Origin of the sequence: Mongoliibacter sp. (assembly GCF_007692705.1) — a bacterium.
GTDB lineage: Bacteria > Bacteroidota > Bacteroidia > Cytophagales > Cyclobacteriaceae > Mongoliibacter.
This window is the reverse complement of sequence record NZ_REBN01000148.1, coordinates 1-48,286: the sequence shown is the minus strand read 5'-3', so window position 1 is coordinate 48,286 and position 48,286 is coordinate 1. Positions and strand designations below refer to the sequence as shown.

Here is a 48,286-nt window from a genome sequence, read left to right as displayed (position 1 = left end):
ACAAGAAGCCACTAAGGCCGCGAGTACTATATATTTGTAATTTTTAAATATGCTCATAAGATTTGGGAATATTAGTTTAACAATTCATCAAATGTGATGGAGATGTAATAAATCGCACCAATCGTTGGTCCACCGAAGTTCTGGATGTACCTCTGATTGAAAAGGTTTGATCCACCCAACTTAAGGATTGACTTTAAGTCCTTCAATCTGTAGCTTACCTGAGCATCGAAGTTGTGTATTTCAGGAACGTCACCAGCTGCAAATGTAGATTCCCAACGGAATGCACTTTGATACCTATAGGTAACACCAAATCCCAATTTATCTGTTACTTTTCTGTTTGCAAATGTAATATTTGTCTTATGCTCTGGCGTGTTGAAATCGTTTAAGAAATCATCTCCAATATTAGATATCAACCTATTAAAGTTATAATTACCACTAAGCGTAAAATTGCTTGGAAGGCTATAGGTAAGGCCAATTGCAGCACCATGAGCTCTTATCTCTTCATCTACAATGTTTGTGTAAGTCTGGAATGTATTTTCCATTCCGGGAGTAGTGATAGGAGTCAAAAGGGTAGGAGCATTAATAGCATTTAAAGCACCTTGGTCTGTATTTGGCATCGCACCTGGGAAAACCGGTCCTGGAGCTCTTCTTACAGCTGTTTGTGTGATGAAATCATTATAGATATTATAATAATAAGCTGCATCTATCAACAACCTGTTGTCCGCTATCAAACTCTTATACCCAACTTCAAAAGACTGCACTCTTTCAGGCTTAAGCTCTGGGAGAGATTCAACTCTCTCAAGCAAACCAGTTGCCCTTGGATCTACTGGAGAAAGTCCACCTCCAACTGCTGCTACATAATTGTTCACAGAAGCTAAAGAAAAGGAGTTTTCGAAAATATTGTATTTTTCCCTGTAGAATGGTAATCCACCAATTAATCTTGCAGAAACTACGTTGAGGTCAATGTGCTGTCCTTGGGTAGTAGGATTTCTGAAACCTGTTTGATAAGATACCCTGAAGTTGTTATTCCCTTCTGTAAATACACCCGAAAGTCTTGGGTTAAATTGTCCCTTAAAATTCTCATTCTTGTCATACCTAAGGGAACCTGTAATTTTCAATTTATCATCTATGAATCTTTTTGCACCTTGGGCAAATGCACCGATTTCCTGTATGGTGATATCGTTTCCTTCAGTATCTGCAAAAATTGTCCCATTGGATCTTAAGTCATATACCCTGTAAGAGCCTCCAACTTGAAGGTCCATAAAGTCAATTTCATTTTTGAAATCATATTGACCTTCCAACATATTCATCCTAGACCTATCGTCAAACAAAGATCCTTGAGGAATTACTTCCCCTCTTACGGCCCTCGCAGCGGCATCAAATTCAGGAGTCCCAGGCATTATTCTTCCAGTGTCTGCCACACCTCTTGCAAATCTATGAGCAGCAGCCTGCTGTTCTGGTGTTCCCATTTGACCTGGAGCTACTCCCTGTCCTTGTAATAAGTTTGTCAGGTATGCTCCGGCATACTGACCAAACCAATCGCTGTTGGATTTCCATCTGTCATTGATTGCGACACCTGTTAAATCAGCTATAAAAGAATCACCAGAATTCTCAATAGTTGTATAGGCTCTTAGGAAGTAATTATCCGCTTTAAGTTCAAGTTTGTGCTGGATAATCGAGAAATTGGCCAAAGAATATCTTTGAGCGCCCGTGTAGACCGATGTACCCGCACCGTAATTAACAGTATAAGATAGCTCTGAATTATCTGTTACCCTGTAGTGAAGGGCACCATTTAGTTTAAGGTTTCTAGCATTATAATCAACCAGTTCTCTTTCATCATAACCCGTTCTAGATACTATTTGGTCTGGTAGACTATTTACGGCTGGACCAAATGCTTGCTGTAAAGCAGCTACATTTCTTAACAGACCAAGGTTATTAGCAACTTCATCTCCAAACACGTGAACTCTATTTGCACCTGGGTTGAAATCAAGATTGCCTTGATTTTCTCTTGCAAGATCTGTTTGATCAGTACCATGCCAGTCAATGGCCTCCATGTAAGAAGCATTTAATTTAAAGGCGATTTTGTTGTTGAATGCTTTGGCATATCTGATTGACCCTTCATACATAGGCTGAGCACTTTGAGGTTCTCCTGGTCTGCCATTCACATGGTTGACGCCTTGCTTGTAGAAGGCACTTAGACCTTGGTATTCAAAAGGACTCTTACTGTTCACCAAAAGAATACCATTAAAAGCATTGGGACCATATAGGGCTGAAGCTGCACCAGGAATAAACTCCACTGATTCCACATCAAGCTCAGATGGACCATTTAAGTTACCTATTGGAAAGTTGAGTGCAGGTGCCTGCGTATCCATTCCGTCTGTTAACTGCACAAACCTTGTATTACCTGTGGAATTGAATCCACGGGCATTGATGATTTGGAAGTTGATGGATGATGAGGTCACATCCACACCTTTAAGGTTAGCAATACCTTTATAATAGTTGTCTGCAGGGGTATCACGAATAGCTAAAATATCCATTTTCTCAATCGATACGGGAGATTGAAGGATACTTTCTTCTACTCTAGATGCAGAAACCACAACTTCTTGACCAAGCATTGATTGCTCTGCCAAGGTTACCCTAAGGTTGCTCACATTGGCATCAGTAATTTCAATTTCTTTGGGTGCAAAACCAATCATAGAAAAAACTAAAGTAAGGGGTGGTGCTTGATTTACCCTTAGGTTGAAGTTACCTCGTAGGTCAGTTACCGTTCCTATTACCCTTCCTTTTACCAAGATGTTCACACCGATAAGGGTTTCGTTGCTTCCTTCTTCTATCACAGTTCCTGAAATAGAAGTAGTCTGAGCATACACTTGCCCAGTACTGAAGGAAACCAAGGCGAACAGCAATAAAACTGAAAGCCAATTACTTTTTGTAAAATTTTGCATAAGCTACAATGGGTTAATGTTGAATATTGCTTAAAAGCAATTATAACTTGTTAATTAGTGTGAAATTTAGATGAATTTCCTAATTATCAATAGATATACAGAAAAATAATTTCGTGAATCTTTCAACTCCAAAATAAATTATTTTGGAAATCAATTCATTCTCAAGGGGAAACATTGAAATAATCTTAAAAAATCCATTATATATTTAAAATCAAAACCGCATTATTTCAATTTCATTAAACTTTTATAAAAAAAATTGAAGTCTAAAAAAGCTCAATTATTTGAAAGAATTAAGGGCAAAAAAACCCGTTCTTTTTGGAAACAGGTTTTTTTAACTTGACTAAAGATGCCTTTGGAAGTGGTGCCAAAAATAAATAAAGACATGCTATTTAAATCGAAGCGTTCCTAAAGGCTTGACTGAACACCATCGGAAGACAAATAAATTTCAGAATACCTTGTCAAAACGAATGCGAATTTTAAATGGCTATGTTCTCTTTTATTTTCTGACAAATAAATTTTAAATGATCAGATTAGCTTTTCTTTTGATTTTCTGCATTTACATGTCTTACGAGTCTGTCGCAAAGCTCTTTAATTTCTTCTGACATGTATTCGTCTCCTGTACTGTTGAGGATAGTCTGCGCCATTCCTCCTAGAACATCTATATAGAAACGTTTCATTTCTACTACAGACATTTCCTCAGTCCAAAGGTCAATGCGTAAGGTACTGTGGTTGACACTGTCCCAAACATTCAGGCTGATGCTCTTGGTGTCCTCCATTCCTTCACTTTCCTTGTCTGAAGCATCCCATTTAATGGTCTTCGGTAAATTTTTTTCATCCAGTTGGATGTTGAATTTTATTTCAGAATTTTTCATCGGTGCATTTTTAATTCGACCGCAAAACTATGAAAAAAAAATTTTGTCGCTATTTATTCGGGACTTCAATTCCTTTATTTCTATTTTTAAGCCATGCAATGGACTACTTCGTTTGATATCCCTGAAGGGGAAGTTAAAATTAATCACCAATCTTCTGTATTTTCTATAGGTTCCTGTTTTTCATCTATGATTTCAGAAAAGCTTTCTGAACGTAAATTTCAAGTGCTGAACAATCCTTTTGGAACCATCTTTAATCCCATTGCTTTGGCGCAATTGATGGAAGACTCAATTCTCGAAATGCCCATCAATGCGAAAGCTATGCTGGTGCGAGATGGCCTTCATTTGCACTATGGTATGCATTCAGATGTAGTGGCTTACAGTCAGGACTCTTTGGAACGTCTGATTCATAAAAAACAGCAGCTTACCAAGCAGGTTTTGGAATCAGCGACTCATATTTTCCTGACCTTTGGTACGGCTTGGGTGTATGAACATCTGGGGACAGGTCAGGTGGTGGCAAATTGCCATAAGCAAGCAGCCAAAAACTTTGAAAAAAGACTGCTTCACCCTGATGAGATTCAGAAGGCGTTTAGTGGATTTTTCAATATCCTGAGGCAAGTCAATCCTGATGTCCAAGTACTTCTTACTCTTAGCCCCGTGAGACATGTAAAAGATGGTATCCCTGAAAATCAGCTTAGTAAGTCTATCTTAAGGTTAGCTGCACACGATTTGACTGAGACCTATGATTTTATCAAATATTTCCCCAGCTATGAAATTATGGTGGATGAACTTAGGGATTACAGGTTTTATAAGGACGATTTGATCCATCCCAATTCCCAAGCTGAGGATTTTATCTGGGAGAAATTCAAAAAATCCTGGATTGATCCGTCTTCTTACCCACTTATTCAGGAGTTTGAAGGGATAAAGAGGGACTTGGCACACAAAGCGTTTAATCCTGATAGTCCTGCTCACATGAAGTTTTTGGATAACCTTCAAAAGAAATTGGAACGATATAGTAGGGATTATGATTTTTCTAAAGAGTTGGATGCACTCAGAAAACAACTGCAGTATAGAGGGAAATAATTTTCTTGCCTGATGTAGTACTTTAAATTGGCTGTCATCAGGTTTGCCAGGCTTTTGAGAATATTCCATTATAGATAGCCTTTATAGATTATTATGAATAGACTTAAAAACGCCCAGTCTCCCTATTTGCTTCAACATGCCAATAATCCTGTGGATTGGTTTCCCTGGGGAGAAGAAGCATTGCAGAAATCTAAAAAGGAAAACAAGCCAATCATTGTTAGTATTGGTTATTCTGCTTGCCACTGGTGTCATGTGATGGAAAAAGAGTCTTTCGAGGATGAGGCTACTGCTGGTATCATGAATCAGTATTTTGTATGCATTAAAATTGATAGGGAAGAAAGACCTGACCTGGATAATATATATATGGATGCGATTCAGGCAATGGGGCTGCAGGGAGGATGGCCACTGAACGTTTTTTTGATGCCCGATCAAAGGCCTTTTTATGGCGGCACATACTTCCCTAATAAACAATGGAAAGCTCTGCTTCAAAATATTGGGGAGGCATATGAAAAGCACTTTGAGCAACTGATGGAAAGTGCGGAAGGTTTTGGTAAAAGTCTCCAAACCTCAGAGTTTGACAAATATGGTTTGGCGCATGATGAGCTCCAACTTTCAAAGTTGGAATTGGAACTCATTGTGAAAAAGCTGGAAGATCAGTTTGATCCTGAATGGGGAGGAATGAACCGCAAACCCAAATTTCCAATGCCTGCCATCTGGTCTTTCTTATTGGAATACGCACAAGTTAAAAGAGATGACACGCTCCTGCACAAGGTATTCTTTACCTTGGAGAAAATGGGGATGGGAGGGATTTATGATCATCTGCGTGGTGGTTTTGCCCGATATGCTGTTGACGGCGAGTGGTTTGCACCACATTTTGAAAAAATGCTCTATGACAATGGGCAATTGTTGGAATTGTATGCAAGTGCTTTTGCAATTACAGGAGATGATTTTTTCAAGGAAAAAGTTGTAGAAACAGTCGCTTGGCTCAAACATGAAATGCTTCATGAAGAGGGAGGGTTTTATGCTGCTCAAGATGCGGATTCAGAAGGGGTAGAAGGGAAGTTTTATACCTGGACCTACAAGGAACTTGAAAGCCATGTTGGAGAAGACATGGATTGGTTGAGAAAGCTTTATAATTTGAAATATCCAGGCAATTGGGAGGAGGGAGTCAATATACTGTTTCAAACCAAAGCATATGATGAACTTTCCTCTGAGGAGGGATTGACTAAAAATGCATATATAGAAAGATTAAACAAGCTCAAAACAAAGCTTTTGACAGTTCGCAATCAAAGGATTTACCCTGGACTAGACGATAAAATCCTAAGTGGTTGGAATGGTTTGATGATTTCAGGATTGGTAAAAGCATACCTGAGTGGAGCTTGTCCTGAGGCACTTTCCCTTGCTGTGAAAAATGGTGAATTTATTTTGCGGAAAATGCATGATAGCGGACAGTTATACCGCTCTTACAAAAATGGGAAAGCTTACACACCTTCATTTTTAGAAGATTATGCTGCCCTGATCAGAGCATGTATAGACCTTTATCAAGCTACATTTGAGGTGAAATGGTTGAATCATGCTAAGGCTTTGACGGATAAGGTAATAGATGATTTTTATGATAAAGAGGATGGATTTTTCTTTTTCAATAATCCCCGAGCAGAAAAACTTATTGCCAACAAGAAAGAACTATTTGACAATGTCATTCCCGCATCCAATTCTATGATGGCCAAAAACCTTCAGGATTTATCCCTTTTTTATTACCATGATCCATATGCTGAAATCTCGCAAAAAATGTTGGGTGCAATCAGAAAGCTGATCGTCCAGGAGCCAGGGTTTTTATGTAATTGGGCATCTTTATACCTTTCTGCCTTATTGCCAAAAGCTGAAATTGCCATTGTTGGAAAAGGAGCTCTAGATAAAGCTAGGGCATTGCAGAGTCAAGTACATACTGGAATTGTGGTAGCTGCGTCAGAAAGTGTCAATGAAAATATACCGCTTCTATTTCAAAAACGTGCAGACAAAGAAGGAAATGCTTTAATTTACGTTTGTGTTAACAAAGCTTGTCAGCAACCTGTATCTTCGGTTTCTGACGCCATAAAACAAATCCCTGATTTAAGTTAAACTGATTTTGGAAAATCTTTTTGGAGAAACAATTGGACAAGAAACAGAGTCTACCGGACTTTTTGCAGATGTCATTATCCCTGTCCCTATTCCAAAGCTTTTCACTTATAAAATACCCAGAAGCATCAAAGATGATATAGGCATTGGCTTTAGGGTAATCGTCCAGTTTGGACAAAAGAAAATTTTGACGGGTATTATCGCTAAGGTACACCAAAAACCTCCGGCTGCCTACGATGCCAAACCCATTTTGGATTTATTGGACAACCATGCAACTGTCAATCCTCTTCAAATCAGGTTTTGGGCTTGGATGGCTGAGTACTACTGTTGCAATATAGGTGAGGTAATGAATGCTGCTTTGCCCTCCGGACTCAAACTTAGCAGCGAAAGTAAAATACAATTAAACCCAACTTATGACTCGGATACTTCTCCTTATCCCTTGGATGACAGGGAAGATCTTCTGCTCCAAGCTTTGGCGAATAAAAGTGAAATGACTTATGAGGACTGCGAAACTGTATTGGGAATCAAGTCTATTCATGGAATAATCAAAAGTTTGGTAATCAAAGAAGCTATTTTGGTCTTTGAGCAGGTAAGGGAAAAATACAGTCCTAAAGTGGAAACACGGATTCGGATGTCTAAAGAGTTTGTGGCTAATAAGAATGCCTTGGAAGCTATTTTTCAGGAACTCTCCTCTAAGCCCAAACAAGAGGAGATTTTACTCAAATACCTTCAGGAGGTTCCTGTTTACCAAAAAGCTGAACTTAATTCAAAAGGAGTTGAGAAATCTATTTTCTCAGAAGCTGGGCTCTCAGCTTCTTCCCTTAAAACACTTATTAAAAAGGGGATACTGGAAGAATATAAAATCATTATCAGCCGATTTAAGGAAGAAGAACAGTCTGATGAGGAGGTTGTACTCTCTGAATTACAAGAGCAGGCATTAGAACAGATAAAATCTCAGTTTCAGGATAAAAACACATTACTACTACACGGCATAACAGGCAGTGGCAAAACAGAGATTTACATTACTTTGATCAAGGAAGCTTTGGCTAGTGGTTCACAGGTGCTGTTGCTGCTTCCTGAAATTGCCCTGACCACACATATGGTGGGAAGATTGAGGCAGGTATTTGGAAGTAATATGGGGGTTTACCATTCCAAGTATTCTGATAACGAGCGTGTGGAAGTATGGAATGGCGTATTAAGTGGAAAGATTTCCTTTGTGGTAGGTGTCAGGTCATCTATATTTTTGCCATTTGATAGTTTAGGCCTGGTAGTGGTGGATGAGGAACATGAGTCTTCATTCAAGCAGTTTGATCCAGCTCCCCGGTTTCAGGCAAGAGATGCTGCCATCATGCTGGCTTGGTTACATCAGGCAAAGACCATTTTGGGTTCTGCCACTCCTTCCTTTGAATCCTTTTATAATGCCCGCACAGGAAAATATGGATATGTGGCTCTTGGAGAAAGATATGGGGAAGCACAGTTGCCTGAGTATCAATTGGCTGATATGTTGGTGGATAAAAAAAAGAACCTCCTCAAATTAGATTTTACCCGGCTTTTAAGGGAAAGTATTCAGGAGGCCTTGGATAATCAGGAACAGGTTTTGATTTTTCAAAACAGAAGGGGATATGCACCTTATATTTCATGTGAAGAATGCGGATGGATTCCAGAATGTGAACATTGTGATGTGAGCCTTACCTATCATCAGTTTAATGAAGAAATGCGCTGTCATTACTGCGGTTTTAAAGAAAAAGTACCTCAAACATGCCCTGCTTGTGGCAGTAATAAGTTGAGTGCAGTGGGCTTGGGTACGGAGCGTATAGAGGAAAGTATTTCGCTACTCTTTCCAGAGGCAAGGGTAGCCAGGATGGATTTGGATACCACAAGAAGTAAATATGGATATCAGAGGCTTTTGGAAGAATTTGGTGCGGGTAATGTAGATATTCTGGTTGGAACACAGATGATTACCAAGGGGCTGGATTTTGAAAAAGTTACAGTTGTTGGGATAATGGATGCAGACAGGATTTTGTTTTTCCCTGATTTTAGAGCGGGGGAAAGGGCTTTTCAACAGATTACCCAAGTAGCCGGTAGGGCAGGAAGAAGGGATAAAAAAGGTAAAGTAATCATTCAAACAAGGAAACCGGAGCAGCAGATCTTCAATCAGATCATTCTTGGAGACTATAAGAATTTCTATATTCAGGAAATGGGAGAACGTCAGCGGTTCTTTTACCCACCCTTTGTGAAGATCATTAAAGTTACTACAAGACATAAGGATTATAAGACTGCGGAGCGGGCTGCAAGGAACATGCACAACCTGATGGGGGATATTCCGGTCAAAAAAATTATGCTGGGGCCAGAGAAAGGTTTAATTGGCAAAATCAAGAACCAATTTATTTTTGAAAGCATTGTCAAAGTGGATAAATCAGGAAATGCTCAAGCCCAATTTAAACATGATTTACAAATTTTGATCAATGAATTGACTTCCCAAAAAGAATATAGGTCGGTAAGGTTTGTGGTGGATGTTGATCCTTACTGAAAAAGTTTTCAGAAATACGTATCAGCTTTTAAAGCTTAAATACCTTTCACCAATGGTTGAATTCTTAAAACAGAAAATCCTCACTCCTTTGATTTTCATTTCCAACTACTAGAACAAAAGGAAATAAAAAGCATCTTATATCCATTTTTTCAGAAAGAATATCTTTCTAACAAAACAATCGAAGTTTTTGTATGTTATTTTATTGCTTTTATCTTTGCTCACCGATGGACAAAATGCTTACATATCTGACATATTTTTATGCAATCGCTAAGGCTGCTGCAGTTCATCATTTCCATCATTCCTCCTGAGGAGGAATATTGTTTACATATCGCCCGAGGAAGGCTGTTGGTATATCATACAGTCCTATTATCCAAAATTATTTATTTCATTTTGATACTAAACGTATATTGCATACATGAATCCAATCATTAGAATTGCTGTCCAAAAAAGTGGCAGATTAAGCGAAGACTCGTTAAGCCTTATTAAAGAATGCGGCATTAAGTTTTACAATGGAACGGGAAAACTTAAATCCACATCTACCAATTTTCCAATTGAATTTCTATTTCTTCGAGACGATGATATTCCTGGCTATGTAGCGGACGGAGTTGCCGACCTCGGTATTGTTGGTGAAAATGAGCTTGTAGAAAAAGATAAAGATGTCAATGTTTTGAAAAAACTTGGTTTTTCTAAGTGCAGGCTTTCACTTGCCATTCCCAAAGGGGAGGAATATACCAATATTCATCATTTTCAAGGAAAAAACATTGCAACTTCCTACCCAAAAATCTTAAGTGATTTCCTGGAAAATCAAAATGTCCACGCAGAAATACATGAAATTTCTGGCTCCGTGGAAATAGCACCTAGCATAGGATTGGCAGAAGGTATATGTGATATTGTGAGTTCGGGTTCTACTCTGATGATGAATGGACTGAAGGAAGTGGAAACGATTTTTAAATCTGAGGCTGTGCTCATCTGTAACAAGAAGCTTGATGCAGAGAAACTGGAAATTGTGGACAAACTTCTTTTTAGGATGAATGCCGTTCAAAAAGGAAAAAGCAACAAGTATGTGCTTTTAAACGCTCCAAATGATGCTTTGGATAAAATAATCAGTTTAATTCCTGGAATGAGAAGTCCGACGATTTTGCCATTGGCTCAGGAAGGATGGTCTTCCGTACATTCTGTGATTGCTGAGGATCAGTTTTGGGAAAACATAGAAGAACTTAGGTCAGCAGGTGCTGAAGGCATCCTTGTGGTTCCTATTGAAAAAATGGTGATCTGATTTTCTTTAAAAAAGGAGTATGTTTAATGAATCTGCATGATTTAAGTATACTTTATAATTCATTGATTGATGAGATCGGGCCTTTCCGCTTCAGGCAGGTAAAATGAAATTTTCACACATTTGAGCCTCGGTAGTTATTGGGGTAAATTGCAATATTCCGTCCCGATAAACCTGGACAAGTTATGACCTCTGAAAAACAAATTATAAACACATGAAACGAATATATAATCCTACCAAGTCTGAATGGAAGAAGGCGCTGAAAAGACCTGTTCAGAAAACCAAGGATATTGAGAAAATAGTAAAGCCCATCATGCGAAAAGTCAAACGTCAGGGAGATAAAGCGCTGATCAAGTTTGCCTTGGAATACGATCATGTACAGGTTAAAAATCTCTTGGTAAGTCCTGAAGAAGTGAAACAGGCAAAGGATAAAGTTTCCCCAGAACTTAAAGAGGCAATTATTCTAGCAAAGAATAATATTGAAAAATTTCATGAGGCACAGATTGCTCCCGACCTGGAGATGGAAATCATGCCAGGAGTAATGTGCATGAGAAAATCAGTCGCTATTCAGAAAGTTGGTCTTTATGTTCCGGGAGGTACAGCGCCCCTTTTCTCTACAGTACTGATGTTGGGTATACCTGCAAATATTGCTGGTTGTGATGAAATAGTATTGTGTACTCCACCTGATAAGGAGGGAAATATCCATCCTGCCATCCTCTTCACGGCGGATCTGATTGGGATTGATAAAATCGTTAAAGCAGGAGGCGCTCAGGCCATTGCAGCCATGACTTATGGAACAGAATCAGTTCCTAGAGTGGATAAAATATTTGGTCCTGGTAATCAGTATGTTACTGCTGCAAAGCAGTTGGCAGTGAAAAAAGGTTTGGCCATAGACATGCCTGCCGGACCATCTGAGGTTTTGGTTTATGCAGATAATTCTGCCATACCGGCTTTTGTCGCATCAGACCTCTTGTCTCAAGCAGAGCATGGAGTCGATTCACAGGTAATCTTGGTGGCCAGTTCAGAGATCGTAACAGATAAGGTAATGAAGGAATTGGAAGCTCAGCTTGAACTCCTTCCAAGAAAGGAAATTGCGAAAAGAGCATTAGAAAACTCTGTTACTGTGATTGTAGGTAATGAAGAAAAAGCCATTCAATTGATTAATGATTATGCACCTGAGCACCTTATCATCTGTGTCAATAATGAAGAGGAAGTGGTTTCCAGAATAATAAATGCAGGTTCAGTATTTATTGGTAATTATACACCGGAGTCTGCCGGAGACTATGCTTCCGGAACAAACCATACGCTTCCTACTTATGGTTATGCGAAAAGTTATTCAGGGGTATCTTTAGACAGCTTTGTCAAAAAGATTACTTACCAGAAAATCACAGAAGAGGGGATAAAAAATCTTGGACCGACAGTAGAAATTATGGCTGGAAATGAACTTTTGGAGGCCCACAAAAATGCAGTGACAATTAGGCTAAAATACCTGGAAGGAAAATAAGATGGCATTTGAACTTCAAAAATTACTTCGACCCCATATATTGAATATCAAACCTTATTCTTCAGCTCGAGATGAATATTCAGGAAAAATAGGGGTCTTTTTGGATGCCAATGAAAACCCTTATGGATCGCTGACGGGTGATGATTTCAATAGGTATCCCGATCCTTATCAGGCAGATATCAAGCAAAAGCTGGCACCTATAAAAGGAGTGAAGGTTGAGCAGATTTTTCTTGGTAATGGGAGCGATGAGGCAATTGATCTGCTGATGCGCGCTTTCTGTAATCCAGGGAAAGATAACATCATACTTTTGCCTCCAACTTACGGCATGTATGAAGTATCAGCCGCTATCAATGATATTGCCATCAAAAAGGCTCCCCTCACTGAAGATTTTCAACTTCAGCCTGAATTGGTTTTTTCCTTGGTAGATAAGGATTCAAAAGTGATTTTTATTTGCTCTCCTAATAATCCAAGTGGAAATAAAATGGATAGAAATGCCATCCGGAAAATTATTGAAGGTTTCGATGGCTTGGTGGTGGTCGATGAAGCATACATTGACTTTTCTGACGAACCGAGTTTTACTGAAGAGTTGGAAAGGTATCCCAACCTCTTGGTAATGCAGACATTTTCCAAAGCTTGGGGACTGGCCAATTTACGGATTGGAATGGCATTCGCCTCAAAGGATATAATCCGCATCCTAAATTTGATCAAGCCACCGTATAATATATCCGGACTGACTCAGCAAAAAGTATTGGAGTCATTGGAAATGTCTGGAGATATTAAAAACCTGGTCCATAAAGTATTTGAAGAAAAATTATACCTGGAAAACGAATTGCCACAGTTTCCTTTTGTAAAAAAAATATTTTCATCTCAAGCCAATTTTCTATTGGTCAAAATGGATAGGGCAAGGGAAATATACGAATACCTGATTAAGCAAATGATTATCTTGCGCGACAGATCGAAAGTCCAATTATGCGAAGATTGTCTGAGAATATCGTTGGGAACGCGAGAAGAAAATATGGCCCTTATCCAAGCATTAAAAACCTACAGTTCAACCTTAAAATAAAATTACCCCGATGAAAAAAGTATTGTTTATAGATAGGGATGGTACCATTATCAAAGAACCACCTACTGATTTTCAGGTTGATAGTTTGGAGAAATTAGAGTTTGTACCTAAAGCAATCTTTAATTTAAGAAGAATAGCTGAAGAGACTGATTATGAGTTAGTAATGGTTACAAACCAAGATGGTCTTGGAACTGAATCTTTTCCTGAGGCAGACTTTTGGCCGGCTCAGTATAAAATGTTAAAGACATTGGAAAACGAAGGGATTATTTTTTCTGCCATACATATTGATAAATCTTTTGAGCATGAAAATCTACCTACCCGAAAGCCCGGTATTGGACTATTGAAAGGATACCTTAATGGAGAGTATGATATGGCCAATTCTTACGTGATTGGGGATAGGAAAACCGATGTGCAGTTGGCAAAAAACTTAGGTTCCAAATCTATTTTTATTGGAGAGGATTTACCGGAAGCAGATTTCTCTACAACTGATTGGGATGCAATTTTTGAGCATTTGAAAATGCCTTCAAGGATGGGAGAGGTAAGAAGGAAAACATCCGAAACAGACATTCATGTAGTCGTCAATCTTGATGGAACAGGCAAATGTGATATTTTTACAGGATTACCATTCTTTGACCATATGCTAGAGCAACTTGGAAAGCATGGTGCTGCTGATTTATGGATTGAAGTAAAAGGCGACCTGCATATTGATGAGCACCATACTATAGAAGATACTGCTTTAGCTCTGGGTGAAGCTTATCTTCAAGCATTGGGAGATAAAAAAGGGATTTCCCGCTATGGATTTTTACTCCCCATGGATGATGTTTTGGCACAGGTTGCTATTGATTTCGGAGGAAGGCCTTGGATGGTATGGGATGCAGAATTTAAGAGGGAAAAAATAGGAGATATGCCCACAGAGATGTTTTTCCATTTCTTCAAATCCTTCAGTGATACTGCCAAGTGCAACTTGAACATAAAGGCAGAAGGCAACAATGAACATCACAAAATTGAAGCGATTTTCAAAGGATTGGCACGTGCCATTAAAATGGCTGTTAAAAGGGATTTGAAATCATTGAATCAATTGCCAAGCACCAAAGGTGTACTTTAAAACAACAGTTGACGGTGCTTCTTATAAGTGAAATTGTGCTATGGGAGTATCAAATGGTAACTTCCTGAGAACATAAATAAAAAAGGAGGATTCAAATGAACCCTCCGTTTTTTATTAATAAAACCAATCAACCTTGTACCACAGCACTTCTCAATCCTTCACTGAGTAACAATCCTCCAAACTCATTTATAATGGATTCAGGTACTCCCAGATTGGTAGCGGCTTCCACTACAGCACCGATAAACAAATCATAATCTGCTTCTGTCACCAAACCTGTCATCCTAGAGTTTACCTCAGGGTTATGTGCATCTACCATATTCAATCCAGTGTATTGAATGTTCTGAGATCCAATATTCGCGGCCAAGAAATCACTGAAATCACCTACCAATGCTGCGAAGCCGGATAAGTCATTAGCGCCAACTTCAGCCAATAAGACAGAGAAATATGGCAATAAATCATCGTAAGTTCCTCCATCATTGGTAGCGATAACCAATACAGTTTCTGTAACAACAGCCCTCAATGGAATATAACCTGCTTCAATCAATTCTCCCTCATTATCGGGGTCTGACACTAATCCTGAACCACCTAATCTTGTATAGAGATCAAGCATCTCGCCATCTGCTCTCTGCACTATTGGTTCTCTTATAGATTCTAATAAGGATCCTACAGGACCCAAGACCTCATTTGAAGTAATTCCAGCCTGTGCAGCACCTTCAACCACAGCTTGAACAAACAAATCATAATCTGCATTATTGATAAGTCCATTCATCCTTGAATTTCTTGAAGGATCATGCGCCGCAACCATTTCTAAACCTGTGTATTCAAAATTCTTCGCCCCAGTTGCTTCTGCAAGAAACTCGGTAAAATCCATGACAAGCATGTTCAATCCTGATGTTTCGTTCCTTCCTACTTCTGATAGCAAAACTGAGAAGTAGGGCTGAAGAGCGTCATATTTGCCATCTTCATTGGTAGCAATGGTCGTGACAGTATTGATTACTACTGTTCGCAAGTTCAAGAAACCTTGTTCTATCATCTGATTTTGGTTCAGAGGGTCTTGCACCCTGGTTTCCCCACCTAGTTGGGTTGCATAGAAAGAATCGTCAGGCTCTTCTGTCATGGGCGGTGTTGGCATTTCTTCCTGTTCACAGGAGCTCAAGCCTACAACCACAAAAGCTAAAACGGCCAACAGCCATGAATGTATTTGTTTCATAATTGTATTGTTTAGTTAAAGATTAATTTTGGAAAGATTTTTGAAAAAAAGCACCAAGTTTGTAGGTGATTGAATTTTTATCTATTGCCGGACAGCTCTGCGCAAGCATTTCTTCCGATGGTTGAAACAAACTCGCTTGCTCCATAAAATTCTCATTGATGGACGCTACAAGATCATGTGGTGATTGAGCTTTCCTGTCGTAAAGACATATGATATGCCCATTTGAAAAATTAACCCTAACATCCTTGACTCCCTCTAATTGGACAAGGTGTAATTTGATCTGATTTCCATTTTCAGGTTCTATAGCTTCTGGAAAATCGATTCTACTCATGGTCAATGAAGTCACTGCACCTTCTTTTTGCTGAGTGACCATGTAAATGTGAACGGCTAGTATGGCAGTGAAAAAGGCCGCTATTGAAATTATTCCGAATAATATTCTTTTGATCATATCATTAATAAATTTCGTTCGATAAGGATTTACGAACCCATTATAATTTTTGGATTATGACCACTCATTGAAAAAAATGGATTTGAGTAACATTTTTACTTTTAGTTTGTTAGTTTTAAATAAATCCTTGATATGTAATGAAGTATGTTTTTCCGATTGCCCTATTGATCTTGCTTTCATCCTGTTTTAATTCTTACACAGAGGGTGAATATTACTTTCAGCAGGAAGAGTATGAAAAGGCTGTTTCCCAGTTTTCTAAAGCTTTATTTCTAAATGTGACTGATATCAAGGCGCTTCACATGAGGGCTAGATCTTATGAAGAAATTGAGGATTTTATTAATGCGAAAAAGGATTACGAATCTATTTTAAAATTAGATCCTCAATATGCGCAGGCATATGCAGGTATAGGGAAGCTTTATTGGAAAAAAAATGATTTTAAGAATGCAGAAATCTACTTGTTAAGGGCTGCTCAAAAAGATCCTGATGATTTTGAAATACTTTTTCTATTGGGTAGGTCTATGATCAAAAACAGACGTTTTACTCAAGCTGATGAATTTTTGCAAATTGCCAAGGAATTGATGCCAGAGGATGCACGCGTGCACTATTATCAGGGAATGGCAAGGTCTCAGATAGGAGATTTGCTGGGTGCAGCTGGATCCTTCAACATGAGTTTAAAATATGATCCTGATAATCTTCCCGCCAAATACAATAGGGGAGTAGTAAGGATGCTGATTGGTTATTCTTCCTGGGCAGTGGAAGACTTTGATGAAGTGCTACAGGTCAGGCCAGACCATATAGAAGCATTGGCGCGTAGGGGAAATGCCAAACTCAATATCAACGATCCTTCAGGCTGTAAAGACTTACAGGAGGCAGCTGCCAAAGGAAGTTGGTATGCAAAACTCTGGTTGGAAAGGTGTGGGTGAAACTTTACTTTATCCTTTAGCTGATATTAGGGCTTATATAAGTAGAAATACAATTGAAATAAAGTAGAAATACGGTAGAAATAGGGTTGAAATACAATTGAAATAAAGTAGAAATACGATAGAAATAGGGTTGAAATACAATTGAAATAAAGTAGAAATAGGGTTGAAATAAGATAGATATAAACACGATCCTATCCTATTTCGCCGAAGGAATATTTCGTGAAACATATTTCTACCATATTTCGGAGAAATTATAATTCCAGCATTAATTAACTTAGTTATACCTTAATTCAATATCCATCAATATCGTCCAGCAAATATCCATAAGTATCTATATCAATAAAACTCATAACTCAGTCTATATCGCCGAAGGCATATTTCATGAAACATATTTCTACAATATTTCATTTAAAAACCTCTTTCAAAGCATTTTTATAATTTTCCCTTGCTTTGTCGGAAGTGAAGAGAAACAAATAGGGTTCAATCAATTCTAATTCCATCAGGTAAAAAACACCTTCAATCCATACACCATCTACACGGGCATAAAGGCTGTTTTTGGCAAATTCATCTACCAGTTTTTGAATATATGTCAACTCCTTTATGTCTGGAACTATATTTTGAATACTGCCTCCAAAAAAATGTTGTACTCGGAAATCACCTGATTTGGCAGTTTTGAGAATGGCATGGGAAAAGTTCTCCTTAAAGAATATGTAAGAATATTCTCCAATTTCAGCAACTTCCTTGACAAAGGGCTGAAGCATGAAATCCTCCTCTTTAATTAGGGAGAGAATTTGTTCTTTATTTTCAAGCCATGACTCTTTTAATATTTTAAGGGTATTTTTGGCCCCACCGCTCACTGTTGGCTTAAATATAAGTTTATCAGTTTCAAACTGATGGAAAGCGCCTCTTATATCTGGCATTTCGGATTTTCTTATAAATTGTGTGGGCACTATTGGGTAACCTTTTTCCTGAATTTCCTTCAAGTACCACTTATCGGAGTTCCAGATAATGGTATCTATGTTATTATACACAGGGAGTCCAAGACTTTTTATTTTATTGCACCAATCCAAAAATTCAGCATAGCGGTCAAAATAATCCCATGGAGATTTGATCAATATAAGATCGTAATTTTCCCATCGAACAGAATCGTCTGACCAAATTTCAAATTTGAAATTTACACCCAGTTCATTTAAAATTTCTTCCAGTACCAAATCCTCGTCTACCACTGAAGAAGCAGTGTAAGAAGAACCCCTTGCTTCATAGGAAACCACTCCAATTTTCATATGTATCCCATTGTTAAATTTTAGTAAAATTAGTGTGATTTTGGCATTTTACAGGCTCAAAGCAGAAATTGCGTCTTAGAAATCTTATTTTTGATTTTTGTATTTTATGAAGAAAGATAAATTAGTCATCATTCCTACCTACAACGAAAAGGAGAATATCCAGGATATTATACTGGAAATCATGGAATTGATGGGGGAATTTGAGCTTTTGGTTATTGATGATGGTTCTCCGGACGGTACTGCGGCACTAGTTAAGGAACTACAGAAATCTTTTCCTAACCGTTTGTTTCTGATGGAGCGAAAGGGGAAACAGGGACTTGGAACTGCCTATATAGAGGGTTTTAAATACGCATTGAATCATGGATATGAATATATTTTTGAAATGGATGCCGATTTTTCTCATAATCCCAAAGACCTCATAAAACTTTATGAGGCATGTGCAGATCCTGATGTGGATATGGTCATTGGATCCCGTTATATTACTGGTGTGAATGTGGTCAATTGGCCAATGGGAAGGGTGCTGATGTCATTTTTCGCAAGCAAATATGTGCAGATTGTCACCGGGATGCCTATCAAGGATGCCACAGCAGGTTTCAAATGTTATTCCAGGAAAGTTTTGGCTTCAATGAATCTGGAAAAGATCAAGTTTATCGGATACGCTTTCCAGATTGAAATGAAGTTTACAGCCTGGAAGCTTGGCTTTAAAATCCTTGAGATACCCATTATTTTTACAGACAGGACCAAAGGAACTTCCAAAATGAGTACTCATATTTTTAGAGAAGCCGTATTCGGTGTTTTGTACATGAAATTCAAAAGCTTTTTCAAAAGGTATAAGCCTAATCAAACCGTATCGCCCTGATTGGATGTATGTTGCTAATGAGCATTGCGGGTATGAAAAGAACCAAGGTCGTAACCACGAGCACAGCAATATTGATCAAAATAAATACAGGCCAGTTCCAAAATATGGGAACAAAGCTCATGTAATAGCTTTCGGGTTCCAATGGGATCAATTTGAATTTATCCTGCAAGGAACCTAGGGTCAGTGCCAGCGAGTTACCGATAACCAAGCCCCTGCCAATGATCCTCACCCCGTTCCACACAAAAATTCTTCTTATCTGTTTATTCCGAGTACCCAATGCCTTCAGAATTCCTATCATTTGTGTTCTTTCCATGATGAGGATAAAAAGGATGGATACCATATTGAATGCGGCTACAAAAAGAATCAGGCTAAGAAAAACATAAACGTTATTATTGAGCAACTGAAGCCAATCAAATATCTCCAGGTATTTATCTTTGATGTCTATAAGCCTTAGGTCATAATCCAGTTTGTCATAAATAGGCCTTTGTATGGACTCTAATTGATTCGGGTTATTGACAAATATTTCAAATCCACCTACCTGATCTTCTGTCCAGCCATTTAGGTTTCGGATAGTTTGTATATCTCCCAAGATGATCTTGTCATCGAAGTTTTCCAAAAATGTTTCATATAGCCCCACTATTTCCAGCCTTCGGAACCTTGGAGGATCCTGCACAAAATACATGATGACACGGTCCCCCACATCCAAAAGCAACTTATTTGCTATTTTGGTACTCAAGACTACTTCATTGACTGCAGAAGAATCACTGAACTGTATAAAGCGCCCTTTCACCAGAGAACTTTTAAAGGTAAGGCTATCGAAGTCAGGCCCTACGCCCTTCATGAGTACGCCTTCTACCTCATCTTCTCCTTTGAGTAGACCTGGTTTATGTGCAAAGACCTGTACATGCTTGATGTGTTCATTCTGAGGATAGTTTTGGTAAAAGTCAGAATTCTTGGAAGTTGGACTTTCTTCAAAGGCATTGCTGGACATAAATTTCATGACCTGAAAATGCCCGGTAAATGAAAAAACTTTGTCAGAAATTTCTTGTTGGAAACCTCCCAAGATCATAAATGAAATCAGAGATACAGCTATACCTATGGCCACTGAAGCCACAGCAATCCTATGAATGGTTCCAGTAAAACCGCCGGTACGTTTAAAACTGATTCTTTTAGCAATGAAATAAGAAAGGTTCAAGGATTTTAGTATTTTAGTATTTTAGTTAAAATCTAGCGCAAAATAAGTATGAAGGTATTCAAATTGATGTTTCTTTTCACTTTTTTACTCCATACCCTGGCTTTTTGTAAAAATAAAGAAGATAATACAGACCATTCAAGAGAATCGGTAGAAGATAACATTCTTCCTGCAGCAGACCAACCCGATAAATACCTTCATCTTTTGGAAGGTAAAAGGGTAGGACTTGTCGTCAATCAGACATCCATTCTCTCCTCGCAGAATAATATGCACTTGGTAGATTTCCTTATGATGGAAGGGATTGATGTGGTGAAGGTATTTGTACCGGAGCATGGATTTAGGGGAGATGCGGATGCAGGGGAAGTTGTGAAATCTGAAATTGATAAAACCACAGGGCTTCCTGTAGTATCCTTGTATGGAGATCAAAAAAAACCTTCGGCTCAGACGCTTGCTGATATAGATATTCTGATTTATGATCTTCAGGATGTTGGGGTCAGGTTTTACACCTATATCAGCACCATGCATTATGTAATGGAAAGCTGTGCGGAAAATAAAATGCCCCTTTTGATTTTGGACAGACCTAACCCAAATGGAGATTATATAGATGGACCTGTTTTGAAAAAAGGTTTTGAGAGTTTTGTGGGAATGCACCCTATACCTGTAGTACATGGCTTGAGTGTGGGTGAGCTTGCCAATATGATCAATGGCGAAGGTTGGCTTAAAAATAAAGTGAAGGCAGATATTCAAGTGATTCCCGTAAGTAATTGGACACATGCAGATCCATATAGCCTTCAGGTAAAACCTTCTCCAAATCTCCCCAATGACTTGTCTATAAGACTTTATCCATCCCTTTGTTATTTTGAAGGAACGGATGTTTCATTGGGAAGAGGTACCACATTTCCATTTCAGGTATATGGTTATCCTGATCCTAAGTTTGGAGATTTCACATTCACTCCGGTAAGTATTGATGGAATGTCCAAAAACCCACCTCAAAAAGGCAAGAAGTGTTATGGTGTCGATTTGAGGAATGAAAGCTTAGATCATAGATTCACGTTGGAATATTTGCTTCATGCCTTTGAAGTATCGGGCAAAAAAGAGAAGTTTTTCAATAACTTTTTTGACAAGTTGGCTGGTACTGATCAACTGAGGAAAGATATCCTGGCTGGTAAATCAGAGCAAGAGATCAGGGCAACTTGGCAGGAGGATTTGAATCAGTACAAAAAAATGAGGGAAAAGTATTTGATGTATTGATCCGCCTGTATGTTTCATTGGGAATTATAGTAGGTTTTTCTATAATTAAAATTTTTATAATTTAAGTCTGGCACAAGAAGCTTTTTGAGGTCCATTTTTAATCCACAGATGTAACAAACATCACCAAAACCTACTTGAATTGTGATGACTTTTGTTCCTGTAATTGGGTAGTAGCGAATTCTACCTGATTTTTAGTAATTTCAATTCAAGTTTTACGCACATGAACAAAAGTATCAGTACGACCTTAAAAGGCTTTATGCCAATTTTGGATTGGTTACCTAATTATAAAAAAACAGACCTGCAAGGTGATCTTTCCGCAGGACTGACTGTGGGGATAATGTTAATTCCCCAAGGAATGGCCTATGCCATGTTAGCGGGATTAGAACCGATTCATGGATTGTATGCGGTTACTGTTCCTTTACTGCTATATGCTATTTTTGGAACGTCGAGGCAACTAGCAGTTGGTCCTGTTGCAATGGTTTCCCTTTTGACAGCAGCCGGAATAGCTGGTTTGAACCCTGAATCACCTGAACAATACCTGGTATACGCACTCAGTCTGGCTTTTATGGTAGGCCTGATCCAATTTGGTATGGGAATGCTGAGGCTAGGCTTCGTAGTTAATTTTCTTTCTCATCCTGTCATCAACGGATTTACTTCCGCCGCAGCAATAATCATTGGACTGAGCCAAGTCAAACATCTTTTAAGGATCAATTTGCCTAATTCTGAACACATACAGGAAATGTTTGTGGCCATCTGGCAAAACATAGGAGATATTCATTGGATAACTTTCGCGATAGGCATAATTGGAATCATTATTATCAAGTATGGGAAAAAGATTCATAAAAGCTTTCCAGCACCCTTGGTTGCTGTAATTATTGGAATTGCTTTGGTATCAGGATTTGATTTGACCTCCATGGGAGTGAAGATCGTTGGCGATGTTCCAAGTGGCCTTCCTTCCTTTTCTTCACCTTCTTTTGACATGGGGGTTTGGAGAAGTTTGGTTCCCATAGCACTTACTATTTCATTAGTGGGATTTGCTGAAAGTTTTGCGGTGGCAAAAACCATTCAAGCCAAACACAAAAACTATAAACTGGATGCTAATCAGGAGTTGATAGGACTGGGAATGGCAAATTTTGGGGCTGCATTTTTCAAAGGATACCCAGTTACTGGTGGATTTTCCAGAACAGCTGTAAACAATGAAGCAGGGGCTAAAACCACCATGGCATCCATTATTTCAGCAGTTTTGATCGTACTGACACTTTTATTTTTTACGGGCTTATTCTATAACCTACCCAGTGCTATTTTAGCTGCTGTGGTTTTAGTGGCTGTTTCTGGTTTGATTGATTTTAAAGAGCCCATGCACCTTTGGAAGAAAGATAAAGCAGATTTTGCCATGTTGATTGCCACATTCCTGATCACCCTGACTTTGGGAATTGAAATCGGAATAATTGCAGGAATGGTTTTGTCGCTTTTGGTGGTTATTTATAGGGCTTCCACACCTCACATGGCTCAATTGGGCCGGGTTCCGGGTACTAATATTTTCAGAAATATTGCCAGATTCCCCGACCTGGAAAGCAGAAAAGACCTGCTGATGGTGAGGATTGATGGGCCCATTTATTTCGCTAATGTAGAATATATCAAAAATAAAATTGATAAGTGGATCGAAGAAAAGGATGAGAAGGTAAAGATGATTGTCTTTAATATGGAAAGTGTAACCAACCTGGACAGTACCGGTGCCCATGAGCTAAATGAATGGATTTTGTCTTGGAGAAAGAATGGGGTAGACGTTTGTATGAGTAGTATTAAGGGGCCTGTCAGGGATGTTTTAAACAGGTGGGCGATATTGGAATGTATCGGTGGAGATCATATTTTCCTCGATGATAACCTAGCTCTATCTGCTTTTGATAATGACATTGATCAGGATCTGTTTGAAAAATATTATCCATACGCCTCTCAAACCAATAAATAAAATGTGCCAAGTAAATCTGAATAAATACCTCGATCACAATAAGGTTTGGGCCAAGAAATTAAACAAGTCTGACGCTGATTATTTTTCACACCTGCAAGAAGGTCAGCATCCCATTGCTTTACTTTTGGGGTGTTCCGACTCTAGAGTTTCCCCGTCTACAGTACTGGGAATAGAATTGGGTGAATTATTCATCCACAGGAATATCGCAAATGTGGTATCACATACAGACCTTAATTTTCTTTCCGTCATGCAATATGCAGTTGAAAATCTTAACATTAAGGATATCATAGTGTATGGACATTATGGGTGCGGTGGTGTGAAAGCAGCCTATGAGGATAAATCCAATGGCATGCTTGACAACTGGTTGGCCAATATAAAAGATGTAATACGACATCATCAAAACGAATTGAACCTTATTGAGGATGAAGAATTAAAACTTCAAAAGCTTGTTGAACTTAACACTTTGGAACAAATAGAAAATATTAAGCAAACTTCTGTATACAAAAATGCGCTAGATAAAGGAATAGACTTAAAACTTCATGCTTGGGTATTTGATTTTTCTACCGGCTTGGTTCATGATCTGAAGGAAAAATACAAAGGAAAACCTGTTCAAGTTTGACATCAGTAGACCTTAAGTATCCCGAAAATGAATGAAACATTTCCTGAGTTATAGAATATAATATTTGTTTAAATGGCTTCTCAAAAATATATCTTGAGAAGCCATTTGTATTTAAAATCAATTGCTGATCAATTCTTCGAAATCATCTCTGATGTAAATCACATTTCTGCCTAACTCAATCCATTTTTTCTTTTCGAGTTGCTTGAGTAACCTAGAGATCACTTCTCTAGAAGTTCCCAACTCATTTGCAATTTCTTGATGGGTTGTATGCAATTCATTGGTTTTTTGTTGCTTCATTTTTGTGACAATGTAGCGCATTAGCCTCTCATCCATTCTTTTGAATGCTACAGCATCGAGGGCGACAAGCATTTCCTGAAATCTGGCTTGGTAAGTCATAGAAACGAAGTCCTTCCATTGCTTAAACTGGTCTGACCACTCCTCGTGCTTTTGAATCGGGACACCCAAAATAACTGTGTTTTCTTCTGCTACTGCCTTGATTTCACTAGGCCTGGAAGCGGAGCAACAGGTGAGGGAAAGTGCGCAGGTTTCCCCGGGTTCCAAATAGTATAAAAAAAGCTCTTTCCCATCTTCATCCATTCTGAGAATTTTGATGGCTCCTTCTAGAACCACTGGAACCATTTTGATGAATTGACCGGGTTCTGTAATTACTTTTCCTGCTTGAAACTCATGAATATTTCCGTGCTCTGATAAAGCTTTTAGTAATGAAGGGTCTGTGATATTGGGGAGTATTTGTCTTAAAGCTTCTACGTTCATTTTTTGATTTTTTATAAAATTAAAAAGTCATATAAAGCAATTTAGTAATATATGTCACATAGAAAAAGGACCAGATACATACCCGGCCCATTTTACACACAAAACCTATTAATTAAATACAAAAACCTCCGTCAACGATATGTACTGAACCAGTAATGAACTTACTTCTATCAGATGCAAGGAATAATGCCAAGTCTGCTATATCTTCATTGCTTGCATATTTCCCTAAGGGAATCATTTTCTCAAAACCTTTTTTGGCTTCACCCCCAGCACCGGGTGCAAAACCTTCTTCCAGGGAGCGCATCATTCGATTATCTACAGGTGAAGGATGAATGGAATTGACCCTGATCTGAAAAGGAGCTCCCTCCAAAGCTGCAACCTTCATGGTTCCAATTATGGCGTGTTTACTCGTGGTATATGCTATCATTTGGCCAAAACCTTTAAGTCCCGCTACAGATGAAGTAATGATTACTGAACCCCCACCATCTTGTAGGTGAGGAAAGGAATGCTTCAAACCCAGGAAGATACCCTTTACATTTACAGCCATTACCTTGTCATATATTTCTTCAGGATATTCACTTAAAGACTTCACAACACCCTCAAATCCTGCGTTGAGGAAGACAATGTCTAATTTCCCGAATTTTTCGATGGCAAAATCTGTGTAAGCCTTTACCTGGTCTGATTGACTTACGTCAGCAGCGAATGTATGAATTCGGTCATCATTGATCTTTTTAGAGACTTTATCCAAATTGTCTTCACTCAGGTCAACCAATAGAATGCCCGATGCTCCTTCTTTCAGAAACCGAATTGCAGTGGCTTCTCCAATACCTCCGGCTCCTCCAGTTATGATTGCGTTTTTACCTTTAATTTCCATATCTGTATTATTGAATGAATCCAAAGCTAGCATGTATGATTTTAAATTATGGAGATAATAATCAAGTTATTAGCTGATTTTTATCAGGGTTTGGGGACGGGGAATTCATGAATTTTGGGCTTCTGATAACCAAAAAACCAAAGCTATGAAAAGAATCATTGTTCCGGTAGATTTCTCCAAATATGCAGAAAACGCCTTTTTGACTGCACTGAAAATTGCGGACAAAACCAACAGTAGTATTACCTGTATCAATGTGGTGGGATCCACTTTGGACTGGGATAAATTGACTGAAAAAAAGAAAAATGAAAACCAAAATATCATTGATGCTGTAGCGGAAGCAAAGGATAAACTCAAAGCCTTTGTGATGGACCATAAATTGGGAGGAGTCCCCGTTGAAACATTTGTTGATGTCGGATTTCCTTACAACGTAATACTCGATGTGGCAGAAAAGCAAAAAGCTGATTTGATTGTCATTGGAGCTTATGGTAAAGAACATACCAAGGAAAAGTTTTTGGGTTCTAATCTTCAAAAAATACTCAGAGATGCAGATTGTCCTGTATTGGCAGTAAAAAATCCTATGGATGGAAATGCCCTCAGGAAAATGGCTTTTGCTTCAATGTTTGATGAGGACTCCAGACCTGCCTTTACGCGCATGAAAGCTGTTTTGAAAGATTTCAAGACTTCAGTTCATTTCCTTTATGTCAATACCCCTTCGGACTTCACCAATTCGGATGATGCCCAAAAGAAAATGGATAAGTATGCCAAAGGTTTTGAAGATATGGTGATTCATAAACATGTCTATAACCACAGAGAGGCAGAGAATGGGATAGTTGAATTTTCTGAAAACAATAAAATGGGTTTTATAGGAATAGCATCCACCAATAGAAAGGGAAAAAACTCTTATATGGTAGGTGTAACTGACACGGTATTATTCAAATCCAAGCTTCCCGTGCTGAGTGTAAAAGTCGGATAAGTTGTTTGATCACCCATAAATAAAGCTAGGCTACCGGAAATTTTTCGGTAGCCTTATTCTTTGTCCAAAACCTTCCTCTTATTTAATTTGAAATGAATGGCGGCACTCCCAAGGTTATCCATGCAAGAAATCACCTGTTTGATTACGTTTGTAAGTGTGGAAATTGGGAATTCGGGGCTTTGGCTTCTTACATCCAGATAGATTTTTTTTATCCATAAGTCATATTGATGCGCATTTTCTTCCAGCCAAGCCGGCGCTATATCAATTTCAGCTTCATTTTCTAAAAAACGTCTTGTCTTGGTTAGCGATAAGGCAGTATAACTTTTGATTTCTTTGTAAAAACTCTCTGTAAAAAAATCATCATGCTCTTCCATATCCCTAATATTGTGCATGACATCTTTGAGATCTTTGGCAGCATACACCAATGTTCTTAGCGTAATCATAAGAGAAGTAAGCTTTTCTGAATCTTCCAGGCTTAGGTTTTCTTCCTGTAGATCTGTATGGTAGTTGGTCAGCTCATCTTCCAAAATTTTTATTTGTTTGTACTGTTCCATTAAGTCCGTGGGCTGCTGAAGGATTTTTCTCCATATAGACAAGTGTCTCTGTTGTTTAGAACCATTGTTCCACACATTGATGATAAATGCCTCAGTTTTTTCAAAAGTAAAAAGAATGTCTTTTTCCAAGGCAGCTATTCCTACTTCCGGGATTTTCGAACTTACATTTTTGACGTATTTTGAAACGCCTATCGGTTCAGATTTTTTGAATCTGTTCACAAGCCATTTCTCTAATCTGGGGATAAGTGGGAAAAAAATGATCACTCCAATAGTTTTGATAAATGTGCTGATCAAAACCAATTCAATAAGGGGGTCAGCAATATCAAAAACTTTAGAAAATAGATTCACAAATGGGTGAATAAATATAAAGATCAGCATGCCAGTCCCTACATTGAAAATGAAGTGGGCAAGTGCCAATCTTTTTTTATCGGCAGAGCCTCCCAAAGCGCCAATTCCCACTGTCACTGTAGTTCCGATATTTGCACCAATGATTAAGGAAACACCTTCCATCAGTCCGATTACCTGTGCATTCAATGCTGATAAGACAATGACAATCATAGCTGAACTAGACTGTATCAAGGCGGTGACCACTATACCGATCAATAAATAAACCGAAAGGCCATAGGCATGAAAGGCACTTAAATCTACCTGATCAGCAACAGATTCTATGGAAGTCTTCATGAAATCCAATCCTAAAAAAAGTAATCCGAAACCTACAGCAAAGGCTCCTATGTTTTTTAAAACAGGTCTTGTAGAACTGAATAAGTATAGTAAACTTCCTAAACCCAAAAATGGCATGGCAAAATCAGCCACACTCAACTTAAAGCCTAATGTAGCGACAATCCATGCCGTTATGGTGGTTCCGAGATTAGCACCCAATATGACCCCGATAGAGTTTTTGAGATTGATGACACCCGCACCCAAAAAAGCCAAAACCATCAATGTGACCAATGAGCTGCTTTGAAGGATAGCGGTGATAAAAGCGCCAATCAAAATACCTTTAAATGCGGTGTCCGTTGACTTTTGTAGGAGGTTTCTAAATGATTTTCCCCCCAATTCCTTGATGGCATTTTCCAATTGGTGCATACCCCAAAGGAATATGCCTATTCCGGCCAAAAATTTCCAGAAATCAAAAATCTCCTCTTCTACCATTTTTGTTGTACAGCTTAAAGCAAAGATAAAAAGTAGCTCTTATAATCAAACTGATAAAAATCAGCTATTAACCCTATGTTTTCGGTTTTTCATCAATTTGGGGTTGTACCATAAATAAAAACCACTGATACATAACATGATCAATCCCAGTGATGTAAATGTACTGTAGAACAGTTTTGAATGCTCTTTTCCACTCGGTAACAGGAAATCTACTATACTGCCATCATGTATTTTTTCTATCAGGTCAGAATTTCTTTGTTTAACCGAAAGAATCTCCCCTGAAAATCCATCTATCTGAATCTCTGTAAAGTGATACTTGAAAATTACTTTCACAATCCCTTTATCAGGCCTGAAGTCCAAGCGGTTAATTCCCTGTTCTTTTTGTAAACTGTCGGATGCATAGTTGGCAGCAATCTCTAAAATAGATTCAACCTGAAGCCAAGGACTTGCTTCATCAACTTTGCTGCTCTGGGTTTCTGGAATAAGGCCAAGTTCCTTCTTCCATGCCAATAGGATGGCAGTTGTTCCGATGATAACAAAAAACAGAAAGAAAGGAATACTTATCCATCGGTGAATCCTTCGATGTATTCTGGTTTTGAAAGCTGTCTTGGTATTTTTGCTCATGGGAATATTTCAGACAAAAATACCCAACTGTGGTAATCTACTTTAAGAATTCATGTAAACGGTCGAATTCGAACGTCTATCAGCCAAAAACCACATTGGCAAGTTTCATGGCTTCATGCAACTGCTCCTTATCCAGCTGAAGATCATGTCCTTTATTCTCCAGGATTTGTATCAGGTTTTCAGTTGCTACATTACCTACAAGTTCGTCTTTGGCCATGGGGCACCCACCAAAGCCTTTCAAAGCACCATCAAATCTTTTACATCCTGCTAAAATTGCAGCTTCAATTTTTGCCTGTAGATCATCGGGTTTGGTATGTAAGTGCAGCCCAAACTCAATTTCCGGGTAAGTGGAAGCATTGATTTCAAATAAAGATTGGATAAGATCAGGAGCAGCAGTCCCAACGGTATCAGCGAAAGAGATGATTTTGACCTCTAATTGATCCAACTTTGCTACAAATTCAGCAATAAGCTCGGGAGAATAAGGGTCTCCATAAGGGTTTCCAAAGCCCATGCTGAGGTAGGTGACTAAAGTTTTACCCTTGGTTTCACAACGGTTCTGGATTTCCTCTACAGTTTCCAATGCCTGAGCGATGGATTTATTGGTATTGCGTTGCTGAAAAGTCTCCGATACAGAAAGCGGAAAACCGAGATAATCAATTTCTTCAAAATGTAAAGCATCTTCAGCGCCTCTTGTATTGGCAACTATAGCTAAAAGCTTGGATTTGGATTTGAAAAGGTCTAATAGTGACAAGACTTCAGCAGTATCCCGCATCTGAGGGATCGCTTTTGGACTGACAAAACTTCCAAAATCTATGGTGTCAAAGCCTACTCTCATCAATTGGTCAATGTAAGCAGCTTTTATGGCAGTATCTATAAATTCAGCCTTGCCTTGCATGGCATCTCTGGGACATTCAATCAACTTAATCATGGGGTGAAGGTAAATGGGGTAATTGGTTTTTGCAAAAAACTGATGAATTGTGTGAGTCTCTTAATTGTTTAACTGATACCTGAACACCAATTCGTTAAATGTTAAAATTGTTAAAGGTTAAAAGTGGGTTTATGTTGAGTAGCAGGGTAGTAAATTAGTGTAAAATTTAAGTGATTAATTGATCCATTGAAATACAGAGGCTAAACCCTAAACTTAAAATTAACCTTAATCTAAAATCTTAGATCTACAATCTAAAATTGTACAACTGATAAGCCTACACCTGAATCAATTGTAAGTGTCCTAAATGATGTCTACAGTGCCAGGAGTATAGTGCAATGGATAAATCCAGACTGATTTCTCTTTTCATTTCAGGATGATAAAAAGTTCTTTTCAAATCTTCAGAACTTAAACTTTCTAATAATGCTGCCCATCTTGTATGTAGGCCCTCCATGATAGCCATTGAGGTTTCTACAGGCAACTCATAATCCACTTGTTCGGCCCATAGGTTTTCATAGTAAGGCTTGATGGTGGGCACCGTTTCCGTCAAGGCTAGCTTGAATCGGATAAAACTATTGTAATGGCTATCGGCACAATGGTGAATTACTTGATTGCCTGTCCAGCCACCTTTTCTGTAAGGCTTTTTTAAACCGGCTTCTCCTAATCTAAAAACCTCAGCTTTGACCTGTCCCGGAAAAGCTTTGATATCCTGAATGAAGTGTTGTATTTCCTCTTTGGTAATGGTGTCAGGCGCTTGAAATTTGCCGGTTGGAAACCTTGGATCCATTGTCATGCTAAATAGTAGTTTAATCAAATTTACGTGGTTTTAGCCAAATTTCAGTTCTACAGATTTTATTATTGATGTCATTTTGAATAGGTGTACATTATTTTGTTTGAAAGGTATTCGCATAAAAGAATAATTAAGTTTAAATTAAAAGGATAATATGCTTTTAATAAAACCCGAAATAATGTTTTTATGAATCTAGCAGCAATAGATATCGGTACCAATTCCATCCACATGATTATCGTAAAAGTCACCTCCCAACAAACTTTTGAGGTGCTGGTGCAGGAAAAAGAAATGGTAAAATTAGGAGTTGGTGTTTTTGCCAATAAGATGCTGAGTAAGAAAGCTTTTCATAATGGAATTGAAACCATCAAAAGATATGTTCAACTGGCTGATGAATATGGTGTCGAAGATATCATTACAGCTGCTACCTCAGCCACCCGGGAAGCCAAAAATGGACGGGAGTTTTTGGATAGGTTGATTGAAGAAGTTGGCTTATCTCCTCAAATGATATCTGGAAAGGAAGAATCAAGGTTGATTTTTCTGGCAGTAAGAAAAGCAATTGACTTAGGTAAAAATAATGCCATGGTCATTGATATTGGAGGAGGAAGTACCGAAGCAGTGGTAGGCAATAAAGGTAGTGTGCTTTTTAAAAGTTCCATGAAATTGGGAGTATTGAGACTTCTGGATAGGGTAGGGCATCAGGGTTCATTGTCAAATGAGGAAAAGGATGATCTTCTTCAGCACATACAAAATACTGCCATGAAGATTCTCACCGATGCCAAAGCCGTCGGGTTTTCAAAAGTAATTGGGACTTCTGGTAGTATCCGGACTTTGGGTGAAGCTGCCCTTCAGATGAACGGTAAAAATATTATCAATACAGTGAATGCTGAGTCGGTCAAAGTCAAAGATCTTGAAAAAATCACCTCACAATTATTGGATTTGGAGCCTGAAAAAAGAAGCGAAATTCCAGGGATCAGCGAAAATAGGGTTGACGCCATTCATTTGGGAGGGTTATTATTGGTTGAGTTGCTCAAATTGGCAGATGTAAAGCAATTGACGCTCTCTGATGCTTCTTTGAGGGATGGGTTGATCATTGATTATATAGAGAAAAATGGACAGTACCTTGGAGAGTCTGTAGAAGGTAAAAGTGTCAGAGAGAAGAGCAGCCTGCTTTTGGCGAAGCGATATGATGCAGATATTGAGGAAAACAAACAAGTGGGAAGGCTTGCCATGCAGCTTTTTGATCAATTAAAAGAGCTTCATGGAATGGGAGATAATGCAAGGGACTTATTGTATCAGTCCTGCTTGATCTATGATGTCGGTACTTATGTGAATTTTCAGGATTACCATAAGCATTCCAAATACCTGATTATGCAGGGAGGTATGCGAGGTTTCAATAATGCGGAAATTTTGATTTTGGCAAATCTAGCCAGGTATCATCGAAAGTCAGGTCCAAAAAAGAGGCATAAATCCTTTAAAAAGCTGAATTCCAAAAATAGGCGTATTGTGAAAGGTCTTGCAGGAATGTTAAGGATCGCTGTGGCTTTGGATAAAACCAAAAACCAATGGGTGGAAAATGTTTATTGTCTTCCAGAAGAGAATAAATTGACCATTCGTATTTTCGGAGAAGGCAATATGGATCTTGAAATATGGGAAGCACAGCGCTTTTCAGATACCTTAGCTAAGTTTTTGGATATGAAAATAGAGGTGATTAAAGGTTAATTGTTATCTGAAGCGCCACTTTTTTTTCTTCATCAAATCGGAGTGGTGAGGGTAATTCTACTGTACATAAGTAGGATAAAGTAGAGCTCAGGTTGTGAATACAGGAAATCGCGGTATAGGGGTCGTTGATTCCTGGAGAAAGGGCACGCGATGCAATTTCTACCATCTGATGAATGGAGAATTCCATATCCTGCTGAGAGGTTCGTGAGGTTCCCAAAATGAAATGGTTTTGTAAGGTTTTGTCAAAATTTTTCTGGGATTTTTTAGTCAAAAATACACAGCCAATCACTTCTTTTTTTTAAGGAATATTTCAAAGAAGAAGATTTGAATTTTCTGCTCAAATAAGGATTATAAATAGTCTTTATTTGAGCAGAGTTCCAGTTACTCGCACCAAGCTAAATTAGCCAGTATTTTTTAAACCGCTGGCTAAGGCAGTGGTGATTTCCAATAAGCGTTTGATTAGTATTTCAGATTTTTCCGGCTCTGATTCCTTTATGCTTCTCCAAGATTTGAGTTCGTGGATTTGAAGTTGGTGTAAGGCTTGGAGGGCATTTCCTCTCCTCTTCATATTATCCATCTGACTGGTCCTTCTTACTTCTCTTGGTTTTTCAAACATGAGCTGAATTTCATCCAGGCTGCGTTTGTATTCTTCCATTAATAGATTTATCATCTCTATTTTGATTTCCTCATTTTCAACAAGGTTTCCATAAGCTTTCATGATGCCTGTTTCTGCATTCATAAGGTTGGTTTCTACTTGGATTAAGATGTAGCGCAGCAATGGCCAAGAATCGGCATTTCCCAATAGTTTATTGTAATCTTCGGGTTGTTCTTCTCTGATTTTAGATAAGGCATAGCCTATTCCATACCACCCTGTGATATTGAATCGTGACTGACTCCAGGAAAATACCCAGGGAATGGCTCTCAGATCAGCAAGTGACCTTGTTCCAGTTCTTCTTGAAGGTCTTGAACCTATTTTACTCAATTCCAAAACATCAATAGGAGTAGCCTGTCCATAAAATTCTATAAATGAAGGGTGTTCTATCAGTTTTTTATAATAATTAAGTGAATAACCTGAAAGTAGTTGAAGGGAGTCCAGGGGATATTGGTCGGAAGTGTTGGGGTAGTGGCAATAGGCAGTCTGTTGCAACATTCCAGAAAGCAGCATTTCCATGTTATAGGTACCATTGAGTAAATTGGCAAACTGCTGCGCTATGGTTTCTCCCTGTACGGTGAGTTTCATCTCACCACTTAAGCTTCCAGGAGGCATGCTTTCTAAAAAGCGATGGTATTTTCCTCCTCCACGGCTGATTGTACCTCCTATTCCGTGAAAATACCTAAATCTGATGTTATGTTTTTGGGCGATTTTAGCAAGCTTGTCTTCTGTTCTGTAAATATTGTAACGGCTTGCAATTATTCCCCCATCTTTATTGCTGTCAGAATACCCCAGCATGATCTCTTGTATGTCTGACTTTGCATATTCTGAATGGCTTAGATAGCTGTCCATAATGGCATCAGAACAATCCAAATCCTCGATGGTCTCAAAAAGAGGTACTACCTGAAAGGTTTTTCGGTTTAGCCCCGCTTCTCGCATCAAGAGGTAAACTGTTAATAAATCCCTTAAACTCCGAGTCATGGACACGATAAAGGCTCCAATGCCTTCATTGCCAAAACGGTCAGTATGGGTTTTGACGGCTCGGTAACAATCCAGTACTTTATCTGCTTCTTCACCAAACTGTTCACCGGCTATCGCAAAGGGTCTGTTACTTTTCAACTCTTCATTGATAAAGGAAAGCTTTTCTTCCTCAGACCATTGTCTGAAAGGCTTTTTGTCAGGAAAAGTCTTATTGAGTATTTGCTCCATGGCTTTGTCATGAAACTCAGAATTCTGCCTGATATCCAATTTTACCAAATGAAAACCAAAACAGTCAACCAATCTTTCAACAGGAAATAGCAACTGTCTGACAATTTTGTCAGCACCAATTTCCAACAAACTATTTCTCAATAGCTTTAAGTCAGATTTCAATTCTTCTGAGTTGAGGTACTGAAATTCAGAAAAGCCTTTTTCAGTCTCTTCTAGTTTTACCATAATCAGGTTGATAAATTGCCGCCAAGGCTCTAAAGTATTGCGCTTTAAGGCTTTTTCCCCAAGTTCTCCCAATTCCTCAGCTCTGGATTTGATTTCATTCCTGAAGTGCTCCGGTATAGGATTTCTGATTTCAGAAAAACTCAACTTTGATCCTAATTCAAGTATTTTGCTTTTGATCAAATCCAAAGAAGCCTTACGGTGTTCCAGTAGGGTTTCAGAGGTAAGTTCAGCACTGACATATGGATGTCCATCTCTGTCACCTCCCACCCAACTGCCAAAATTGACCAGAGGGAAATCTTCAGGAAGGTTTAGATTTTTTGAATCAAAACCTGAATTGATCCAGCTCAGCTCTAATTGTTGATCAGATTTTTCAAGAATTTTTGGAAATACCTTCGTGAAATAATGCATCACATTATACCTTTCTGTTTTCACAGTGGGTTTTTCCAGATATACTTCTCCGGAACGCCACCAGCGTTCAAGCAATGCTATTATTTCATGGGTGATTTTATCTTTTTCTTTTTTGGAAAAAGCTGTGTTTTCCAATTTGACAAGTTCTAGATATAGGTCTCTGTGAAGTTCAATAATAGAAATTCTTTTAGCCTCGGTAGGATGAGCAGTCAAAACTGGAGAAAGCCTGATTTGCTTTAAGATATCCTTGATTTGCTTTTCGCTAAGCCCTTTATTTTTAAGTCTTTCAAAAGTTTCGCTCCATGAACCCCGTATGGAGTTCATTCCCTTTTGATCTTCCATCTTCCTTCTATATTGAACTGCTGCATTTTCTTCGACCAGGTTCATCAGTTGGAGATAGATACTCAAAACCTGAATATGTTTTTCCTCCGTTTCACTACCCATTTTTAATATGAGGTCTTTGTCAAGTTTTTGATCTAAAATGGCAGCGAGTTTATCTTCTCCAAGACCTACAAGGACTTTTTTAAAACAGTTTTTTAAAAAAGCCATATCGGTTGAAATCTTCTCAAAAATAAATTCTGGTTTAAGCTTATTCATTTTCTTCTGATTAATTATGTAAACAATTTAGGAAATTTTATTTCGGGAATAGTTTATTTCTCGGGTTACTCAAGGTCAACTCTAAATGGTGAGGCCGGCAGCCCATTTTTATTATAAAGGTTTATTCCTTCAGGATTGTTTGCCCATGCGTAACGCAGGGACGTTGGATTTTTGATGCTTCTATGCCATACCACAACATGGTTATTCTCAATTTTTGCATCAGCCCAAATAAATTTACCATCCTCTCCAGCGATGGCAAAGTTTTTCAGTTTATCTCCCTGTTGAATGATCAAGCCATCTCCTACATGATCAAATTCCAGAATGATTTTATCCTTCACTTTGTGATATGACCTAAATATTGGGCCTGAAGAAACCAGTTCATTTTCTCCATATACATTCTTTCTAGCCAATATAGCTAATCTGTATGCTACATCCTTTTTATTGAGAGGATGGATATCATTCCACTCTCCAATATCAATGGTGATAGCCATGGCAGTGTGAGGCAAATTCAGAGTCTGTAATTGCGCTTCTCTTAATTTTGCCCAATTGCTTTCTGATGGTTCACGGTCTGCCTTAAGATAATTGGGTAACTGAACATATAAAAAAGGTAAATCTTTCTGATTAAATTCAGTTCTCCAGTTTTCGATCATACTTTGGAATAATTGAGCATATTCCTCGGGCCTTTCCGCATTGGACTCTCCCTGATACCAAAGGACTCCTTTTGTAGCATAATATTTTAAAGGTGAAATCATGGCATTGAATAAGCCTACAGGTTTCCACCTGATAAAAGTCTGTTGTGGTAGCGGTTCCATGATAGCGCCCAACTGATACTTCCAAGTTCCTGTTAAATCAATTTTTTGATTTCCTATCAGTAACTCATAGGGTTTTTCCGTAACAAAACCTCCTTCACCAATATTGCTTATGAGCCTGACAACAAGCGTATTTTTTCCCTTTTTCAATAGACCCTCCGGAATGACATACCTTCTAGGTGGATATTGATAGGATGTGCTTCCAACGAACTTTCCATTGAGAAAAACTGAATCCATATCTATCAACATACCTAGGTTGAGGTTGGCTGCTCTACCCACTGACTCTTCCTTCAGTTCAAAATCTTTTCTGAACCAGACTGATCCGTTAACTCCATCCAAATCCGTACCTTTCCATAAAGTTGGATTTTCTATTTCCATCCAATTTTCGGGTTCAAGTTCAATAGAGCTCCAGGAAATACTTCCTTGGTAGCCTTTATCTTTATTATTGAGTTCCATGTACCATTCTGCAGCTATTTTAGCATCCCTATTTTCGATTTCCCTTATCAATTCATCATCCTTAAATCTTTGTAACTCTTCATAGTATTTTGGAAATTCTCTAATGGCATCTTCAGAAAGCCATGCTTCAACCGGTGACCCTCCCAAGGCCGAACTGATTATTCCTATCGGTATATCATAGCGTTCGTGAATGGATCTTGCAAAAAAGAAGGAAATAGCGGGAATACTTAGGATATTGTCCTGACCTACTGCTGCCCAACTGCCTCCTGGGAAATCAATATTTTCAGTTTTAAAATCATATCTCTTGGGGACTTCGAAATAGCGGATCTCTGGAAAATCTGCTTCCTCAATTTCTTTTTCATACAAGGGACTTACCCTTTGCATATTGATTTCCATATTGGATTGACCAGAACAAAGCCAAACATCCCCAATCAGGATGTCTTCCAGCAGTACTTCATTTTGACCCTTTAAAAGCATTTGGTAAGGTCCTCCTGCTTCAAACTGACCTAGATGTAATGACCAGTTTCCATTTTCATCTGCCACAGTTTGATAAGTCTCTTTCATGAAAATGATTTGAATTTTTTCACCAGGATAAGCCCATCCCCAGACTTTTAAGGGCGCATCTCTTTGAAGAACCATGCCATCGCTGATCAATTTAGGAAGCCTGATATCTGAAAAACCAGTTTGAAAAAAAGCCAATGACAAACAAAAAGGCAATAGAAAAATCTTGAAGAGTCTACTCATTGAAAATATTTGTCTAATAGGTTACTTATTACTTTCAAGTTCAAGAATTAAGAATTCAATTCAAACCTTTCACCTAAATTTCAAACAATTCAGGAAAATATAATGCTAGAGTTCTTCTGTCCAGAATGCTAGGAATGCTCATTGGATTAGTAATAATTCTAATTATAACATCAATTTTAGGAAAGGAATCTTTATTTTGAAATTTGAAGCAACTTTAAAGAGCTTAAAATTTATTCTTTTCACCATTTTTGAGCGCATACATTTTAATAATATTCTAACTCACAAAGCAATGACATTTAACCCCGAAATTGAAGGAAAGCAAATCGGTGTGATCGCCTATTTGACAGTGATAGGCTTGATCGCTGCTTTTATAATGAATATGGAAAAAAAGGCAGCTTTTGCCCAATTTCATATCCGGCAGATGCTGGGTCTTTTTGTAACAGGACTTGTCTTGGGTTTTGTCAGTTGGGTTCCATTTATTGGTTGGTTTATAGCTATGGTTGGTTTCTTTGTGACCATTTATATGTGGATTGTCGGATTAATGGCAGCGGTAAATGGGGAAATGAAACCACTGCCATTTTTGGGTGAAAATTATGAAGAGTGGTTTAAGAATCTTTAAAATCTGGTTTTTTATTTAATAGTTAAATTATGAAATATACTGTACTTACTATCCTTGGACTTTTATTTGCCTTTCAAACTTTTGCTCAAGATTGTCCAAGAAAATTAGTTTATGGGAATCCTGAGTGGCCTAATATGATTGAAGTCAGCAATAATGATCTCACCCGTGTTTTTTATTTTGAAAAGGCTCTTTTGATCAAAAATGGAGAATTTATCAGCCTGGAACTCCCCACCTTTTTTGAGGAAAATGAATTCGGTGAAAACCCAATCTTCTTAAACGTCTCCGGTTTTGTTGACAAGGATTTGAAATCACCCGAAGGGAATCATGATATCAGAAATGTTGACTTTACAAGTAAGTCCATTGATTGCATGGAAATAGAGAAAGACTTTGGAAGGTCCGGTATGCGTTATGACCGAAGTATTTCCATCAAAAAGGCCATAGAAAGTTTTTATGAAGTGGAATTGTACCTTAATGCTAAAGCTGATGGGCTTACCACAATAAGAGGTAAGTTGGGGGAGGCTTTGTATAGGGAAGTTGAAAAAGAGGAAATAGAGCAAGTTGCCTATAAGACCTCGAATGGAGAGATTCAAGGGCATGTTATTTTTTCTCATACATATGATCAGGAAACCAATAGACAAGCTGGCTTGCACGTTGAATTTGATGATGAAGAAGTAAATCGATTTTCTCTTACTGACTTTGATGGAAAGCCTGGTGTAAGCAGATTGGGTACAATGGGCAATAGGTTTGTGGTTTTTAATAAAGTAAGCGATTCAGCTATAGATTTCGATATATATACCTTTGATTTTGAAGATATTAAAGCAGTACAGTCAAAGACGTTTTTTGACTTTGCTATCGGGGAGATTTTAATGAATGAATTTAAGCCTGTGTCCAAAATCAATGTTCAGGGCCCCTTAAGGGAAATTGGAGAAGGTTTTGATAGGGTAAGTTACTTGGGCGCATATAGGATAGACCCTGGTTTGGCTCTGAGAGAAGGATATCATTATGAACCATATGAGGGTTTTAAAGAAGAAGTATACCCTTCTGCCATGGAAGTTTATAAAGCGAGAAAGATTCCTGAAGTGAGTCTTAAGCATCAAAGTGGAGAATTCAGTTTTGTGGAAAAGCAGGGGGATGATCAAATTTTTACTGCTATACTCCCAAATGGAGAGGAAGAGGAGAAGTTGGATTGTGATAGGATATTTGGTGCTGCTCAGAAAGTTGTAGAAGAAAAGTATGGTCCTGACGGCCCTAGCAGGGATCAAGAAACAGAAATGATGCGGATTTATGCTGAGATGGCCGCTAAAGAAGGACTTGATATCGGAGATGTCTCAGACTTGGATGCAGATCAAATTCAAGATAAGCTGATGGCTATAGCCGCGCAGAAATGCGGAGGAGGAAGAAAGAGATTCTCTGAGCCTGTAGAATTAACTGCGAAGTTGGATTCTAAAGGTAAGTTGGTTTCACGGGAGTATTTTTTGCAGATTCCCCAAGCAAAAATGGTCCTCAATAGGAATGGTGAAATTTTAGAATTTATCGCTGAAAATGAAGAACAAGGTAGACAATCTCTAAAGACCCAACAATTCAATTCGCTTCCCGATATGGCTATGTTTTTACAATTAGTGGGTGGGATACAGTTTGATCTTGGGAAGGTTTACCAGCTTGATTTTTACGATTACAAACTAACCCAATCCACAAGTGCGAGTTCGGGATTCGGTGGAGGAACTCAGGTAATCCAAAAAAGAAACGTGTATCCTGTGAAAGCCGAATTCCTATTGGAAGCTGTTGAGGTTGTAGCCGTTGAGGGAAAAGAAGCTTATAAAATCGCACTGCAGCACAAAGATTTTGGAGACGGACACATGCTCCTTAATTTTATGCTCTCTCCAAGTCCTGGGCATGGGCCCTACAGGCAAGGGGGATACTTGTTTGTTGATAAAAATACAGGTCAGCTGTTGAAAGCTGTAAACCGTGACGGTGAGACCGCATTTGGTTCCTAAACATTAAACTTGAAGGAATGATAAAACAGAAGTGGTGAAAACTGCTTCTGTTTTTTTGTTTAGGCACAGTTCATTCAGCAGTATTTTTCCACCATTCAACACCAAATAATCTTCTGATATCAAAATTATATGACTTTTATCTATTTTGATTGCGAGATATTTGAATAGTAATATATTTGTCAGATTGATTAATTGACAGAAAACTCAAAAATAGCTCTATGGAACAAATGTTTATTTATGTGGTGCCCTTATTGGGAATAATTGGACTGATCGTAATGGCTTTTAAATCCTCTTGGGTGACCAAGCAGGAAGCAGGTGACAGTACTATGGCTGAATTGGCGGAACATATTGCCAAAGGAGCCATGGCATTTTTGAAAGCCGAGTGGAAAATACTCGGATACTTTGTTGTCATTGCCGCTATTATTTTAGGTTGGTCAGGTACTTTGGTAGAAACCTCCAGCCCTGTCATTGCCATATCCTTCATTATAGGTGCGGTGCTCTCAGCTTTTGCTGGGTATATGGGGATGAATATTGCGACCAAAGCCAATGTCAGAACTACACAAGCAGCCAAAACAAGTTTAAAGCAAGCCTTAAAAGTATCTTTTACTGGCGGTTCGGTAATGGGACTTGGTGTGGCTGGTTTGGCAGTTTTAGGAATGGGCTCATTATTTATTGTTTTCTATAACATGTTTGTGCTTTCTACAGGCGGTGATGTCAATGGTGCTGCCATGGAAACTGCATTAGAAGTATTGGCTGGATTTTCACTTGGGGCAGAATCTATTGCTCTTTTTGCCCGTGTAGGTGGTGGGATTTATACCAAAGCTGCTGATGTGGGTGCTGACCTTGTTGGAAAAGTTGAGGCAGGTATTCCAGAGGATGATGTAAGAAATCCGGCTACAATCGCAGATAATGTTGGAGACAATGTGGGTGATGTTGCTGGTATGGGAGCTGATCTATTCGGTTCTTACGTGGCTACCATTTTGGCTTCGATGGTATTGGGAAGAGAAATAGTTTCCAATGATAATTTTGGAGGAATTGCCCCGGTTTTATTGCCGCTGGTTATCGCCGGTCTTGGTTTGATGTTTTCTATTGTAGGAACCTTCTTCGTAAATATCAGCAAGGAAACTGACAGTGTTCAGAATGCCTTGAATAAAGGAAACTGGATATCAATTTTGCTAACTGTAGCAGCCTCATATCCTATTATTATGTACATGTTGCCTGATGGTGATTTGGTTCTTAGCCGTGGGGGTTCTATTTCCTTTACCAAAATGGGTATTTTTGGAGCGGTAGTGATCGGTCTGATTGTAGGCGCCCTGATGAGTATGATAACCGAGTATTATACCTCTATGGGCAAAAGGCCTGTTAATTCCATAATCAAACAATCTTCAACAGGACATGCGACCAATATTATTGGTGGACTTGCTGTTGGAATGGAGTCTACAGTATTGCCAATTTTGGTTTTGGCTGCCGGTATTTATGGATCTTTCCTTGCTGCCGGTTTATACGGAGTAGCCATAGCTGCTGCGGGAATGATGGCTACGACCGCCATGCAATTGGCCATTGATGCTTTTGGCCCTATTGCTGATAATGCAGGCGGGATTGCTGAGATGTCAGGATTACCAAAAGAAGTGAGAGAGCGTACAGATGTTTTGGATGCAGTGGGTAACACTACTGCTGCTGCAGGAAAAGGATTTGCAATTGCATCTGCAGCGCTTACTGCTTTGGCTCTCTTTGCAGCCTATGTTGGATTGGCAGGAATAGATTCAATTGATATTTACAAAGCCGATGTGCTCGCGGGTCTATTTGTGGGTGCCATGATTCCGTTTATCTTCTCCTCCTTGTGTATTGCAGCAGTGGGAAGGGCAGCCATGGATATGGTAAATGAGGTGAGAAGACAGTTCAGGGAGATACCTGGTATCATGGAATACAAGGCCAAACCTGAATATGAAAAGTGTGTAGAGATTTCAACTCAGGCTTCTATCAGAGAAATGGTAGCTCCAGGTGCTATTGCTTTGTTGTCTCCGATTATTGTAGGGTTTACCTTTGGTCCAGAGGTTTTAGGCGGTCTTTTGGCTGGTATTACCGTATCAGGAGTTTTGATGGGTATTTTCCAGAACAATGCCGGTGGAGCATGGGACAACGCAAAAAAATCTTTTGAAAAAGGAGTAATGATTGATGGGGTGATGCAATATAAAGGCTCAGAAGCACACAAGGCTTCAGTAACAGGTGATACTGTTGGTGATCCATTCAAAGATACTTCAGGTCCTTCTATGAATATCCTGATCAAGTTGACATCCATTGTAGCCTTGGTTATTGCGCCTCATATTTCCGAAAGACCACATGGTGAATTCGCTGAAAAGGTAATTCCAGAGGTTGAAGCAAAAGAAATTACCATGGATAAAATTCCAGAAGATCACAGTGCTCCAGAAGTAGTGGTTCTTAGGTAATTAAAGATTAGTAATCAACACAAAGCCTCTGATTTGATCAGGGGCTTTTTTTATTTTAAGTTGAATCTGTTTTTTTTTATCATTAGTAAATATTTTTAATTTCAACGAATATGTTAATTCATTGTAAATCAGATGAATATATTTATATTTAGAAGGTTTATTTCTTAGGGTTTTTATAGTAATGCTTTTATGAAGGCTTTGTTGATTTTTTTTAAAGTGAATTATTTTCAAGCAATTCCGGAATTACCCAAATCACATTTGATTAGGGGAGAAGTATCATTATCAAGATTTCAATTTAAGAGAAGGGGTAAAATTTGATTTAGTTTAACTATGAATGAGATTGTTTTTTTTCCTCCTGATAAATCCCTTTCTCCTTTTATTTACGGCTATTTATATTCTAGACATAGGATAAATGGTATCGAAAAACCTTTCTTTACACCAAAAGGAAGTGCAGCAATAGTTATTCTCTTGGAGATAAACTCGAGCTCGTACCTTGAATACCCAGATCCATCATCAAAAATCTATTTCGATAGGTTTGTCCCATACCTTTGTGGCCAGATGAGTAGGATGGGCAAATCGCATATTGAGGGGCAGTTTGATGTCTTTGTGATTGTGTTCAACCCCACAGGTCTTTTCCACTTCATGGAAGGTTCACCTCGCCAAATTACAGACAGGTTTGAAAGAATGGAACATTTTGGGCTTAATGGACTTTCTCAAAAGCTCAAAAACCTATTTGAATCTAATGCTAAGCCTGAGAACTGCATTTCGGATGTCAACAAGATATTGATCGCACATTTCAGCAGTTGTATCCGAAAAAATGTCACTTTAAACATGGCGCCAATTGTCAATGAAATGCTACAAAGAAATGGACTCATTGGTTTGGCAGAAATAGTGGAACGCTTGGAAGTCAGCTTTAGAACTTTTCAAAATCATTTTAAAAATCAAATTGGTTTATCTCCAAAATTGTTTTGTAGAATTATAAGGTTCAATGCGCTTTTGCTTGCTTTGGATGAGAACCCTATGCCGGATATTTTAGAATTGGCGCTCCAGTTTGGATATTCCGATAATTCCCATTTGCATAAAGATTTCAAACAATTTGTGGGAATGACACCCAAAAAATACCTGCAATTATACCTCAATATCAATTCTGAAATTGAATTGGAACTTAAAAGAAATTTTTCTGGATAGTTGTTCCATGAAATTCAAAACATGACCATTTATTGAATAGGCTTTTGTGAAATGTATGACCTGACTAAAGCATCTAAATTCTCTTTTATTTCTTCAAAGTGTTATTGAATAGATGTATAATTCTTTTTATCATAGGAATACATATAAATAGATTCTCTACTTTCGCTTTTTTACAACTTTTATTTTGTTTTTATTACTATTATTAAAAGTTATTGATTGTTTACTCTCTTTTATAAATATTTATTCTGTTATGGGAGTTTCTATTTTATTAGCTGATGACCACAGGCTTTTTGCATTAGGAATCAAAAGAATTCTCGACTTCATTCCTGAATATGCATTGGTGGGTACAGTGGAAAACGGATATGAGGTGATTTTATTTCTTGAAAAAAACCAAAATGTAGATGTGCTGGTATTAGATCTTAATATGCCGGTGATGAATGGGATGCAGGTGTTATCCTATCTCAACAGAAAATACCCCAAATTGAAAAAATTGATTCTCAGCGGAGAGCATACCAAGAGCAATATGGAGGCCTGCAAAAACCTGGGAGCAAACGGGTTTATTGGAAAGGATTCCTGTTTTAAAAGTTTTCATGAAGCATTGGATACAGTAGCAGGGGGAGGAGAGTATTTTCAATCTGTCAGCAGTCATCAGAATATTTTTAACGGTCACTGGAATTGTCTGTACCAAAAATTGAGAGAAGCTTACAGACTTTCAGACAGGGAAACCGAAATCATCCAAATGGTGCTAAACCAATGCGAAACCAAGGATATAGCCTACAAGCTACATCTCAGTCCATTAACAGTCAAAACCCACCGAAAAAATATTTACAGAAAGCTTCGGGTGCACAATGTTTCTGGTTTACTGAGTTTGATCAAAGAGCATCCGGGGTTGTAGGATTTCTGGCGAGCCAAGACATTTTTTTCACTTCATTATTCAACAATCGATATTCGATATTTTAAAAAAGGATTTGAGGGATGTATCCATTCGATTGAAGTAATAAGTCAAAATCTCTCCATCTAAAAACATGGACAGCTACTTCCCATACTTTCTCCTTGTCACTCCGACGAAGGAGGAGTCTGATGCATTGGGTTTTAGATTTACTTCTGTACAGCTGCTAGGGTCGAAATGACCAAGAGACCAAATACCTTTAACGTGGACAATTCCCCCTCAACCTTCCGCTAAGGTCTTACAATTTCACATCTTACAATCCTCCCTTCCCCCCAATCCCTACCCCCTAAGCGGTATTTCGACAACATAGCCATAGTTTACAATACTCCTTTTGGGGTATTTTTTTTAAAAGGCCATATCAGGAAATTTAAACATTGACTATTGAATCAATTCAATTCTTTACATAAAAATTCTTTCACCAATTAAATTGAAAAAATCCATGAAAACATGCTACAAACTTTTCGTCCTATGCTGCTTTATGGCAGTGTACAATGTACAAGCAGCTGTGATTACAGTAAGCAACAGGCCTGGTGACATTGCCAATTTCACATCTATTTCTGATGCTATTAATGCAGCAGCAGATGGTGATATCATCTATGTCAGTGGTTCCGCTACTTCTTATGGGAGTTTTACTTTGGCCAAGCGCCTGACTTTGGTAGGTTCAGGACATAACCCTGACAATGACAATGGATTGGTTAGTCAATTGGGATCAGTTACTCTGGTGACTGGGTCTTCAGGTTCTGAGATAATTGGATTTAGAATAGCTGGCATCTCTTGGTCTAATCCTTCTGATGTAATAAATAACATCAATCTTCAAAGAAATAATATTGGAAGTATTGCTATTAATGGTAACTCCAAAGAATGGATTATTCAGGAAAATATCATAAATAGTATAAGTTCATCTTCAGGAATCACTTTTGAAGAAAACTTAATTATCAGAAACAATATTATCACTAGTAGTATCAGTAATTTGAGGTATTCATTGTTTACAAACAATGTATTTACTGCGACATTTGCTGGAGCTTTTTCTACAATCCAATTCAACTCTTTTTCCAATAATATTTTCTTTCAGAATGACCTGAATTCTGATTTTACTAATGCCCGAATTCAGAATTGTACCTTCAACAATAATATTTTCTTTGGATCAAGTAACCCTACTTCTCTACCTACCATAAATGGAAATAGCGGACAGGACAATATTTTTGCTAATCCTCAGTTTGTGAATGTCCCTAATAATACATTTGATTACAATCAAGATTTCAACCTTCAAGGAAGTTCACCAGGGATCAATGCAGGTACGGATAACACAGACATTGGATTGTTTGGTGGAGCAGGATATACAGTTTCCGGCACACCGGCGATTCCTGAGGTAACTTTATTCAATATCCTGAATCCGATCGTACCGCAAAACGGCAATTTGAATGTCCGTATAGAAGGTAAGGCCAATAATTAAGAACGCAGAACATGAAAGCGTATCTCTTAATATGGTTTGGCCTATTAGGGCTTTGTTTGCTGCCCTTAAAAGCACGGGCACAGCAACCGACCTTAGTAGGTGCTGAGTACTTTTTCAATGCCGATCCTGGCTTTGGAAATGGAGCGAATATACCTATCACCTCCGGACCTGATGTGAGTTTTCAGACTCAAGTCAGTACCACAGGTTTGGGTTTAGGTTTCCACCGCTTATCGGTGCGATTTTTGGATAATATCGGTAATTGGGGTCAAGTTTCCACCAGAACCCTTTGGTTGGGCAGGGTTACGGCCTTGACGGCAGTCCCTATAGTTGCGGCAGAATACTTTTTTAATGCTGATCCCGGATTTGGAAATGGGACAGCCGTTGCGGTTTCTTCAGGGCTTACCGTTGATTTTACTACAGTGGTGTCCACTGCTGGGCTTTCTGAGGGTTTTCACCGTCTATCTTTTAGGGTTAGAGATCAAAATGATATCTGGTCATTAATCCAAACCAGGATTTTTTGGATTGGTAGAACAAATCCGGATCAAATTTCACCAATTGTAGCCGCGGAATATTTTATAAATACCGATCCGGGTTTTGGTAATGGAACCGCCCTGGCGGTGACACAAGGACCCAATCCCCAAGTGGAAGGGGTTATCAATGTAGGGGATTTGCCTAGAGGTTTCCATAGACTTTCGGTAAGGTTCCGTAATCAGGCCAATGAATGGGGCTTGGTTACGACCAAATTGTTTTTTGTAGAAAACGAAGGATTTACAGATCCGGCTTTGGTTGATTTTATCGAATATTTCTTTGATGATGATGATCCTGGTTTAGGTCAAGCAATTGAAATTCCTTTGGATGAAGCGGCTTCCAATATAGATTTGGATGAATTGATTGAGGTTGCAGCTTTGGAGGAAGGTGAACATACTATTTCTTTGAGAATAAAAAATAACAAAGGTCTATGGAGCATTGTGGAAACCCGGGAATTTACAGTTGGTGAACCCACTCCTGGAGATCCACCAATACCTGACCTGGAAACCCTTCCTGACCTGAATGCAGAATGTTTGGTCGATTTTAGTGCTCTAGATGTGCCAACCGCTACTGCTGCTGACGGCAGCAGCCTGACGGGAACTACGGATGAAAGCATCTTCCCGATTTCCCAACAGGGGACTACGACTATCACCTGGACTTACACCGATGAAAACGGTTTGGAAACCACCCAAACCCAAAACATTGTGATCCAAGATATCACACCGCCGACCATCAGCCTTCCTGCGGAGATCATCGTGGAAGCCAACCCCGGTCAGTGTTTTGCTACCGGAGTCAACCTTGGTACACCAATCACTGATGACAATTGTGGAGTCGGCTCGGTGGTCAACAATGCGCCTAGCAGCTTTGCTGTTGGATTGAATGAAGTGCTTTGGACAGTAACTGATGTGGGTGGAAATACTGCACAATTCCTACAGTTGGTCACAGTACAGGACACACAGTTGCCAGTAATTCCTGAAATCGCCGATCTGATAGTCAACACCGATGAGGATGCATGTTCGGCTACAGGAGTCAATCTGACTACCCCATCTGCCAGCGACAATTGTGGCATATCCTCCTTGACCAATGATGCCCCTGAGGTATTCCCATTAGGTCCGACCTTGGTCACCTGGACTGCGGTTGATCCAAGTGGAAACTCCTCAACAAGGAGCTTTAATGTCATTGTCAACGATACACAGAATCCAATAATAATTGCACCAGCCAATGTGACTGTTCTGATAGGAGAAGACGAAGATGTGGCAACCAATGTAGAATTGGGTACTCCCGAAATGTCCGACAATTGCAGCATTGCCTCTTTGACAAATAATGCGCCGTCGGAATTCCCGCTCGGTCAGAACACTGTTATCTGGACCATTATAGATGGC

The 48,286-nt window shown here is 38.7% G+C and carries 36 protein-coding genes; 21 read left to right on the top strand and 15 right to left on the bottom strand.

Features of this window, described 5'->3' with window-relative positions:
* Nucleotides 1-71: 71 nt before the first annotated feature.
* Together EA341_RS08985 and gldC are read right to left on the bottom strand one after the other, a co-directional pair.
* Nucleotides 72-2,945 (bottom strand): TonB-dependent receptor, encoded by a 2,874-nt coding sequence (locus EA341_RS08985; RefSeq protein WP_293013140.1) that lies wholly within the window; start codon nt 2,943-2,945, stop codon nt 72-74.
* 530 nt (nt 2,946-3,475) lie between these two features.
* Nucleotides 3,476-3,817 carry a gliding motility protein GldC gene (gene gldC / locus EA341_RS08980; protein ID WP_293013138.1) on the bottom strand — a complete coding sequence of 114 codons (342 nt, stop codon included), beginning with the start codon at nt 3,815-3,817 and terminating at the stop codon, nt 3,476-3,478.
* A gap of 93 nt (nt 3,818-3,910) precedes the next feature.
* Between gldC and EA341_RS08975 the strand changes: the two genes are divergently transcribed.
* The 7 genes from EA341_RS08975 to hisB all read left to right on the top strand — a co-directional run bounded on the left by EA341_RS08975 (nt 3,911) and on the right by hisB (nt 14,487).
* On the top strand, nt 3,911-4,897 hold the full coding sequence (locus tag EA341_RS08975) for a GSCFA domain-containing protein (RefSeq protein WP_293013135.1): 987 nt from the start codon (nt 3,911-3,913) through the stop codon (nt 4,895-4,897).
* Nucleotides 4,898-4,990: 93 nt separating this feature from the next.
* A complete protein-coding gene (locus tag EA341_RS08970; RefSeq protein WP_293013132.1) occupies nt 4,991-7,015 on the top strand; it encodes a thioredoxin domain-containing protein in 2,025 nt (674 codons plus the stop codon).
* A gap of 7 nt (nt 7,016-7,022) precedes the next feature.
* Nucleotides 7,023-9,542, top strand: coding sequence for a primosomal protein N' (gene priA, locus EA341_RS08965; RefSeq protein ID WP_293013129.1), 2,520 nt, complete (start codon nt 7,023-7,025; stop codon nt 9,540-9,542).
* 415 nt (nt 9,543-9,957) lie between these two features.
* Nucleotides 9,958-10,818, top strand: a complete 861-nt coding sequence (gene hisG, locus EA341_RS08960; protein ID WP_293013126.1) for an ATP phosphoribosyltransferase — start codon at nt 9,958-9,960, stop codon at nt 10,816-10,818.
* A 211-nt stretch (nt 10,819-11,029) separates the two neighbouring features.
* Nucleotides 11,030-12,319: a histidinol dehydrogenase gene (hisD, locus tag EA341_RS08955; RefSeq protein ID WP_293013123.1), complete on the top strand. Its 1,290-nt coding sequence runs from the start codon at nt 11,030-11,032 to the stop codon at nt 12,317-12,319.
* Between the two features lies 1 nt (nt 12,320).
* Nucleotides 12,321-13,382 carry a histidinol-phosphate transaminase gene (gene hisC, locus EA341_RS08950; protein ID WP_293013120.1) on the top strand — a complete coding sequence of 354 codons (1,062 nt, stop codon included), beginning with the start codon at nt 12,321-12,323 and terminating at the stop codon, nt 13,380-13,382.
* Between the two features lie 10 nt (nt 13,383-13,392).
* A complete protein-coding gene (gene hisB / locus EA341_RS08945; protein ID WP_293013118.1) occupies nt 13,393-14,487 on the top strand; it encodes a bifunctional histidinol-phosphatase/imidazoleglycerol-phosphate dehydratase HisB in 1,095 nt (364 codons plus the stop codon).
* Between the two features lie 127 nt (nt 14,488-14,614).
* Here the strand turns inward: hisB and EA341_RS08940 are convergent, their stop codons facing one another.
* Both EA341_RS08940 and EA341_RS08935 read right to left on the bottom strand, forming a co-directional pair.
* Entirely contained in the window at nt 14,615-15,697 is a 1,083-nt protein-coding gene (locus tag EA341_RS08940) for a hypothetical protein (RefSeq protein WP_293013116.1), read from the bottom strand.
* 22 nt (nt 15,698-15,719) lie between these two features.
* A complete protein-coding gene (locus tag EA341_RS08935; RefSeq protein WP_293013114.1) occupies nt 15,720-16,145 on the bottom strand; it encodes a heavy-metal-associated domain-containing protein in 426 nt (141 codons plus the stop codon).
* Between the two features lie 137 nt (nt 16,146-16,282).
* Here EA341_RS08935 and EA341_RS08930 point away from each other — a divergent pair, with 137 nt between their 5' ends.
* Nucleotides 16,283-17,068, top strand: a complete 786-nt coding sequence (locus EA341_RS08930; RefSeq protein ID WP_293013112.1) for a tetratricopeptide repeat protein — start codon at nt 16,283-16,285, stop codon at nt 17,066-17,068.
* A 404-nt stretch (nt 17,069-17,472) separates the two neighbouring features.
* Here the strand turns inward: EA341_RS08930 and EA341_RS08925 are convergent, their stop codons facing one another.
* The gene (locus EA341_RS08925) at nt 17,473-18,351 is read right to left on the bottom strand and encodes a glutathione synthetase (RefSeq protein WP_293013110.1); all 879 of its coding nucleotides are present in this window, start codon (nt 18,349-18,351) and stop codon (nt 17,473-17,475) included.
* Nucleotides 18,352-18,457: 106 nt separating this feature from the next.
* Here EA341_RS08925 and EA341_RS08920 point away from each other — a divergent pair, with 106 nt between their 5' ends.
* Nucleotides 18,458-19,210 (top strand): polyprenol monophosphomannose synthase, encoded by a 753-nt coding sequence (locus EA341_RS08920; protein WP_293013108.1) that lies wholly within the window; start codon nt 18,458-18,460, stop codon nt 19,208-19,210.
* On the opposite strand, the gene EA341_RS08915 is transcribed toward EA341_RS08920, so the two are convergent.
* Nucleotides 19,188-20,405, bottom strand: a complete 1,218-nt coding sequence (locus EA341_RS08915; RefSeq protein WP_293013106.1) for an FtsX-like permease family protein — start codon at nt 20,403-20,405, stop codon at nt 19,188-19,190. The two genes, EA341_RS08920 and EA341_RS08915, sit on opposite strands and share 23 nt — an antisense overlap.
* 48 nt (nt 20,406-20,453) lie before the next feature.
* On the opposite strand from EA341_RS08915, the gene EA341_RS08910 reads away from it, so the two are divergent.
* The 3 genes from EA341_RS08910 (at nt 20,454) to EA341_RS08900 (ending at nt 24,241) form a co-directional block, all read left to right on the top strand.
* Nucleotides 20,454-21,653 carry a DUF1343 domain-containing protein gene (locus EA341_RS08910; protein ID WP_293013104.1) on the top strand — a complete coding sequence of 400 codons (1,200 nt, stop codon included), beginning with the start codon at nt 20,454-20,456 and terminating at the stop codon, nt 21,651-21,653.
* A gap of 220 nt (nt 21,654-21,873) precedes the next feature.
* A complete protein-coding gene (locus EA341_RS08905; RefSeq protein ID WP_293013102.1) occupies nt 21,874-23,622 on the top strand; it encodes a SulP family inorganic anion transporter in 1,749 nt (582 codons plus the stop codon).
* A 1-nt stretch (nt 23,623) separates the two neighbouring features.
* Nucleotides 23,624-24,241, top strand: coding sequence for a carbonic anhydrase (locus tag EA341_RS08900; RefSeq protein ID WP_293013100.1), 618 nt, complete (start codon nt 23,624-23,626; stop codon nt 24,239-24,241).
* A 117-nt stretch (nt 24,242-24,358) separates the two neighbouring features.
* Here the strand turns inward: EA341_RS08900 and EA341_RS08895 are convergent, their stop codons facing one another.
* The gene (locus EA341_RS08895; protein WP_293013098.1) at nt 24,359-25,015 is read right to left on the bottom strand and encodes a Crp/Fnr family transcriptional regulator; all 657 of its coding nucleotides are present in this window, start codon (nt 25,013-25,015) and stop codon (nt 24,359-24,361) included.
* A gap of 112 nt (nt 25,016-25,127) precedes the next feature.
* Nucleotides 25,128-25,889 carry an SDR family NAD(P)-dependent oxidoreductase gene (locus EA341_RS08890; protein WP_293013141.1) on the bottom strand — a complete coding sequence of 254 codons (762 nt, stop codon included), beginning with the start codon at nt 25,887-25,889 and terminating at the stop codon, nt 25,128-25,130.
* A 145-nt stretch (nt 25,890-26,034) separates the two neighbouring features.
* Here EA341_RS08890 and EA341_RS08885 point away from each other — a divergent pair, with 145 nt between their 5' ends.
* Entirely contained in the window at nt 26,035-26,862 is an 828-nt protein-coding gene (locus EA341_RS08885) for a universal stress protein (RefSeq protein ID WP_293013096.1), read from the top strand.
* 53 nt (nt 26,863-26,915) lie between these two features.
* Here the strand turns inward: EA341_RS08885 and EA341_RS08880 are convergent, their stop codons facing one another.
* The 4 genes from EA341_RS08880 to EA341_RS08865 all read right to left on the bottom strand — a co-directional run bounded on the left by EA341_RS08880 (nt 26,916) and on the right by EA341_RS08865 (nt 30,931).
* Entirely contained in the window at nt 26,916-28,568 is a 1,653-nt protein-coding gene (locus tag EA341_RS08880; protein WP_293013094.1) for a Na/Pi symporter, read from the bottom strand.
* 60 nt (nt 28,569-28,628) lie between these two features.
* Nucleotides 28,629-29,192 carry a PepSY-associated TM helix domain-containing protein gene (locus tag EA341_RS08875; protein ID WP_293013092.1) on the bottom strand — a complete coding sequence of 188 codons (564 nt, stop codon included), beginning with the start codon at nt 29,190-29,192 and terminating at the stop codon, nt 28,629-28,631.
* A gap of 79 nt (nt 29,193-29,271) precedes the next feature.
* Nucleotides 29,272-30,120 carry a hydroxymethylglutaryl-CoA lyase gene (locus EA341_RS08870; RefSeq protein WP_293013090.1) on the bottom strand — a complete coding sequence of 283 codons (849 nt, stop codon included), beginning with the start codon at nt 30,118-30,120 and terminating at the stop codon, nt 29,272-29,274.
* Nucleotides 30,121-30,394: 274 nt separating this feature from the next.
* Nucleotides 30,395-30,931, bottom strand: a complete 537-nt coding sequence (locus tag EA341_RS08865) for a YfiT family bacillithiol transferase (protein WP_293013088.1) — start codon at nt 30,929-30,931, stop codon at nt 30,395-30,397.
* 162 nt (nt 30,932-31,093) lie between these two features.
* Here EA341_RS08865 and EA341_RS08860 point away from each other — a divergent pair, with 162 nt between their 5' ends.
* Nucleotides 31,094-32,626 (top strand): Ppx/GppA phosphatase family protein, encoded by a 1,533-nt coding sequence (locus EA341_RS08860; RefSeq protein ID WP_293013085.1) that lies wholly within the window; start codon nt 31,094-31,096, stop codon nt 32,624-32,626.
* On the opposite strand, the gene EA341_RS08855 is transcribed toward EA341_RS08860, so the two are convergent.
* The 3 genes from EA341_RS08855 to EA341_RS08845 form a co-directional block, all read right to left on the bottom strand.
* Entirely contained in the window at nt 32,616-32,915 is a 300-nt protein-coding gene (locus EA341_RS08855; protein ID WP_293013082.1) for a DUF2254 family protein, read from the bottom strand. The genes EA341_RS08860 and EA341_RS08855 overlap by 11 nt on opposite strands.
* A gap of 111 nt (nt 32,916-33,026) precedes the next feature.
* The gene (locus EA341_RS08850; RefSeq protein ID WP_293013079.1) at nt 33,027-35,717 is read right to left on the bottom strand and encodes a phosphoenolpyruvate carboxylase; all 2,691 of its coding nucleotides are present in this window, start codon (nt 35,715-35,717) and stop codon (nt 33,027-33,029) included.
* A gap of 65 nt (nt 35,718-35,782) precedes the next feature.
* Entirely contained in the window at nt 35,783-37,726 is a 1,944-nt protein-coding gene (locus EA341_RS08845; protein WP_293013077.1) for a sialate O-acetylesterase, read from the bottom strand.
* Nucleotides 37,727-38,015: 289 nt separating this feature from the next.
* Here EA341_RS08845 and EA341_RS08840 point away from each other — a divergent pair, with 289 nt between their 5' ends.
* The 7 genes from EA341_RS08840 to EA341_RS08810 form a co-directional block, all read left to right on the top strand.
* The gene (locus tag EA341_RS08840) at nt 38,016-38,345 is read left to right on the top strand and encodes a hypothetical protein (protein ID WP_293013074.1); all 330 of its coding nucleotides are present in this window, start codon (nt 38,016-38,018) and stop codon (nt 38,343-38,345) included.
* 29 nt (nt 38,346-38,374) lie between these two features.
* Nucleotides 38,375-40,339 carry a hypothetical protein gene (locus EA341_RS08835; RefSeq protein ID WP_293013072.1) on the top strand — a complete coding sequence of 655 codons (1,965 nt, stop codon included), beginning with the start codon at nt 38,375-38,377 and terminating at the stop codon, nt 40,337-40,339.
* Nucleotides 40,340-40,557: 218 nt separating this feature from the next.
* Nucleotides 40,558-42,786: a sodium-translocating pyrophosphatase gene (locus EA341_RS08830; RefSeq protein ID WP_293013070.1), complete on the top strand. Its 2,229-nt coding sequence runs from the start codon at nt 40,558-40,560 to the stop codon at nt 42,784-42,786.
* A gap of 330 nt (nt 42,787-43,116) precedes the next feature.
* Nucleotides 43,117-43,974, top strand: a complete 858-nt coding sequence (locus tag EA341_RS08825) for a helix-turn-helix domain-containing protein (protein WP_293013067.1) — start codon at nt 43,117-43,119, stop codon at nt 43,972-43,974.
* Nucleotides 43,975-44,224: 250 nt separating this feature from the next.
* On the top strand, nt 44,225-44,869 hold the full coding sequence (locus EA341_RS08820; RefSeq protein ID WP_293013064.1) for a response regulator transcription factor: 645 nt from the start codon (nt 44,225-44,227) through the stop codon (nt 44,867-44,869).
* A 493-nt stretch (nt 44,870-45,362) separates the two neighbouring features.
* Nucleotides 45,363-46,376, top strand: a complete 1,014-nt coding sequence (locus EA341_RS08815; RefSeq protein WP_293013061.1) for a hypothetical protein — start codon at nt 45,363-45,365, stop codon at nt 46,374-46,376.
* 11 nt (nt 46,377-46,387) lie between these two features.
* A partial coding sequence (locus EA341_RS08810) for an HYR domain-containing protein (protein WP_293013058.1) occupies nt 46,388-48,286 on the top strand: 1,899 nt, incomplete at its 3' end.

Coding starts and splice junctions, on each gene's coding strand:
- EA341_RS08985 (WP_293013140.1), bottom strand. CDS start 2,945: ATGCAAAATTTTACAAAAAGTAATTGGCTTTCAGTTTTATTGCTGTTC.
- gldC (WP_293013138.1), bottom strand. CDS start 3,817: ATGAAAAATTCTGAAATAAAATTCAACATCCAACTGGATGAAAAAAAT.
- EA341_RS08975 (WP_293013135.1), top strand. CDS start 3,911: ATGCAATGGACTACTTCGTTTGATATCCCTGAAGGGGAAGTTAAAATT.
- EA341_RS08970 (WP_293013132.1), top strand. CDS start 4,991: ATGAATAGACTTAAAAACGCCCAGTCTCCCTATTTGCTTCAACATGCC.
- hisG (WP_293013126.1), top strand. CDS start 9,958: ATGAATCCAATCATTAGAATTGCTGTCCAAAAAAGTGGCAGATTAAGC.
- hisD (WP_293013123.1), top strand. CDS start 11,030: ATGAAACGAATATATAATCCTACCAAGTCTGAATGGAAGAAGGCGCTG.
- hisC (WP_293013120.1), top strand. CDS start 12,321: ATGGCATTTGAACTTCAAAAATTACTTCGACCCCATATATTGAATATC.
- hisB (WP_293013118.1), top strand. CDS start 13,393: ATGAAAAAAGTATTGTTTATAGATAGGGATGGTACCATTATCAAAGAA.
- EA341_RS08940 (WP_293013116.1), bottom strand. CDS start 15,697: ATGAAACAAATACATTCATGGCTGTTGGCCGTTTTAGCTTTTGTGGTT.
- EA341_RS08935 (WP_293013114.1), bottom strand. CDS start 16,145: ATGATCAAAAGAATATTATTCGGAATAATTTCAATAGCGGCCTTTTTC.
- EA341_RS08930 (WP_293013112.1), top strand. CDS start 16,283: ATGAAGTATGTTTTTCCGATTGCCCTATTGATCTTGCTTTCATCCTGT.
- EA341_RS08925 (WP_293013110.1), bottom strand. CDS start 18,351: ATGAAAATTGGAGTGGTTTCCTATGAAGCAAGGGGTTCTTCTTACACT.
- EA341_RS08920 (WP_293013108.1), top strand. CDS start 18,458: ATGAAGAAAGATAAATTAGTCATCATTCCTACCTACAACGAAAAGGAG.
- EA341_RS08910 (WP_293013104.1), top strand. CDS start 20,454: ATGAAGGTATTCAAATTGATGTTTCTTTTCACTTTTTTACTCCATACC.
- EA341_RS08905 (WP_293013102.1), top strand. CDS start 21,874: ATGAACAAAAGTATCAGTACGACCTTAAAAGGCTTTATGCCAATTTTG.
- EA341_RS08900 (WP_293013100.1), top strand. CDS start 23,624: ATGTGCCAAGTAAATCTGAATAAATACCTCGATCACAATAAGGTTTGG.
- EA341_RS08895 (WP_293013098.1), bottom strand. CDS start 25,015: ATGAACGTAGAAGCTTTAAGACAAATACTCCCCAATATCACAGACCCT.
- EA341_RS08890 (WP_293013141.1), bottom strand. CDS start 25,889: ATGGAAATTAAAGGTAAAAACGCAATCATAACTGGAGGAGCCGGAGGT.
- EA341_RS08885 (WP_293013096.1), top strand. CDS start 26,035: ATGAAAAGAATCATTGTTCCGGTAGATTTCTCCAAATATGCAGAAAAC.
- EA341_RS08880 (WP_293013094.1), bottom strand. CDS start 28,568: ATGGTAGAAGAGGAGATTTTTGATTTCTGGAAATTTTTGGCCGGAATA.
- EA341_RS08875 (WP_293013092.1), bottom strand. CDS start 29,192: ATGAGCAAAAATACCAAGACAGCTTTCAAAACCAGAATACATCGAAGG.
- EA341_RS08870 (WP_293013090.1), bottom strand. CDS start 30,120: ATGATTAAGTTGATTGAATGTCCCAGAGATGCCATGCAAGGCAAGGCT.
- EA341_RS08860 (WP_293013085.1), top strand. CDS start 31,094: ATGAATCTAGCAGCAATAGATATCGGTACCAATTCCATCCACATGATT.
- EA341_RS08850 (WP_293013079.1), bottom strand. CDS start 35,717: ATGAATAAGCTTAAACCAGAATTTATTTTTGAGAAGATTTCAACCGAT.
- EA341_RS08845 (WP_293013077.1), bottom strand. CDS start 37,726: ATGAGTAGACTCTTCAAGATTTTTCTATTGCCTTTTTGTTTGTCATTG.
- EA341_RS08840 (WP_293013074.1), top strand. CDS start 38,016: ATGACATTTAACCCCGAAATTGAAGGAAAGCAAATCGGTGTGATCGCC.
- EA341_RS08835 (WP_293013072.1), top strand. CDS start 38,375: ATGAAATATACTGTACTTACTATCCTTGGACTTTTATTTGCCTTTCAA.
- EA341_RS08830 (WP_293013070.1), top strand. CDS start 40,558: ATGGAACAAATGTTTATTTATGTGGTGCCCTTATTGGGAATAATTGGA.
- EA341_RS08825 (WP_293013067.1), top strand. CDS start 43,117: ATGAATGAGATTGTTTTTTTTCCTCCTGATAAATCCCTTTCTCCTTTT.
- EA341_RS08820 (WP_293013064.1), top strand. CDS start 44,225: ATGGGAGTTTCTATTTTATTAGCTGATGACCACAGGCTTTTTGCATTA.
- EA341_RS08815 (WP_293013061.1), top strand. CDS start 45,363: ATGAAAACATGCTACAAACTTTTCGTCCTATGCTGCTTTATGGCAGTG.